The organism is Pseudomonas sp. 910_23, from assembly GCF_052850795.1.
The window spans coordinates 170,048-226,625 of the sequence record NZ_VXCZ01000009.1 but is presented as its reverse complement, the minus strand read 5'-3'; the positions used below and the strand labels follow the sequence as shown (position 1 = coordinate 226,625).

The window sequence follows — 56,578 nt, the reverse complement described above, 5'->3', positions numbered from 1 at the left end:
CTGGATCAGCTGAACGTCCTGCAACAATACCGGGCCGTTCGCTCCGGCCGTTTGCGAGTTCTGGTTATCACCGACGTTGGCCCCGTTATCGCGGGTCAGGTTGGCGGCTTGCACGGAGAGGGACAGCAGGCTGGCGGTCACCAGTGCCAACGCGTGACGCGCGGACACGGGCCTGCGGCGGATTGGAGTGTTCATCGAGGTTTCCTCTGGTTTTTTTAGCGCACATTCTGTTGTGCTTGTCAGAGGCTAGAGACCTGCGAGTCAGAAGATAAATAGAAAAACGCCACAGGCCCGATTAATAAAATAATCTGGTAACTGGCTGAAATCACGGGTAATTCGCGCGCGACTGGTGGCACTTTGCAAACTATTTGCGTTTTAATGTGTCGATAAAAATCGACAGTGTTAACAGTTGTGTCGAGCAAGCCTTGTACGACTGAATTACACTGACCTCCACCCTTCTCAACTGTAACAAGGAATAACCTATGGGCGTGATCAGTGAGTTCAAGGCCTTCGCGGTCAAAGGTAATGTGGTCGACATGGCCGTCGGTATCATCATCGGCGCCGCCTTCGGCAAAATTGTTTCCTCGTTTGTAGGCGACGTGATTATGCCGCCTATCGGTCTGCTGATCGGGGGTGTGGACTTTGCCGACCTGGCGATAACGCTCAAGGCCGCGCAGGGTGACGTACCGGCGGTGGTGCTGGCTTATGGCAAGTTCATCCAGAGCATCATCGACTTCGTGATCGTTGCTTTTGCGATCTTCATGGGTGTGAAGGCCATCAACCGCTTGAAGCGAGAAGAGGCCGTAGCCCCTAGCTTGCCACCGACGCCGACCAAGGAAGAAGTGCTGCTGGGCGAGATCCGCGATCTGCTCAAGGCTCAAAATAACAACAAACCGCTTTAATCAGCGGTTGCAAAAAGGCGCCTCGTGAGGCGCCTTTTTTCTACCAGTAATTTTCTACTGCAACCTGACCAGGGCGTCGACTCAGGCTCAGTTGCATGTCCCGTTGCTTGAGTAGCTGGCGGGTGTCATCGACCATCTGCGGATTACCGCAAATCAATACGCGGGAGTGTTCCGGCGTTAACTCAAGGCCGGCCGCGCGCTCCAGTTCGCCATTTTCGATCAGCGTGGTAATGCGCCCGTTGAGCGCACCCGGATGTTGCTCGCGAGTGACGATGGGAATGTAGGTGAGTTTATGCGCGTACTCGGCCAAGTACTCGCGCTCCCCCAGTTCCTTGATCAGCGCCTGGTAAGCCAGCTCTTTCGCTTCCCGCGCGCTGTACACCAGAATGATGCGTTCGAATTTTTCCCAGACCTCAAAGTCCTGCAAGATCGACAGGAACGGCGCAACCCCTGTGCCGGTGCCCAGCAGCCACAGGTCGCGCCCGTCGACAAAGCGATTAAGGGTCAGGAAGCCGGTGGCTTGGCGCTCTACCAACAAGGTATCGCCAACCCGCAGCCGGCTGAGTTCGCTGGTGAACTCCCCGCCAGGGACAACGATGGAAAAAAAGTCGAGATGCTCATCAAAAGGCGATGACACCACAGAATAGGCACGCCACACGGTGCTGCCATCGGCCTTGGTCACACCCAGGCGCACGAACTGGCCGGCGGTAAAGCGAAAGCCTGGGTCGCGAGTGGTGCGCAGGGTGAAGAGGCTGGGGGTCAGCGATTGCACGTCGAGCAAGGTCTGGCGGGTAAATTTCTCAGCACTGGCCGTCATGGGAGGCTCCGTTTTGCACAGGCCGCTAGTGTCTCTCAAAGCAGATGACGCAAACACCGTTGATTTGTACTGGCATTGCATTTACCCATCGCGCACCGCCTGTCAGTGACGCAAGTGAGCCAGCGGTTCACCCGCAATCCGCAGCAAACAACGCGCCGCACACTCATACTAATCATTTGGCTATTAACCCAACCGGAATGCGCCACAAGATGAAACTACGCCGTCCGAAGACGTCATTTTGATATCACCTGCAAGTCATTAAAACCAGTGCAAAAAAAATGTCCCATCGGTTTTTTCATACAAACCAATAACGCTTGTACATATCTGAAACCCGAAGACCAACCACTTGATGAATTTTTTTTCAGACTAGCTTGTACGACGTGTCCTACACTTGTTTTCGTGTTGGATTGGGGATCAGGAAGTACCCAAGTCACAAAGAAACCCATGGAGAGTTACCGATGGTCAATTGGCACAATTCACGGCTGCCCAAGCTGGAAGGCGAGAGCGAAATCACCACCGTGTATGAAATGGTGATCAACCGCACTCAGGAAATGGGGTTCAAATATTGCTCGTTCACAATGAGTACTCAATCCGAAAATACCCAAGCAAAGCCTTTCAACTGCAACAACTACCCAAATGAATGGAACAAAATCTATCAACAAGCAGGTTTCTTCGACAAAGATCCGGCTGTAGTTCACTGCAAGCACTCTGTACTGCCCATCCTCTGGGAGAAGCAAGCCTTCGGTAACGCACCTGAATTGTGGGACTTGGCTCAGTCATGTGGGGTGCATATGGGCTGGTCGCAGGCGGTGCATGATTTCAAGGGTGTATTCAGTATGCTGACCCTGGTGCGTGACAAGGGTGAGGTCAGCCCTGAAGAGCTTTACGAAAAAGCCGGTCAAGTATTGTGGCTCTGCCATGCGATGCATGCGGTCGTCGCGCTTCAATACACCGGCGAGCCCATCGACGAGGCGCCATTCAAGTTAACGGCCCGCGAAACGGAGATTCTCAGATGGTGCGCCATGGGCAAGACCGCCGCGGAGATCGCTCGCATTCTGTGCCTGTCCGAGCGCACGGTGGGTTTTCATGTCGGCAGGGTGCTCAGCAAATTGAAGGTCACCAGTAAGATCCAGGCTGTGCTCTGCCTCGCCAAAGCCGGAATGCTGTAATCGTCAATTAAACACCCCATGTCATTGCGTAAAAAAAAACGTAACATTTACGGCCAATTCTGAGTGTTGATGCCACCCCCTTCAGCGGGTCGCTTCGCCGTTCACTCAGACGGTTCCGTCGATTACCCAGAGCATTCGTCCCCCATGCCCCTGCTTGACAGCCCCTTCGCCCAGCTCGATCTGATTCGTCAGCCAGAGCAACACAATGATCCGCTGCAAGCCTTCGATGCCGCCGACGAGTACCTGCTCAACCACCTTGGCGCACAGCAACCCAATGCGCTGACCCGCGTGCTGGTACTCAATGACAGCTTCGGTGCCCTCGCGGCCAGCCTTGCGGGCCAGATGCCGGTGACCTCCAGCGGCGACTCGTTCCTCGCCGCCCAAGCCCTGGAGAAAAACCTGGTGCGCAACGGCAAGGCGTTTGATGCCGTGCCATTCGTACCCGCCAGCACCGCGCCGGTGGGGCCTTTCGATCGGGTGCTGATCCGTGTGCCAAAAACCCTGGCGCTGCTGGAAGATCAGTTGATCCGCCTGCAAGGGCAATTGGCGCCGGGCGCCGAGGTGATCGCCGGGGCGATGGTCAAGCACTTGCCCCGCGCCGCCGGTGAGCTGCTGGAGCGTTACATCGGGCCGATGCACGCGACGCTTGCGGTCAAAAAGGCGCGATTGCTGATCGCCACCGTGGCAGATCGTCCTGTCGCAGTCTCGCCCTATCCCACCCGCTACAGGCTGGACGCGCCAGCGATCGAGTTGCTCAACCACGCCAACGTTTTCTGCCGCGAGGGCCTGGACATCGGCACCCGCGCCTTCCTGCCGCACCTGCCGAAAAACCTTGGCAGCGCCCGCGTGGCAGACCTGGGCTGCGGCAATGGCGTATTGGCGATTGCCAGCGCTCTGCAAAACCCCGACGCGCAGTACACGCTGGTGGATGAGTCCTATATGGCCGTGCAATCGGCGGCTGAAAACTGGCAAGCCGCTCTGGGCAATCGCGACGTTATTGTACGCGCCGATGACGGCCTGGCCGGTCAGGAGGCGCAATCGTTGGACGTGGTGCTGTGCAACCCACCGTTTCATCAACAACAAGTGGTGGGTGACTTCCTCGCCTGGCGCATGTTCCAGCAGGCACGCGAAGCCCTGGTAGTGGGCGGCGCGTTGTATATCGTGGGTAATCGCCACCTGGGCTACCACAGCAAGTTGGCGCGATTGTTCCGTGGCGTCGAACAAGTGGCGGCCACACCAAAGTTCGTCATCCTCAAAGCGCGCAAATAAAAAAGCCCTGCCCTTCCAATAGAAGAGCAGGGCTTGCCTCTCACGCTGGCAGGCCGGTTCGGTATGTCAGTGCGTGGTCAGGCCCGCCGCATTCATGAACATGCGCATCAGGCTGGCCACCACGAACAGGGCCAGCACGCTGCCCACCCAGATCCCCGCCAGCCATCCCAGGCGCCGCCACAATGGCTGCTTCTCGGCCTGTTCAATCTCGTGCAGTGAAGGTTTACCGGACATGTTTCAACCCTCCTAGTGGTAGCCGTCTTCGTGGGTGACCTTGCCGCGGAACACGTAGTAGCTCCAGAAGGTATAACCCAGGATGAACGGGATGATGAACAACGTGCCCACCAGCATGAAGCCCTGGCTTTGCGGCGGTGCCGCAGCGTCCCAGATCGACACGGACGGCGGGATGATATTGGGCCACAGGCTGATGCCCAGGCCGCTGTAGCCCAGGAAGATCAACACCAGTGTCAGCAGGAACGGCGTGTAGTGCGCATGACGGGCCACGGCGCGGAACAGTCCGTACATCGTGACCAATACCAGAACCGGCACCGGCAGGAACCAGAACAGGTTCGGCAAGGTGAACCAGCGCGAAGCGATTTCCGGGTGGGTCAGCGGCGTCCAGATACTGACGATACCGATCACCGCCAACACCACGAAAGCCAACGGCCGCGCCAGGTTATGCATCTGCTCCTGCAACTTGCCCTCGGTCTTCATGATCAGCCAGGTGCAGCCGAGCAAGGCATAGGCCACGATCAGCGCCACGCCGCAGAACATCGTGAACGGTGTGAGCCAGTCCAGTGAACCACCGGCAAACTGGCGGTCCACCACCGGGATGCCATCGATAAAGGCGCCCAACGCCACGCCCTGGAAGAAGGTCGCTGCCAGCGAGCCACCGATAAACGCCTTGTCCCACAGGTGACGCTTGTGGTCCTTGGCCTTGAAGCGGAACTCAAAGGCCACGCCGCGGAAGATCAGCCCGATCAGCATCAGGATCAGCGGCAGATACAACGCCGACAATACCACCGAATACGCCAGCGGGAACGCGCCAAACAACGCCGCGCCGCCGAGTACCAGCCAGGTTTCGTTGCCGTCCCATACAGGGGCCACGGTGTTCATCATCACGTCACGGTCGACTTTGCCGGGGATAAACGGAAAGAGGATGCCGATACCCAGGTCGAAGCCGTCCATGACCACATACATCATGATGCCGAAGATGATAATCACGGCCCAGATCAGCGGAAGATCAATACCCATCTCAATTCCCCTTGTGCTGGATGTGGTCGTGGTCGTTATCGCTGCCATCGTCGGCGGCAGACAACGGACGCGCCGGGGTGCGTTTCTGACCAGGGCCACCATGGGCCGGTTCGGTACTGTCGTGAGTCACAGGGCCCTTGCGCACTAGGCGCATCATGTAACCCAGGCCTGCGCCGAACAGCGCGAAGTACACCACCACGAACAACACCAGGGTAATGGTCATCTGCGCCAGGCTATGCCCGGACGAGGCATCTGCGGTGCGCATCAGCCCGTAGACCACCCAAGGCTGGCGGCCGATTTCAGTGGTGAACCAACCAGCAAGAATCGCAATCAAGCCCGACGGGCCCATCCACAGCGCCAGGTACAGGAACGGCTTGGATGTGTACATCTTGTCGCCACGGCGCAGCCACAGGCTGAACAGACCGGTGAAGATCATCAGGAAACCCAAGCCAACCATGACCCGGAACGACCAGAACACGATGGTCGAGTTGGGGCGGTCCTCAGGCGGGAACTCCTTGAGGGCCGGCACCTGCTTGTCCAGGGAGTGGGTCAGGATCAGACTGCCCAGGTACGGGATCTCGACCGCGTATTTGGTCTTCTCGGCTTTCATGTCCGGCCAGCCGAACAGGATCAATGGCGTCGGCTCGTTGCCGATGTTTTCCCAGTGGCCTTCAATCGCGGCGATTTTTGCCGGTTGATGCTTGAGGGTATTGAGGCCATGGAAGTCACCGATCACCGCCTGGATGGGCGCGACAATCAGCGCCATCCACATCGCCATGGAGAGCATTTTGCGGATCGCCGGGTTGTCCTTGCCGCGCAGCAAATGCCAGGCCGCCGACGAGCCGACGAAGAATGCCGTGGCAACAAATGCAGCCGTGGCCATGTGCATCAGGCGATAGGGGAACGAAGGGTTGAAGATCACCGCCAGCCAATCAGTGGGAATTACCCGGCCATCAATGATTTCAAAGCCCTGTGGCGTTTGCATCCAGCTGTTGGAGGCGAGAATCCAGAACGTGGAGATCAACGTCCCCACGGCCACCATCACCGTGGAGAAAAAGTGCAGCTTGCGCCCCACCTTGTTCCAGCCGAACAGCATCACACCGAGGAAACCGGCCTCAAGGAAGAAGGCCGTGAGCACTTCGTACGTCAGCAATGGCCCGGTGACAGCACCGGCGAAGTCCGAGAAACGGCTCCAGTTGGTGCCGAACTGATAGGCCATGACCAAGCCGGAGACCACACCCATGCCGAAGTTGACGGCAAAGATCTTCGACCAGAAATGGTAGAGGTCACGGTAGGTATCGTTATGAGTCTTGAGCCACAAGCCCTCCAGCACCGCAAGGTAACTGGCCAGGCCGATGGTGATCGCCGGGAACAGGATGTGAAACGAGATGGTGAACGCGAATTGAATTCGGGCGAGATCTAGCGCCTCCAAACCGAACATAAGTCTTCCTCTGTCAGGTAATACCGGCTGCTGGCTGGGAGCCTGCACCCACTGCCCCCACGGATATGGAGTGTGGCGAATTTCAATTCGTTTCTTTTTTTACCCATCTCGTGGGGATTCTGGCCTTGCGGCCTCCAGAGCAATTCCGGGGCAGGTTTTGATCTGGATCAAGCATCGTTGAAAGAGTAGTCCCATTTTTGCTGTAGGACTGTGTGGTCTTTTGCCGCGTGACAGCTTGCCTCAGCCCTGTTCTTGCAACTATTTGTTACAGCTTGATGCTAATCTCGCCATTCCCCCGTTGCCGACCTGATTGCCGATGCCCAGTGAACCCGCGTTGCTGTTACGTCACCACCGCCCTTTCATCGCGTTCTGGCTGGCGCGGATCTTTACCGCCAGCGGTTTCCAGATGCTCACCGTGGCGATCGGCTGGAACCTCTACCAACTGACCGGCAACGTGCTGGACCTGGGGCTGGTTGGCCTGGTGGAATTCGTACCGCGCGTGCTGTTCATGCTGCACACCGGGCATGTAGCCGATCGCTATGAGCGACGCAGGGTCGCCGCCATTTGCCAGACGTTACAGGCGCTGATTGCCTTGTCCCTGGCCATCGGCGGCCTGACCGGCAACGTGACCCGCGAGATGATCTTTATCCTCGCCTTCCTGCTAGGCGCCGCCCGTTCGTTTGAAATGCCCACCACCCAGGCACTGTTGCCAAGCATCGTGCCCAGCGCGTTGTTCCCACGGGCCGTGGCGGCATCGCAATCGGCCCAGCAACTGGCGACCATCGTCGCACCCGCCGTTGGCGGTTTGCTCTACGCGTTTGGTAGCGTGTGGGTGTACGGGCCGACCGTGGCGCTGTACCTGATTGCCTGCGTCCTGACCTTGAACCTGCCCACCCGCCAGACGCCGCTCAACAAAGCCAAGGCCACGATGGACTCGCTGCTGGCCGGCATCCGCTTTATCCGCAGCCGCCCGGACATCCTCGGCGCCATCTCCCTGGACCTGTTTGCCGTACTGCTGGGCGGCGCCACCGCGTTGCTGCCGGTGTTCGCCAAGGACATCCTGCTGACCGGCGCCTGGGGCCTGGGCCTGCTGCGCTCGGCACCGGCGGTGGGCGCCTTGCTGATGTCGCTGTGGCTGGCGCGGTTCTCGGTAGACCGCAAGGTAGGACGCGTGATGTTCACCGCCGTCGGCGTATTCGGCGTGGCGACCATTGCCTTCGGCCTCTCGACCTCGTTCTGGTTCTCCCTGGCGGTGCTGGTAGTGCTCGGCGCGGCGGACATGATCAGCATGGTGATCCGCGCGTCGTTCGTGCAACTGGAAACACCGGATGAGATGCGTGGGCGAGTCAGCGCGGTCAATGGCCTGTTTATCGGTGCATCCAATCAACTGGGCGAGTTCGAGTCCGGGATAACCGCCCATTGGTTCGGCACCGTGCCGGCGGTGGTAATGGGCGGGATCGGCACCCTGGTGGTGACCGGGGTATGGATCAAGTTGTTCCCGACCCTGGCCAATCGCGATCGTATGCATGTGCCGGTGGAAGAAACCAAGCCATAAGCTTAAGCGTTGTACCCTGTGGGAGCCGGGCTTGCCCGCGATAACGGTGTATCAGGCAACTCTCTGGTGGCTGAGGCACCGCTATCGTAGGCAAGCCAGCTCCCACAGTTGGAGCTTCGGTGTTTGGAACACCGGTGCTAGAGCACTTTATCCAAGGTGATTGGAAACTCCCGCACCCGCTTGCCGGTGGCGTGGTAAATCGCATTCGCCACTGCCGCCGCCACGCCGACAATGCCGATCTCCCCCACGCCCTTGGACCCTAGTGCGTTAACCACATCGTCGTGTTCTTCGACAAACAGCACGTCAATCTCGCCGATATCGGCGTTCACCGGGATGTGGTACTCGGCCAGGCTGTGGTTCATGTAGCGCCCCAATGAGTGGTCGACCTGGGTCTCTTCATGCAGCGCCATGCCAATGCCCCACACCACGCCGCCAAGGATCTGGCTGCGGGCCATCTTCGGGTTGACCACGCGCCCGGCAGCAATCGCGCTGACCACACGGCTGACCTTGATGGTGCCCAGGTCTTCATCCACCCGCACTTCGACGAACACCGCCGAGTGCGTAGCGCTGGCATAACCCTCGCGCTTCTTGTCGGGCTCGCTGTCGACCTGTACCTGCAAGGCGTCTTCACCGCTGTCCTTGACCAGTTGCGCCAACGACACGCTCACGTCACCGCTGTGTAGCTGGCCGTCTTCAAACCGAACCGAATCGGCATCCTTGAATACCGGGTAAGTCTGCCGGGCGATCTCCAGCAATTTGGCATTCAGCGCTTCGCACGCTTGCTGTACAGCGGTGCCGACGGAAGACACGGTAAACGAACCGCCCTGCAACGGCGCCGTGGGCAATGACGAATCACCCAACAGAAAACTGATATCGGCCATCGCCACGCCACTGGCCTGAGAGGCAATCTGGGTCATCACCGTGTAGGTGCCCGTGCCAATGTCGGTGGTGGCACTGCTGACGGTGAGTTTGCCGCTGCTATCGATGCGTGCCTTGGCGCTGGCCTTCATCTGCATGGCTTCCCACACCCCACCGGCCATGCCCCAGCCGATCAATTGGCGACCGTCGCGCATACTGCGCGGTTCCGGGTTGCGCTGGCTCCAGCCGAAGCGTTCGGCGCCTTCGCTGTAGCATTCGCGCAGGGCTTTGCTCGACCAGGGTTTGTCTTCGTTCTGGTTGCGCTCGGCGTAGTTGATCAGCCGCAGTTGCACCGGGTCGATGGCCAAGGCGCAGGCCAGTTCATCCATGGCACATTCCAGGCCGATCACGCCCAGCGCAGCACCGGGGGCGCGCATGTCCAACGGAGTGAATACATCCAGCGGCACCAGCTTGTAGGTCAGTTGCACGTTGTCGCAGTGATAGAGCATGCCGCTCCACTCCACCACGTGCTCGCTGAAATCCTCGAAGCGCGAGGTCTGGCCAATCGCGGTATGCCCCAGGGCCAGCAAGCGCCCATTGGCGGCGGCACCCATCTGCAAACGCTGCAAAGTGCGTGGGCGATAGCCGAAGGTGAACATCTGCTGGCGAGTCAGGGTCACGCGCACCGACCGCTTGAGCGCCAGGGACGCCATCACTGCCAGTGGTAGTTGGTACTGCGGGCGCAGGCCCGAACCGAAGGCGCCACCGACAAAGGCAGCAAAGATGCGCACCTGGCTTTTATCCAGGCCGAACACTTTTTGCACGTAGGCTTGGCAGTTCTGCGGCCCCTGGGTTTTGTCGTGGATATGCAACGTGCCGTCCGCCTGATACAGCACGGTGCTGGCATGGGGCTCCATGGGGTTGTGGTGTTCGATGGGGGTGCTGTAATGCAGATCGAGGCTGATCGCCGCACCGGCCCACTCGGCCTGAAAGTTGCCGCGTGGTTTGGGCGGTGTCTGCGGTGAAGGGTAGGCCCCTTCCTGCTGGGTGAGCAGATCCGTTTCGAACGCTTCAGGCGCGTATTCGATGTGCACCAGTGAGCCGGCGTGCCGGGCCAGTTCCAGGTTATCGGCGATCACCAGGGCCAGGGGCTGGCCGCTGTAAAGCACGCGGTCGTTGTACAGCGGGCGAAAGGGTGAGCCGTCGGCGGCATCATCATCCTGGAAGGCGTCGTCATAGCTGGCGATTCTGGGGCGATTGAGGTGATCAATGACCTCGACCACGCCGGGCAAGGCCAGGGCCTTGGAGGCATCGATCTTTATAACGCGGCCTTTGGCGATGGTGCTGGAGACGACGCTGCCATGCAGCAGGCCATCCTCAGGGAACTCACCGGCATAACGCGCCTGGCCTGTGACCTTGAGCAGACCGTCGACACGGTCCAGGGGTTTGCCGATGGCACTCATGGCTGTTCTCCTGCGACAGCAGCGTCGCTCAGGGCACGGATGATTGCGCGTCGTGCCAGTTTGATCTTGAAGCCGTTGTGCTCCAGCGGCTCGGCGTCTTGCAATAGGGCATCGGCAGCGTTGCTGAAGGTTTCGCGGCTGACGGTCTGACCGATCAATGCCGCTTCCACTGCGCGGTCGCGCCAGGGTTTGTGCGCCACGCCGCCAAGGGCCAGGCGCGCATCGATGATGGTGTCGCCGTCCAGTTCCAGCGCCGCAGCCACCGACACCAAAGCAAAGGCATACGAGGCCCGGTCGCGGATTTTCAGGTAGTGGCTATGCCGGGCCAGATGGTCGGCAGGCAGTTCGATCGCGGTGATCAGTTCGTCATCGGCCAATTGGTTGTCGCGCTGCGGCGCATCGCCGGGCAGACGGTGGAAATCGGCGAACTCGATGACGCGTGCACCACCACGCCCTTCTACATGCACCCGCGCCTGGAGCGCCGCCAGGGCCACGCACATGTCCGAGGGATGCGTGGCCACGCACTGCTCACTGGCGCCAAGGATCGCATGGATGCGGTTCAACCCCGTACGCGCCGGGCAGCCGCTACCGGGCTCGCGCTTGTTGCACGGCACCGTAGCGTCATAGAAGTAGTAGCAGCGGGTACGCTGCAACAGGTTGCCACCGGTACTGGCCATGTTGCGCAATTGCGGCGAGGCCCCCGCCAGGATCGCTTGGGACAACAATGGGTAACGCTGTTCGATCAGCGGGTGCCAGGCCAGGTCGGCATTGCTCACCAGCGCGCCAATCCGCACGCCGCCATCGGCGGTTTCTTCAACCTCGTGCAAGGGCAAGCCGGTGATATCGATCAAGTGTTCCGGGCGGCTGATGTTTTCTTTCATCAAGTCCAGCAGGTTGGTACCACCGGCAATGAAGCGCGAGGCCGCGTTGCTCAGGTGCACCGCCTCTTGAACATCGGCAGGCTTGCTGTAGTGGAAGGGGTTCATTGTTCACCTCCCGAGCGGTGGCACACCGGCAGCGCCTCTTCAATCGCGTCACGGATATTGCTGTAGGCACCGCAGCGGCACAGGTTGCCGCTCATCAGTTCCTGGATCTGCGCACGGTCGTGGGCGCGGCCTTCATTGGCCAGGCCCACGGCGGAACAGATCTGGCCGGGGGTGCAATAGCCGCACTGGAAGGCGTCATGCTTGATGAAGGCTTGCTGCATGGGGTGCAACTGGTCGCCTTCGGCCAGCCCTTCGATGGTGGTCAACTCGGCGCCGTCGCACATCACGGCCAGGGTCAGGCAGGCATTTACGCGCTTGCCGTCACGCAATACGGTGCAGGCACCGCACTGACCGTGGTCGCAGCCCTTTTTGCTGCCGACCAGGTCAAGCTGTTCGCGCAGCAGGTCGAGCAAGGTGGTCCAGGGCAGCACATCCAGTTGGCGCGGCTGGCCGTTGAGTGTCATGCGTATCGGGTGGCGGGCAAACGGCTGGGCCGCCGCGCCATTGGGGTTTGCGCTCATAAACACCTCACGGGTTGAAGTACATCCGCGGCGTTCAGGAAAATCGCCGTCTTAGGGGTACGACTTCCCGGGATTTTGAGCGTTCAAGATGATTGATCAGCGGATATTGAGCTGGGCTTTCAAGGTGTTTTGCGGGGGGTTGATCGAGGTATTGGTGAATTCGAACCAGCCCTGGGCCTGGACATTCAGGTCGAACACATAGATGTAGCCCATCAAGGTGCCCACGCCGTTGCACGCCTCACTGATGTTGCCCACCTGGCACACCGCCGTGCGTTGCCCGTTCAACTCTGCGCCATTGAAGCGGCCCATCGGGCTGTTGCCCAGGCCGACTTCCATGACCGAAACCTGGGTGGGCCCACGGTGTTCGCACATCTGGGTGGTGTTCACCCGTTCGGGGATGGTTTCGCTGCATTTTGCCGATTCCACCTTGAACACCCGCACCTCGCTCAACGCCGGTGCAGCCGCGCCCCACGCCGGTGCTGCGCCCAGCCACAGGCTGATACTGGCGATCAGAGCTAGACTCCACGCGTTGGCTTTTTTCATGCTGGCAATGACCCGGTATTGAACGTCGGCGCAGTATGCCTCAAGGCCATGCGCCACACAGCCTCGGCTGCTGGTATGATGCGCCGCTTTTTCCGATCCTCTCTGAAACCACAGGCGCTTGGCGCAGTTTGTGCTTTGACTTAGAGGTCAACAAATAACGACGCACAATAGCGTCACAGGGAGCCGGCATGCTGGAAAAGCTGTTTCAACTCAAAGCCCACAACACCAATGTGCGCACCGAGATTCTTGCGGGGATCACCACCTTCCTGGCCATGGCCTACATCCTGTTCGTGAACCCGAGCATCCTCGGCGAGACCGGTATGGACAAAGGCGCGGTGTTTGTCGCGACCTGCCTGGCGGCGGCCATCGGTTCCACCGTGATGGGCCTGATCGCCAACTACCCGATTGCGCTGGCGCCGGGCATGGGCCTCAACGCGTTCTTCACCTACACCGTGGTCCTGCACATGGGCCACACCTGGCAGGTGGCGCTGGGCGCGGTGTTCATTTCGGCGGTGCTGTTCTTCCTGCTGTCGATCTTCCGCATCCGCGAGTGGATCATCAACGCCATCCCACTGCCTCTGCGCTCGGCAATTGCTGCCGGTATCGGCCTGTTCCTGGCACTGATTGCCCTGCATAACGCCGGGATCGTGGTCGCCAACCCGGCCACCCTGGTGGGCCTGGGCGACTTGAAACAACCAGCGCCAATCCTGGCGACGCTGGGTTTCGTCCTGATCGTCGCGCTCGAAGCCCTGGCCGTACGCGGTGCGGTGCTGATCGGTATCCTGGCGGTGACCATCGCCTCCATCGTATTGGGCTTCACACCCTTCATCGGTGTGACCTCGGTGCCACCCTCGCTGGCTCCGACGTTCCTGCAGCTGGATATCAAGGGCGCGCTGGATATCGGCCTGGTCAGCGTGATCTTCGCCTTCCTGTTCGTCGACCTGTTCGATAACTCCGGCACCCTGATCGGCGTCGCCAAGCGCGCCGGCCTGATGGGCAAGGACGGCCATATGCCGAAAATGGGCCGTGCGCTGATCGCCGACAGCACCGCCGCCATGGCCGGCTCGCTGCTGGGTACTTCCACCACCACCAGCTACATCGAATCGGCTGCAGGCGTGAGCGCCGGTGGCCGCACCGGCTTGACCGCCATCGTGGTCGCGATCCTGTTCCTGCTGGCGCTGTTCTTCTCGCCGCTGGCCGCCAGCGTGCCCGCGTATGCCACCGCGCCAGCCCTGCTGTTTGTAGCGGTGCTGATGAGCCAGGGCCTGGCCGAAATCGACTGGGATGACATTACGGTTGCAGCGCCGGTGGTGATCACTGCCCTGGCAATGCCCTTCACTTACTCCATCGCCAACGGCATCGCCTTCGGTTTCATCGCCTGGACCGCCATCAAGCTGCTTTCGGGCCGCTACCGTGAGCTGAACCCGGCACTGGTAATCCTGTCGATTCTGTTTGTGATCAAGCTGGGCTGGTTCAACGCATGACTTTTGACGCCGCAAGCTACACCGCTCAACTGCAAGACAAGGTCACGCGCTTGCGTGACCTGCTGGCACCCTTCGACGCGCCCGAACCGCAGGTCTTCGATTCGCCCTTGCAAAACTTCCGCCTGCGCGCGGAGTTCCGCCTGTGGCGCGAAGGCGGTGATCGCCATTACGCAATGTTTTCCCAGGACGACAAGCGCACGCCGATCCTGATCGAAGCGTTTCCGATTGCCAGCCAGCGCATCAACCAGTTGATGCCGCAACTCAAGGCCGCCTGGCAAGCCAGCGCCGCCCTGAGCCATAAGCTGTTTCAGGTGGAGTTCCTCACCACCCTGGCCGGCGACGCGATGATCACCCTGTGCTATCACCGCCCGCTGGACGAGCATTGGCACACCGCCGCGAACAAGCTGGCGGCTGAGCTGAATGTGAGCATCATCGGCCGCTCCAAGGGCAAGCGCGATGTGATCGGCCAGGACTACGTAGTGGAGAAACTCGAGGTCGGTGGCCGCACCTTCAGCTACCGCCAGCCCGAAGGCGCCTTCACCCAGCCCAACGGTACGGTGAACCAGAAGATGCTCAACTGGGCATTTGAAGCCTTGGGCGACCGCCCGGACGATTTGCTCGAACTCTACTGCGGCAACGGCAACTTCACCCTGCCGCTGGCCACCCGCGTGCGTAACGTGCTGGCCACCGAGATCAGCAAGACCTCGGTGAACGCGGCCTTGAGCAACCTCGATGAAAACGCGATCGGTAACGTCAAGTTGGTGCGCCTCTCCGCCGAGGAACTCACCGAGGCGCTCAATGAAGTGCGCCCATTCCGCCGCTTGCACGGCATCGACCTGAAAAGCTATGAGTTTGGCAGCGTATTCGTCGACCCGCCCCGCGCCGGCATGGACCCGGACACCTGCGAACTGACCCGGCGTTTCGACAATATCCTGTACATCTCCTGCAACCCGGAGACGTTGGCCGCCAACATCGCGCAACTGCATGACACGCACCGGATTACCCAATGTGCGATGTTCGACCAGTTCCCGTGGACGCACCATATGGAATCGGGTGTGTTGCTGACCCGCCGATAAAACCGCGGGGCATCGACCCAATAATGTGGGAGAGGGCTTGCTGTGGCGAGCCCCCTCCCACACAGGTTCTTCATGTGTCTGGTGTTTCTGGTACATCCTTGCGTGGCCGCCCGCCCTTCTTGCCATTGGCACGGGCGGCGGCGGATTTGGCCGCGCTGCTTTTGCGACCATTGCGCGATGCCACCAGGCTGGTTGCCAGATCCATCAGCGGCTGGCTTGTAGCGATCAGGCCGGTAATCGAAACGTCCAGGTCCTGAGCTTCACAGCTTATCGCTTTGCCACCGAACGTCACTTCCAGTTGCTGAAAGTCTTTCTCTGAAAACCCCTCGAACTCCGGGAGGCCAGCCACCGGCAACACAACCCGGCTGCCATCGCTGAAGCCGATGGAGAGGCAGTCGTTTTCATAACGCACATTGCTGGCGTTGGCGTACAGGCGCTTCAACCTGCGCCCGCGGGCGATTGCTTTGTCAACGTCGGCCTCAGTGAGAGGTACATAAGGTTTGACCTTAGCTTTTACGATCTTCATAAATTAATCCCCACGCAATCTGGCGCTCTTACCAGATTCAAAATAGTCCGTTGCTCGACAACGTCGTGTCGGGCGCTTGCGATGACGTAGACGCCCGGTCGAATGACCAACCCTGGAACCAACTCACCAGCGTCCCAATCCCAGGAATGATTCTCCAGACAAACCGTCTGCAGTTTTTCCCACCAAATCCTGCGTGCCCGCGCCAGGTAGTGCCGCTGCATGATCGCCTCGCGTATTTCCTTCAGTACCGACATGGGTGGCCGCCTCCGTTCAGGCTCTACGTCCCACAACTCAACATCCCCACCCAAAAAACTGAAGCGAAAGCGTGCATCCCATCCCTTGCCCCTGACATGCACATGGGGCGGACAATGCTCATCCCTGATAAACACTGAAATCACGTAGCCTTTGTAAGCACCTACTCTCATCGTAACCCATCCGTTAGGTTATTTTCCGCCAGGTAACAATTTCCCTCTGCCACCCGACAACCGGCTCCTGATTCCCGAAGCTGTTTCACAGACTAGTAACCACAAAAAACCCGGCGAATGCCGGGTTGTAACCACTCATGCCGAGGGTTGGAAATAACCGGCCAACGCCCGCAAGTCCTGCTCGCTCAGCAACCCCGCGTAATACTTCAACTGAATGCGCGCCAGCAGGTACGCGTGGCGGGCATTGGCCAGGTCGCGGCGGGCGGTGAACAGCTGTTGTTCGGCGTCAAGTACATCAAGGTTGACCCGCTCCCCGCCACTGACGCTTTTCTTCGTGGCGCTCACCAGCGCCGTGGCGGAACTCACTGCCATTTCATAAGCCCGCACCTTGGCCGCGCCGCTGGTGTTGAGGTTGAATTGCTTGCGCAACTCCACCAAGGTTGCGGCGGTTTGCGCGTCCAGCTCGTATTGAGCCTGGGACAATTGGTTGGCCGCCTGACGGGTAGAGGCTGAGACCGAGCCACCGGCAAACAGCGGCAGGCTGATCTGGATGCCGACGCTGTTGGTGTCGTACTTCTGGTTGTAGCTACTTTCTGAGTCGGAACTGGTTTTGCGACTGGTCGCGTACAGGCTGACCTTGGGCAAATGCCCGGCGCGCTTGCGCTCCACTTCATAAGAGGCCACGTCGAGCGCGTGATGCTGGGACTTGAGTTCGGGGTTGTTGGCCATGGCCAGTTCACGCCAGGTTTCGAAACGGTTGGGCTCAAGCGGCGCGATCTCGAATGAGCGGGCCAGGGGTGCCAGTTCTTCGATGTGCAGCGGCTGGCCGACAATGGCTTCCAACTCACGTAAAGCGCCGTCCTGGGCATCCACGGCTTCGATCTCTTCGGCCTGGGCCAGGCTCAGGCGCGCCTGGGTTTCGAACACATCCGTACGCGTGCCCTCACCGCCTTTGAGCAGGCGGTCGTTGAGTTGCAGGCGCTCGGCAAACGTACGCTTCTGGGCACGGCTCAACTCGATGCGCTCTTGTGCCAGCAATGCCTGGCTGTAGGCGCTTAGTACCCGCACGGCCAGCTCCTGGCTCTTGCCGCGAAAGCGCTCGTCGGCCATCAACGCCTGGGCAGTACCTTGGCGAAAACGCGCATAGGCTTCGTAATCGAGCAGCGGTTGCTGCAAGGTCAGGGCCGAGGCGTAGCTGCGGTAATTGCGGTCGCTGGTGGCATTACCCACCGCCGTACTCTGGGTGACTTCGGACTCATTGCGCGAGTTGTTGTAGCTCCATGAAAGGTTCGGCAGCAACGCGGCTCGACCAATCACGCGGTTTTCTTCACCGGCCTCACGCTCCTGGATCGCCGCCTGAAAGGTCGGGTCGTTGCGTAGCGCCAACTCATACACATCCAACAGACCCAGGGCGTTTGCCGCTGGCGTGCAACTTAAACAGAGGGTGAACAACAACGCCTTCATTCTTCCACCAGGGCCATATGGGTACGGTCCAGCAAGGGTTTGAACAGGTAGTTGAGCATCGAGCGCTCGCCGGTCTTGACGAAGGTTTCCACCGGCATCCCCGGACGGATCTGCACGCCGTCCAGTTGCTGCATACCCGCTGCGCTGACCTGGGCCCGTAGCGTGTAATACGGCTCATCGGTACGCTCATCGACCTGGCGGTCGGCCGAGACCAACGTGACCTCGCCCGCCACCCGTGGCGTGGTGGATTGGTTGAATGCCGAAAACATCAACTCAACCGGCAAGCCCAGGTGCACCTTGTCGATCATCTGTACCGGCACCCGCGCCTCCACCCACAACGGCTCGCCCTGGGGCACGATGTCCATCAGGGCCTCACCGGGCTTGATCACGCCGCCCTCGGTGTACACCTGCAACCCCACCACCACGCCGGATGCCGGAGCACGCACCAGGCTGTTGGCCAGTTCGAACTCGGCGGAGGCCAGGCGATTGCGCAAGTCCTCGCTGCGGGTGCGAGTCTCGGCCAACTGGGTGCGCAGGTCTTTCTGGAAGTCTTCGCCCAACTGGCGGATGCGCAAACGCAACTCCAACACCTGGCGCTGCAACTGGCCGATACGCCCGAAATCCTCGGCGATGGCGCCGTCGATCTGCGCATACAGCCGCTCGCTGTCGAGCAGGCGATTGCGAGGGATGTAGCCGTCGCGTGCCAGTTCGCGCAGGCCCTGAAGCTGTTCACTCAACGCCGCCCGCTGTTGCACTTTGCTCGCTTGGGAGGCCCGCGTGCCGCGCAACTGCGCCTCAAAGCCGGCGATGGTTTCGCGCAGGCCCGCCTGTTCGGTGGCCAGGGCCTGGGCACGGCTCTGGAATAACTGGCGTTGCAGGGTCAGCGTGTTTGCGACGTCGGGATCGGCCAGCAGCTCGGGGCCAAATGCAATGGCCGGCAAGCCTTCGCTCTCGGCACTCAAGCGCGCTTCGCTGGCCAGCGACGCCAGGTATTGGCTGCGCAGTGACTGCATCTGCCCGCGTAACGGTGTTTCTTTCAGGCGCAACAACACCTGGCCTGCGCGTACCCGGTCACCGTCACGCACTTCGATACGCTCGACGATCCCACCCGCCGGGTGTTGCACCGTCTTGCGATGCCCCGACACCATGACCTTGCCCGGCACCGCCACGCCCTTGTCCAACGGTGCCAGCGCCGCCCAGCCAAGAAAGCCGGCAAAGCCTCCAAGCACCAGCCACCAACCCAGGCGCGAATATTTTTTGTCATCCAGCGCCAGCACGTTGTGCGGCGGCTCACTGACCCATGCAGCTTTGCTCTGGCTCATGCGGGTTTTCCTTCACCGAAGCGGTAGCTCATGCTCATGCTCGACACCGGCTTGCTGGCCACAGGTTTTTGCCGCGCCTCCAACACCCGCGCCGTCGGGCCGAACGCCTGCATCTGGCCGTCCTTGAGGATCAGCAACTGGTCGGTCAGGCTCAGCACATTGGGTTTGTGGGTGATCAGGATCAGGGTGCGGCGCTGTTGCTTGAGCTGGGCGATGGCTTGCAGCAGCGCCTGCTCGCCCACTTCGTCGAGGTTGGCATTGGGCTCATCCAGCACAATCAGCGCCGGCAGGCCGTACAGCGCACGCGCCAGGGCCACCCGTTGTTTTTGCCCGCCGGACAAGCCTGCGCCGCCCTCGCCCAGTTGCGTGTCGTAGCCTTGCGGCAGTTGCAGGATCAGCTCGTGCACGCCGGCCATTTGCGCCGCAGCGAGGACTTTGTCGGCCTCCACCGTTTCAAAACGCGCGATGTTTTGCGCAATGCTGCCCGCGAACAGCTGGATGTCCTGGGGCAAGTAACCGATATGCGGGCCCAGTTGCTGTTTGTCCCACACGGCCAGGTCGGCGCCATCCAAGCGCACCTTGCCGGCCAGCGGGGCCCAGGCCCCCACCAGCACCCGCGCCAGGGTGGACTTGCCGCAGCCCGAGGGGCCGATCACACCGAGCACGTCACCCGCCGGCAGGCTGAAGCCCAGGTTGGCCAGCGCGGGCCGGCGGCTGCCGGGGGCGCAGGCGCTGATCTGCTCCAGGCTTACCTGGCCCTTGGGCACCGGCAGGCTCATGCGTGCCGGTCGCGCCGGGTTATCCTGCAGCAACAACGACAAACGCTCATAGGCCAGGCGCGCCGAACCCCACTGCCTCCACACGCCGATCAACTGGTCGATGGGGCTGAGCACGCGCCCCATCAGGATCGACCCGGCAATCATCATCCCCGGTGTGATGTCGCCGTTGACCGCCAACCAGGCGCCCAGGCCCAGCACCAGCGATTGCAGGGCCAGGCGCACGCCCTTGGACCAGGCTGTGACCACCGCGGTCTTTTCACTGGCCAGGTTCTGCTGCACCAGAAACGCCTGGTGTTGGCTGAACCAGCGCCCGCGCAATGTGGCGAGCATACCCATGGCCTCGATGGTGTCGGCATTGCGCAGGTTGGCCGTGGCCTGCTGACTGGCACTGATCGACAGTTGGCTGGCCAGGGCCATCGGCGCCTGGCTGACATGGTGGTTGGCCCACGCCAGCGCGATCAGCAGCAGCGCACCACCCAGCGCCAGCAGGCCCAGCCAGGGGTGGAACAGGAAGATCACCAGCAGGTACACCGGAAACCACGGCGCATCGAAAAAGGCGAACAGCGCCTGGCCGGTGGCGAACTGGCGCAAGATGGTCAGGTCGTGCAGGGCCTGGCCCGCGGCCTGGGTGCCGCCCTTGAGTTGCGCTTCATAAGCGGCGTCGAACACCCGCTGGTTCAAACGCATGTCCATCTGCGTGCCGAGGCGAATCACCACTTGGCTGCGCACCCACTCCAACGCCCCCATCAAGGCGAACAGGCCGAGGATCATCAGCGTCAGCATCAGCAGGGTCATCTGGTTGCCGGAAGCCAATACCCGGTCGTACACCTGCAGCATGTACAGCGCCGGGGCCAGCATCAGCAGGTTGATCACCGCCGAGAACAGGCCGATGTTGAAGAAGGCGCTTTTATAGGCCGTGAGTGCAGCCAGCATCTCATTCGCGCGCTTGGCACCGGGCCGAGTCATGGAGGTTGTCCCATTGAAGAGTCAAGCAAGGGCTCGCCCGGTGCGTTGACAGCACCTGCGGCGTACCCACAGAATTTGCCCCCGCCGCCGCCCTGGCCTTCGAAAACTCGGGCGGCGACGGGGTTTCAACCAGGCCGGTGAAGGCGTGAGCTTTCATCGGCTTTTTTGCATCAGGCGGCCAGGGCGAAGTCTTGCGGCGCGTCCTGAATCCCGACCAGGCCCACATCGGCAGCGGCGAACGCAGCCGAATCCTGATGCGCCACACCGGCGGCGGCCAGTTGGTCGAAGGTGGAGTTGACCGACAGGCTTGGGTCGATGCCCTTGAGCAAGGTGTCGATTGCCGAGGCCAGCGCCGAACTGTCACCGCTCATCAGGCCGTACACGATTTTGTGCACCTGGCCGTCACGGCCTTCGGATTGCAGACTCGACAGGCCCAGGTTGGTGAAGCTGACTTCCTGGTTGGCGATGCTGTAGCCACCGCTGGTTGCGCCACCGGCAAGGGTATCGCCCAGGGTCAGGCCATCGAGCGAACCCCACAGGGTGTGGGTCGGCGGATTGAACAAGGTGTAATGCAGGCTGCCTTCGGCAACCACTGCCGCATCACTGACGCTGCTCGAAACGCCATATTGGGTGCCGTCGAACGGCCCAGGATTGAAACCACCGGTGTTCACACCCTCTTTGACCGAACCTTCACGGTGGTTGAGATCACCGAAGTAGGCCGACCAATCGCTCAGGTACTGGGCGACGGTGCTAGCGGCGTAGGTCGTGCTGTATGAAATAGAAATGCTCATGCAAAACTCCAAGTCATTGGGTGGTCACTCCGCAGCAAGCCAGTGCCTGCTGTGGTTTTGCCCGTTACTGGGCAAAAGCGGTCAGAACTGATATTCAACGGTGCCCTGCAACGTGCGCCCACGGCCCAGGGTGAAGGCCAGCACGTCGCCCAACGGCACCAGATAGGCGCGATCGGTGACGTTTTCCATGGCCAGGCGCAGGGTCAGTTGATCGGTGGCGCGGTAACTGCCGTAAAAGTCATAGACGGTGTAGGGCTTCCAGTCGGCGGGATAGACGCCGGTTTGCGCGGTGGTCACCCCGGCGGCGCCTTTGACGTAGTAGCCCGCGCTGTAGCGAGCGCGCACGCCCACATCCAGCTTGCGTTCAAGGAACCGTGCGCCCAGGGTGGCGGTGCCACGGTCCATGGGCATGTGTTCGGAAGAGCCCAGGATCGCGCTGCAACCCACGCCGGCATTGGCCGCATCGTCCGGTACCATCGCATCCACCGGCGCCCGGTTGCCGGGCCGCTTCTGGGTTTTGGTCACGCCGCCGAGCCAGGCGGTTTTGCTGCAAAACTTGTTGCTACCGAGCATCCGCGTGTAGTTGAACTGGCCGTAGGCAAAGCCGGCGTCGTAATCGAGCTGGTACTCAAGGCCACGAAAACGCGTGGTTTCCAGGTTGTTGACGTAGGCCGCACTGCCGATATTGACGTTGCCATAACCGGGTGGCTGCACGCCCAGGGCCATATAGGAAAAGTCATCGACCCGGGTGTTGAAGTACGACACTTTCATGCCCGCGCGATCATCGGCGAACAGCAGGTCTTGCTTGAGCACATTGAACCCGACTTCCCACGCAGTGGATCGCTCCGGCTTGAGGTAGGGGTTGGGGAGAATCGACTCCGAACCACCGCCATGGGGCCGACCGCTGACCAGGGCCTCGGTCACCGCCGGCGGACGCCAGCCCTTGCCGTAGGTGGCGAAGAGCTGCAACCAATCGACGCCGGGCTTGATCGACAGGCCGAAGGTCGGGGAGAAACGGCCCTCCTCGCGATCCACGTCGTAGTTGACCGGCACCCCAATCTGGCGGGTGGTGCCGAGGATGAACGTGCGGGTGTTCAAGCCGGTTTCGCCGCGCAGCCGATAGCGGTCATAACGCAAGCCGGCGTTGAGGTTCAGCCAACCGTCGTAGTCCAGATCCAGGCGCCCGAACACGCTGCCCATCGCGCGGTCGCCTTTGGGCGTGATGCTTTCCGCCGCCGACGCCGTCAGCGCCGAGCCGGCTTCTACGGCCTGGTTGGAATCGGGCCGAACCTTGTCGTAGAAAAACTCCAGCCCGTAGTTGGCCTTGAGTGCGGCCAGCTCGGTCAGGGCAAAGGTCGAGATGTTCTGCGCCTGCACGCCATAGGTATTGGTTTGATAGGTAACGTCGTAACCCTTGCTGATCCCCCGGGCCAGCGTGGATTGGTCATTGCGCGTATCCACATGGTAAAGCTTGGCCTTGAAGTCGATCAGCGGGTTGTCCGGTGCGTAGCTGTAATCCAGCGCGAAGTTCTGCGCCTTGACGTTGCTGCTGCCGAGTTTTTCCCACAACTGGGGCTTTTCGGCGGTCATCATGTTGACGTCGTCGTAGTCGACCTCGGTGACCAGGTAGCTCAGTTGCAGACGCTGATCAACTGGCAGGTTGAGCCCCAGCTTGAGCAGGCGCGAGCGCATCACCGAGCCTGAATAGGCGACCGTGCTGTGCTTGATGCGCGCTTCACTGGCCGGCATGTACGCCGCACCGGTACGCAGCTCGCCGATGCTGCCCTTGGTGCCGGGGTTGTAATCGCCCAGGTGACGCTCACTGGCGGCCACCAGCATGTCCCACACGTCGGTCCCCACGGCAAACGCCGAACTGCCGATAAAGTGCGTGCCGTTGCTGCGCCCGCCCAACCCGGTGGTGAGGCGAATGCGCCCGCCGATTTGCTTGCCGTCCTTGAGCAGGTCGGCGGCCTCCACGGTACGGAAATTGGCCACCCCGCCAATCACGCCAGCCCCGCCTTGGGTTGAGGTCGCGCCCTTTTCGATCACCACTTCGGACAACAACTCGGGGTCGACATACAGCGTGCCATTGCGTTGCTGGTGGCCGCTCTGCTGGTAATTCTGGCGCATGCCATCGACCGACATATTGACCCGGCCATAGTCCTGGATACCGCGGATATTCACGGACAGGCCAGGGTCTTGCTGGCTGACGGCGGAGTAGACGCCAGGCGCCTCTTCGAGCATCTCGGCAGCATGGCGTGGCGGGTTGCGGTCCAGTTGCTCGCGATCGACCACGCTGACCGAACGTGGTGTTGAATACACCCAGTCCTGCTTGTGCAGGCCGGTGATGGTGGTGGTCCCCAAGGCCAGCGCTCCGGCCTGTTGCTCGACGCGGGTCAAGGTGACCTGGCGCTCGCCGGTGAAACGATATTCAACCGGTGCGGCACCCAGCAGGCGGCCAAGACCTTCCTGCACGTCGAAGCTGCCCTTGAGCGCGGAGCTGCTCAACCCTTGCAGGCGCTGGCTGTCGAACAGCACTTGCAGGCCCGCCTGATCGGCGAACGCCAGTACTGCACTGCCCAGGGATTGCGCAGGAATGTCGAACCTCAACACAGCAGATTGGGCTGCGCCAGCCGCAGGCTGCACGGCATGCACCGGCGCGGCGACGGCAAACAATCCCAAGTGAATGGCCAGGGCCAACCGGCTGCCGGTGATACGCCCCTTGGTGAGTGCTGACATGTGTGGTTATCCCTGCGCTAAGCGTTTTTTGTTTATGCGAATGCTTCTCACCTAGCAAGACGCGCGAGACGCGAGAAGTCAGTAAGGCTTTTTAGAAATTTTTAATGAGGGTTTGAAAACCAGCCCGCGTGTGGCGAGGGAGCTTGCTCCCGTTCGACTGCGCAGCAGTCGCAAGCAAGCTTGCTCGCCACAGGACAGAGCTGCTGCCGATAACGCGAAAGGTCAATAGATCAGGCTGAGGCCGGCCAGGTCCAAGCGTTGCACTTGAAGTTCCTGAGTCAGGGTGGCGAGTGCGCTGTCGAGCATGTCCAGGCGGAAGACACCGCTGACTTCGCGCTCACCCAAGGCCGCGTCGGTCAACACTACCCGCCCGGGGCGGTAACGGTTGAGTTGCTCGATAACCTTGGCCAACGGCTGGCGGTCGAAGATCAACACACCGCGCCGCCAACTGGTGGCGCGATCCACATCAAACTGATCAAGGCTGACCACGCCGTCACTTAGGCTGTAACGCGCAGCCTGGCCTTGCTGCACAACGCGCTCGACCGGGCCTGTGGTGGGTGAGGCCTGCATAGACACCTCGACGCTGTGCTGCAGCACACCGACCCAGGCCTGGCTCTGGCCCTCACGCTCGACCACAAACCGCGTGCCCAGCGCCCGGGTCTGGCCCCCGGCGCTGTGCACCACGAACGGCCGGGTTTCTTCGCCTTTCATCGGCGCCACATCAAAAACCGCCGAGCCCTGGAGCAGGCTGATACCCCGCTGCACGCCATCGTAATCCAGGCGAATGGCGCTGGCGGAATCCAGCTCCACCCTACTGCCGTCCGCCAGGTGCACCGTGCGCACCTCTCCCTTTTGCGTGACGTAGTCGGCCTGCATGTGCAGCAACACGTCGGGCCCGCGTAGCCAGCCGACGCCGGCCACCACCACGACCAGCGCCACAGCGGCTGCACGTTGCCACGGCCTTCTGCGTTTGGTGCGGCGCACGGGCGGGGTCGGCGCGGCTGGCCGTTGTCGGTGTACGGGCTCGTCCTTATGTACTTCACCCAATGCCGCCCAGGTCTGCTCGGCAAACCGCAGCGCCCCTTCGTGACGGCTGTCGCGGGCGATCCACTGGCGCAACTCGGCCTGCTCCTGTTCGCTCAGGGCACCGGCGTGCAGGCGCACCGCCCATTCGGCAGCCGCCTCGGTAATGCTGTGCTGTTGCGGACCCTGGCTATTCACGTGTGAATCTCGAATTTTCGTTATGTAGACGCTCTGACGTCTGGCCTGGCATTTTTCGGTAATTCATTCGTCGGATGGCGCCACCTCGCCTTCCTGCAAGCGCTGCATCACATAGGCCAACGCCTTGGCCAGATGCTTTTGCACTGAGCTGTCGGAGATAGCCAGGTGCCGGGCGACCTGGGCGTGGGTCATGCCTTCGATACGGTTCAAGCGAAAAATCTGCTGGGTGCGCTCCGGCAGTTCCGCCAGTGCCTGCTTCAATGCCTGTCGCTGTTGCTGCGCCATTGCCTGAGCCTCCAACCCGGCCACGTCATCTTCGATCTCGGCCAGCGCCTCATGGGGCACGGTGTCGGTCTTGCGCCGCGCTTCCTGACGAATATGGTCGATCAGCAGATTGCTTGCCGTTCGATAGAGATAGCCCTGGGAGTTGTCGATGCGCTCACCGGCCGGTTTTTCCGCCAGCCGCAGGAAGCTCTCCTGCACCAGGTCTGCGGCCAATTGCGGGTCCCGTACCTTGCGCGCCAGATACCCGCGCAGGGTATCGGCGTGCTTGAGAAACAGGCCCTTGAGATCCACGTCCGACAAACCGACTCCCTGGAATGTATAGGAAACAGGCGGGCATCTTAAGCGTTGTCGAGAATGATTTTCAATTGATATCTAATCTGATCGGGCCGTAAGAGGTTGTTGATAACAGTTCGATAACCGCACAGATCCGCTGCGATCAATTGACCAAACTAACCAACCAGTACATTTTACCCACATAACCAATAAGAACTGTGGAGATCCCGCTATGCCGCCCATCGTGCTGGTGCTCAACGGCCCCAACCTCAACCTGCTCGGCACCCGCGAGCCGGCCACTTATGGCCATGAAACCCTGGCTGACATCGCCGCCCTGTGTGGTCGCAGCGCTACTGAACTCGGGCTGAAAATCGAGTTTCGCCAGACCAACCACGAAGGCGAACTGCTCGACTGGATCCACGGCGCCCGTAACCGTTGTGCGGGTATCGTGATCAACCCGGCAGCCTGGACCCACACCTCGGTCGCGATCCGCGATGCGCTGGTGGCCAGTGAAGTGCCGGTGATCGAAGTGCATTTATCCAACGTGCACGCGCGCGAAGCGTTTCGTCAGCATTCATTTGTATCGCCCATCGCCAAGGCCGTGCTGGCCGGGTTTGGCAGCCACGGCTACCACCTGGCGCTTGAGCACTTCAGCCAGACACTCAAGGGACGCGCCTGATGAAACCGCGCATTCTCGCCGGCCTGATCGGCGCCGGTATCCAGGCTTCCCGCACCCCTGCCCTGCATGAACTCGAGGGTGACGCCCAGGGCCTGCGCTACCTGTATCGCCTGATCGACCTTGAGCCGCTGCACCTGGACCTCGACGCCCTGCCGGAATTACTGCGGGCCGCCGAGCTGATGCACTTCAACGGGTTGAACATTACCTACCCGTGCAAGCAGGCGATCCTGCCCCTGCTTGATGACTTGTCCGACGAGGCCCGGGGCATTGGTGCAGTCAACACCGTGGTGTTCAAGGACGGTAAACGGATCGGCCACAACACCGATTGCCTGGGCTTCGCCGAAGGGTTTCGCCGCAACTTGCATGACGTTGCCCGCCGACACGTGGTGCAGATGGGCGCCGGTGGCGCGGGCGCAGCGGTGGCCCATGCGCTGCTGGCAGAGGGGGTCGAGCACTTGAGCATTTTCGACGTGGACGCCTCCCGCGCCCGCGACCTTGTGGATAACCTCGCGCAGCGCTTCGGCCCTGGTCGTGCCCAGGTCGGCACTGATCTGAAAAATGCGATGGCCGAGGCCGATGGTTTAGTCAATACCACGCCGATGGGCATGACCAAGCTGCCCGGCACACCGGTCCCCGCTGCGTTGTTGCGGGCAGGGTTGTGGGTCGCGGAAATCGTGTATTTCCCGCTGGAAACCGAACTGCTGCGCGACGCCCGCGCATTGGGTTGCCGCACCCTGGATGGCGGCAACATGGCGGTGTTTCAGGCGGTGAAGGCGTTTGAGTTGTTCAGCGGTGAAGTGGCGGATGCAGACAGGATGCTGGCGCACTTCCAGAGCATGAATGGCTGACTGCCGAAACAGAGTTCAAATGTGGGAGGGGCGGTGCGACGATTCGACTTGCCCCCTCCCACATTGGCCCAGCGCTGAACTCAGGCTTGCAGGTAGCGCAACACCGACTCGCAGATCATCTCCCGGTGCCGGTGCTTGATCGCCTCGTCCGACAGTTCGATCTGGAATATCTCGCTGAAGGTATGCCGGTTGGAGACCCGGTAAAAGCTGAACGAATTGATCAACAGGTGCACGTCCAACGGCTCCAGCCCTTCGCGAAACAACCCCAGTTCGGCGCCACGGCGCAAGGTCTCGCCCAGCCCTTCGAGGATCTTGCTGTTCATCGCCTTGATGGTCTCGGTGCGTTTGACGTACTCGGCGTTGTGGATATTTTCGATGCTGACGATGCGCACGAAATCCACGTTCTGGTCATGGTGATCGAAGGTGAATTCCACCAGCCGGCGAATCGCCTCACGCGGCTCCAGGGCCGTGAGGTTCATGCGGGTTTCAGTGTTGCGGATATCGCCGTAGAGCTTCTCCAATACCTCGACGTATAACTGCTCTTTACTGCCGAAGTAGTAATAGATCATGCGCTTGGAGGTGTGGATGCGCTCGGCGATGGCGTCCACGCGAGCGCCGGCCAGGCCCTGTTGAACAAACTCGACAATGGCTTCCTGGAGAATATTCTCGCGGGTCTTTTCCGGATTGTTCTTGCGACTCTTGCGCGGTGCGTCAGCTACCGCGGGGAGATCGGGACTCGGGGTCATGGTGCGCTCACGGCCATTGTTTGCAGGCGCTGATTATGGGCCGCGGCGCTTCCCGAAGGAAGCACCTGCCTGCGGTTATAGCCGGGCCTGGCGTACCGCCCCACTGCGCGACTTGGCCATCGCCGCCAGACGCACCGCTACGTTGGCCGCGCCGTAGCCGGCATAGCCGTTCTTGCGCTGGATGATCTCGAAAAAAAACCGCCCTTCGAACGCCTCGGTGTACACATGAAACAACTCACCGCCCTGGGCGTCGCGGTCGTACAGCACGTTGTAATACGCCAGCTCACTGAGGAACTCATCGTCGAAATCGAAGCGCGCCGCCAGGTCGTCGTAATAGTTGAGTGGAATATCCAACAACGGCACGCCGGCCTCTTTGGCCCGACGCACCTCGGCGAAAATATCCGCACAATCGAAGGCAATATGGTGCACGCCCGAACCGCGATAGCTGGAAAGCGCGTGGGAAATCGCCGTATTGCGGTTTTCGGAGATGTTCAGCGGCAGGCGAATCGAACTGCAACGGCTGCGCAACGCACGGCTCTTCACCAAGCCGTAGGGGTCGGGCAGCACCACTTCGTCATCGGCTTCGAAATCCAGCAGGCTTTTGTAGAACAGCACCCAACTGTCGAGGCTGTCCGCCGGCAGCGCCATGGCCATATGGTCGATGCGCAACAAGCCACCGCTGGCGGGTGTGGCCGCTTGCAGGTTGAAATCGGTGTCGTACAGCCCGCCTTCGCTGGGGTCCACCAGGTAGATCAGGCTGCCGTCCGGCGCACGCACCGCGGCCAATTCCAGCTCGTTGGGGCCGACCAGGCCGCGATAAGGCTGGCCCTTGTAGGCCACCGCACGCTCCAGGGCCTTGGCGCTGTCCTTGACCCGAATCGCGGTGGCGCACAGCGATGGGCCATGGGCCTCGAAAAAGTTGTGGGCGAAAGAATAGGGTTCGCAGTTGAGGATCAGGTTGATGTCACCCTGGCGCAACAGGCTCACATTCTTCGAGCGATGCTGACCGGCCTTGGCGAAACCCAGGCGCTCCAGCCAGTGGGTCAGTTTGGCGCCGAGGCTTTCATCCACGGCAAATTCAAGAAACTCGATACCGTCATATTCGCTGGCCGCCGGGGTTTCAAACAGGATGTCCACGGGCGCAGCGGGGGCTTGTTCAGCCAGGCGTTGGCGGGTTTTTTCTTCCAGGTATAACAGTGACCGCAAGCCATCCGCCGCATTCGCCCGAGTCGGCGCGGCGCGGAAACCGTCGTTGAAAATTTCCAGGGACAACGGCCCGGTGTAGCCACTCTGGATGATTGGAGCAAGAAAGCCCGCCAGGTCGAACTCGCCCTGCCCCGGGAAGCAGCGGAAATGCCGGCTCCACTCCAGCACATCCATGGCCAGGATCGGCGCGTCGGCCATTTGCACAAAGAAAATCTTGTCGCCGGGGATCTGCGCAATGGCGCTGGGGTCGCCCTTGAGCGACAAGGTGTGGAAGCTGTCGAGCAACACGCCCAGGCTTGGGTGATCGATCTGGCGCACCAGGTTCCACACCTGCTGCCAGGTGTTCACATGCTTGCCCCAGGCCAATGCTTCATAGCCGATGCGCAGGCCGCGCTTGCCCGCGTGTTCGGCCAGCAGGCTCAAGTCATCGAGCAGAATACGTTCGTCGCCCACGCTGTCGGCCGAGGCATTGCTGCACACCAATACCAGGTCGGTGCCCAGCTCTTGCATCAAGTCAAACTTGCGCTCGGCGCGCTCCAGGTTGCGCGCCAGGCGGTCGCGGCGGCATCCTTCGAAGTCGCGAAACGGTTGGAACAAGGTGATGGCAATGCCCAGGTCGGCGCACATCTGCCTGACTTCCCGGGGGCTGCCGTCGTAATACAACAAATCGTTCTCGAAGATTTCCACCCCATCAAACCCGGCGGCGGCAATAGCCTCAAGCTTTTCCGGCAGGGTGCCGCTCAAGGACACAGTGGCAATAGAACGTTGCATGGAAGACTCCCGGCAATTGTTGTTTGTGGCAAATTATTCGCCCCCAGCCTACAGGCAGCAATTAAAATGTACGAACCGGTTAGTTTTTGGTGCGATTATCGAACACTATGCCCGTTTGGCGAATTGACGACTTTTTAACCACTGCGCACCATCGACCGGGCAATTCGTTCACGTAACAAAGACCCAGAACACACCATAAGAATTTCAAAAAAACGGGTACGACCTCATGCCTCTGCAAAATCCAGCCCTGGCCACGCGCCCGGGCAACCCGCACGCCGGCATCGGCGACAAGATCCGCGGTGCCCTGGCCGTGGGTAAAACGCGCTGGGGCATGCTGGCCCTGGTGTTTTTTGCCACCACCCTGAATTACATCGACCGCGCCGCCCTGGGCGTGATGCAACCGATCCTGGCCAAAGAAATGAGCTGGACGGCGATGGACTACGCCAACATCAACTTCTGGTTCCAGGTCGGCTACGCCATCGGCTTTGTGCTGCAAGGTCGCCTGATCGACCGCGTAGGCGTCAAGCGCGTGTTCTTTTGCGCCGTGCTGCTGTGGAGCCTGGCCACCGGCGCCCACGGTCTGGCCACTTCGGCGGTGGGCTTTATGGTCTGCCGGTTTATCCTCGGTCTGACCGAAGCCGCCAACTACCCCGCCTGCGTCAAGACCACACGTTTGTGGTTCCCGGCGGGTGAACGTGCGGTGGCCACCGGCATCTTCAACGCCGGCACCAACGTCGGCGCGATGATGACGCCGATGCTGCTGCCGTTGATCCTGCACGTGTGGGGCTGGCAGGCGGCGTTCCTGTGCATGTCGGCACTCGGCGCGATCTGGCTGGTGTTCTGGGGGTTGAAGTACTACAACCCGGAAGACCACCCAAGCGTTAAACAATCGGAACTGGACTACGTGCAACAGGAAGTCGAGCCCGAACAGCCCCGCGCGCCGTTCAGCCGCATCCTGCGTATGCGTGGCACCTGGGCCTTCGCCATCGCCTACGCGCTGACTGCGCCGGTGTTCTGGTTCTACCTGTACTGGCTGCCGCCGTTTTTGAACCAGCAATACAACCTGGGCATCAACGTGACGCAGATGGGCATTCCGCTGATCATCATTTACCTGACCGCCGACTTCGGCAGCGTGGGAGGCGGGATTCTGTCGTCATTCCTGATCGGCCGCGGGATGAACTCGATCAAGGCGCGGCTCTTGTCGATGCTGCTGTTCGCCTGCTGCATAGTCGGTGTGATCATGGCGGCCGGCTCCAGCCAGCTGTGGGTCGCGGTGTTCGCCATCTCCCTGGCCATCGGCGCCCACCAGGCCTGGACCGCCAACATCTGGAGCCTGGTGATGGACTACACGCCCAAGCACATGATGAGCACGGTGTTCGGCTTCGGCGGCATGTGCGCGGCCATCGGCGGCATGTTCATGACCCAGATCGTCGGCCATATCCTCACGGTGACCAACAACAACTACACCGTGCTGTTCACCCTGATCCCGGCGATGTACTTCATTGCGCTGACCTGGATGTACTTCATGGCACCGCGCAAGATTCCTACCGTCGACCTTTGACCTACCTGCGCCGCTGCTGCCAGGCAGCGGCCAACCCGCTCATGCAGATCACCCCGATACCGACCACCGTGGTTGTATCGGGGGTATGGCTGAACACCAGCCAGCCCAACAACCCCGCAAACACAATCTGGCAATAGCCAAACGGCGCCAGCAAGGCCGGCGCCGCAAAGCGGAACGCCTGGGTGAGCATCAGGTGTGCCGTCATCCCGCAGGTCCCCAGTGCCAGCATCAGCACGCCATGCCACAGGTTCGGCACCTGCCAGAAGAACGGCACCATGGCGCTCATGACCAGGGTATTGCACAGCCCGGCGAAGAAGTTGCTGGTGGTCGGCGTATCGAACTTACTGAGGATGCGCGTCAACAGTTGGTAAAAACAGAAGAACGTCGCCGAACACAACGGCAACAGCACCGCCGGCGTGAACAGTTCGCCGCCGGGATGGATGATTACCAACACCCCGATAAAGCCGCAGATCACCGCCAGCCACTGGCCGCGTGTCACATGTTCGCCCAACAGCGGCACCGACAGCGCTGTCACCAGGATCGGCGCGAGGAAGTTCACCGCCGTGGCTTCGGCCAATGGGATGTAGTGCAATGCGGCGGTGAAAAACAGGCTGGTGCCCAACAGGCACAAGGCACGTACCACCTGCATACCCGGGCGCTTGCTGCGCAGCACGCGCAAGCCTGATTGCGGCAGGAAGATCCCGGCCATCAGCAGGGTGTGCACCAGGTAGCGCGCCCACACCACCATCACAATGGGGTAGAACCCGGCCAGGTATTTGGACAAGGCGTCGTGGCTGGAGAACAGGAACGTCGCCACCACAATCAGCAGGATGCCTTTGAAGGGATGGTTGACGCCTGAGAGGGGGGTACTGACAGTCATGGAATTCTCTTGCTGGCGGGCTGAACGCGATGGTACTCAACCCGGTAATCTAGCAGCCGGGCCAGCGCCTGCTCCAAGAGCATAACCAAACAGCGGGCGAACAGCGCACTAAATCACTGGAATCGAGTCCAACCCTGCACGCTCGCCCAGGCGTTGCACACTTTTTAATCAAGGCCTTGCCGCTATGAAAAAAATCCTCTTTGTTCTTTCTGCCCTCGCCCTGCTTACCGCCTGCGATAAAGCCAAGGAAGCCCCCAAGCCCGCGCCGCCGTCTGTACAGGCGACCCTGGTGCCGCAAACGCCCCCCACCGATCAATGGGTCGGCAAATGGATCGGCGTCGAAGGCTTGCACCTGACCATCGCCAAGGACGACAGCATCGGCCGCGGCCACTACCTTCTGACCATGCAATACGGCCTCGACGCCGACGATGCCGGCATCTTCAAAGGTGAAGCGAACGAAGATGGCATCGCCTTCACCCGCCCCGACGGCCCGCAGCTGTTGCGCGCCGGAGACGGCGCCGCCACCGGCCTGAAATGGCTGGCGGATAAAAAAGACTGCCTGATCGTGACCACCGGCGAAGGCTATTGCCGTTAATACCGACCATAATCAATCACGGTTAGCACACAGAGGAATGCTCCCATGCTATGGAAAAAAGGCCGACGCAGCGACAACGTGGTGGATGCCCGCGATGACAGTGGCGGCGGCGGTGGCGGTATGCGCTTTGGCGGCGGCAAGGGCCTGAGCCTGACGGCCATTGTGCTGATCGTCGGCATTGGTTGGCTGACCGGCCAGGATCCGATGCAGATCCTTGGCCAGTTGACCGGCCAGATGGAACAGGCGCCGTCGGTGAGTTCGCAATCGCGCCAGGCGCCACCGGCCAATGATGAGCACGCCGATTTTGTGCGCGCGGTGTTGGGTGATACCGAAGACACCTGGGGCCAGGTGTTCCAGGAAAACGGCCTGGCCTACAAGAACCCCAAGCTGGTGCTGTTCCGTGGCCGGGTGAACTCCGCCTGCGGTGGCGCCACCTCGGCCAGCGGCCCGTTCTATTGCCCGGCTGACCAGCAGGTCTACCTGGACCTGGATTTCTTCCGCGAAATGTCGCAACGCTTCCAGGCCGCCGGCGATTTCGCCCAGGCCTACGTGATTGCCCACGAAGTCGGGCACCACGTGCAAACCCTGCTCGGCATCTCGTCCAAGATCCAGGCGGCGCGCCAACAGGGTCGGCAGATGGAAGGCGATGGCGGCCTGCTGGTACGCCAGGAGCTGCAAGCCGACTGCTTTGCCGGGGTGTGGGCCAATCGGGCGCAAAAACGCCTGAACTGGCTGGAGCCCGGCGATATCGAAGAAGCCCTGAATGCCGCCAACGCCATTGGCGATGACCGCTTGCAGCAACAGGGACAAGGGCGCGTGGTGCCGGACTCGTTTACCCACGGCACCTCGGCGCAACGGGTACGCTGGTTCAAGACTGGCTTCGCACAGGGCCAGATCACTCAATGCGATACCTTCGCGGCCAAGAGTCTCTAAATGATCAAACGATTGGGGTTGCTGCTGGGTGTGTTCGTGTCCTGCTGCACCCTGGCGGCCGAACACGGCGTCAAGGTGGTCAGCCCCGATCGCTTTCATCTGGAGGCCGGCGAGCTCAGCCTCGGCGTGAGCCAGGACTGGCGCCAGCCGCTGCCCAAAGTCACACGTGCGCTGATCATCGTGCATGGCCGCCTGCGCAATGCGCAGACCTACCTGCAAAGCGGTATCGACGCCGCCACCCATGCCGGGGTTGGCGGCACTACGCTGGTGATCGCGCCGCAGTTTCTGAATCAATCGGACGTGAAGCGTAACCATCTGGGCAATCAGGTATTGCGTTGGAAGCGCAACGACTGGATGGCTGGCGAAGCTTCCACCGCGCCTGGGCAGGTCAGTTCTTATGGCGCTCTGGACCAGATCATCAAGCACCTGGGCAACCGCAAGCTGTTCCCGGCGCTGAAGGAAATCGTGATCGCCGGGCATTCCGGTGGCGGCCAGGTCGTCCAACGCTTCGCCCTCACCGGCCATGACCACCCATTGCTGCAGAGCGAAGGCATCAGCCTGCGGTACGTGGTGGCCAACCCATCGTCCTACGCCTACTTCAGCCCGCAGCGGCCGGTGCCGTTCGATACGGCCAGTTGCCCAAGCTTCAACGACTGGAAATACGGCATGCAAAAGCTGCCCGATTACGTGGGTGACCGAGGCGCCCAGCAACTGGAAAAAGCCTACGTCTCACGCGACATCACTTACCTGTTGGGCCAGCAGGACACCGACCCCAACCACCCGGCACTGGATAAAAGCTGCGAGGCCGAAACCCAGGGTGCGTATCGGCTGATTCGTGGGCACAACTACTTTGGCTACCTCAAACTGCGCCATCCGCAGTTGAGTCACAAGCTGGTGGAAGTGCCGGGGGTGGGGCATGACGGGGATAAGATGTTTACCTCGCCAGAGGGAGAAAAGGTGCTGTTTGCCCAGTAGCACCTGAAGGAACCCAATCAAAATGTGGGAGGGGGCTTGCTCCCGATAGCGGTGTGCCAGCTAAACATAGGCTGGCTGACACACTGCAATCGGGAGCAAGCCCCCTCCCACATTTGATCTCCGTCGCCTGGGTTAGATCATTCGGCGCAGCGCCGCACAATCCTCGGCATGCCAATCCGCCAACTCCGGCCACGGGTTATCCGGCAAGTTCACCAACACCGTCCTGGCCCCCGCCGCCCGGCCACAGTCCAGGTCAAAGCGATAATCCCCCACCATCACCATCTCGCTCGGCGCTACCCCCCAGGCCGCCGCCAGTTTCAACAGGCCACCCGGATCAGGCTTGTGCGGCGCGTCATCACGCCCCAGCACATCCTCAATGGCAAAGCAGTCCGCCAAGCCAATCGCATCCAGGGTGATATGGGCCAGCTCCCGCGCATTGCGGGTCAGGATGCCCAGGCGATAACCACGCCCGGCCAATTCCCTTACCAACTCAACGGCACCTTCGGCCGCGACCGAACCCAGCGCCAACTCGCGCTCATGCTCCAGCAGCCAGGCATGTTTGGCTGCCGCGACATCCGCCGGCAATGCAGCCAGGTGCGTGAGGATGTCGTCCTCAGGCGCAATCTCCAACGCCACGCGAATGGCGGCAAAGTCATGCACTGCCACCGTCAGCGTGCCGTCCATGTCGAACACCCAATGTTTAACGTCTGACAGGCTCATGCCCAGTCCTTGCGATGGCGGATCAAGCCTTCCTGGGTCACCGATGCCACCAGTTGCCCGGCGCGGTTGTACACGCTGCCGCGGGAGAAACCCCGGGAGTTGCCGGCCCATGGGCTATCCATGGCGTACAGCAACCAGTCATCGGCACGCAGGTCGGCGTGGAACCACAGCGCGTGATCGAGGCTGGCCACCTGCATGTCTTTTTGCCACACGGTCTTGCCGTGGGGCAGCAACGAGGTGGTCAACAGGCCGAAGTCCGAGGCGTAGGCCAGCAAGTACTTATGCAGCGCCGGCGAATCCGCCAGGGCGCCGTCGGCACGAAACCACACGTACTTGACCGGGTCGGACGGCTGCGGGTTGAACGGGTCTTTTTCGGTGACCGGGCGCACTTCGATGGGCTTGGGGCACAGCAGCTTGTCGCGCATGTGCTCGGGGATCAGGTGCGCACGCTGTTGGGTCAGCTCCAGCTCCGACGGCAGATTCTCCGGGCCCACCACCACCGGCATGGTGGTCTGGTGCTCGAAGCCAGCTTCGTCGTACTGGAACGAGGTGGTACAGGTAAAGATCGGATGGCCCTTTTGAATCGCGGTGACACGGCGCGTGCTGAAGCTGCCGCCATCGCGCACGCGGTCCACCGAATACACCACCGGCAACGCGGCATCGCCAGGGCGCAAGAAATAACCGTGCAGGGAATGCACATGCCGCGCTTCTTCTACGGTCTGGCTGGCCGCCGACAACGACTGGCCGAGCACCTGGCCGCCGAACAACTGGCGAAAGCCCAGGTCCTGGCTGCGGCCGCGAAAGAGGTTCTCCTCGATCGGCTCCAGGGTCAGCAAGTCCACCAGATCTTCCAATACTTGGCTCATAGAGCAACTCCTACAATCAATAGGGCATTCCGGGCTGCTTATCCGTGCAGCGTGTCCAACCATTGGGCGCGGGTGATGCGGTACAAAACATGCGGGCGCAGCGGGTCACCGGCTGCGACTTTGGGGTGTTCGAAATCTGCCTGCGGATCGTAATGCATACCGATGGCCTGCATGACTTTTTGTGACGGCAGATTGGCCTCGGTGGTAAAGGCGACGACTTCGTCCAACTGCAAGCGATCAAAGCCGCAGCGCAATGCCGTCCAGGCCGCCTCACTGGCATAGCCCAGGCCCCAATGCTCACGGGCCAGGCGCCAACCAATCTCCACCGCCGGGGTGAAGCCCGCTTCGAAGCTGACATTCGCAAGGCCCGTCACGCCGATAAATTCACCGGTGTCTTTGCGCTGCAACGCCCAGAAACCAAAGCCATATTCAGCGAAATGCCCGCGAATCCGGCCGATCAGCGCGGCGCTCTCCAAGTGGCTCAATTGAGCCGGAAAGTAGCGCATCACCTGCGGGTCAGCGCACATGCGCGCAAATTCCGGCAGGTCGCTGTCGCGCCATTGGCGCAGCACCAAGCGTGCACTTTCCAATTCCAGTATCGGCTCCATGGGTCCCCCTGCCTTGCCATGTGCGTGAGTGTACAGCGCTGTTAAGATCCTTCGCAGGTTCCCGTCAGAAAATCCCATGCCCTTGCCATTGATCTACCACGAAGACTACAGCCCTGAGTTCCCGGCGGACCACCGCTTCCCCATGGACAAGTTTCGCCTATTGCGTGACCACCTGGTGGACAGTGGCCTGACCCAGGACAGCCAATTGCTGCGCCCGCAGCTGTGCCCGGCAGACATCCTGGCCCTGGCCCATGAACCTGGGTATATCGAGCGCTACATGGGCGGCGAACTGTCTCGCGAAGACCAGCGTCGCCTCGGCCTGCCCTGGAGCGAAGCCCTGGCGAGGCGCACCGTGCGTGCGGTGGGTGGCTCGATACTGGCGGCTGAACAGGCCCTCGAACATGGCCTGGCCTGCCATTTGGCCGGTGGTACCCACCACGCCCATTACGATTATCCGGCGGGCTTCTGCATTTTCAACGACCTGGCAGTGATCAGCCGCTATCTGCTGGCCAGCGGCCGGGTCAATCGCGTGCTGATCTTCGATTGCGACGTGCACCAGGGCGATGGCACTGCACGCATCCTCCACGACACACCGGAGGCCATCACCGTGTCGCTGCACTGCGAAAAGAACTTCCCGGCACGCAAGGCCCAAAGCGACTGGGACATCCCGCTGCCCATGGGCATGGGCGATGCCGACTACCTCAAGGTAGTGGATGACGCGCTCAACTACTTGCTGCCGCTCTACCAGCCCGACCTGGTGCTGTACGACGCTGGCGTGGATGTACACAAGGACGACGCCCTCGGTTACCTCAAGCTGACAGACGCAGGCGTCGCCGCCCGCGATGAAAGCGTGATGCGCCACTGCCTGGGCCGCGACATACCGGTGATGGGCGTGATCGGCGGCGGTTACAGCAAAGACCGCCCCGCCCTCGCCCGTCGTCACGGCATCCTGCATCACAGCGCGCAGCGGGTGTGGACGTCATCAGGCTGTCATTGAATTCTGGGTGTTACTCACAATGCCTGTGGAACGGCCTGTGGATAACTTGAGCGTAAGCGGCTGCAAGCGAGTGGCCGCATGGCCTGTAGGAAAGTGTACGTTTTTTGATCAGGCAGCGGCGTCGTGGTCGGGTAGAATGCTCGGCCTATTCACATCACCGTAGCCCTGCCCATGCCTCAGACTTCTGCCCACCACGTCTCCATTATCGGCGGCGGCCCCGCCGGGCTGATGGCTGCCGAAGTCTTGAGCCAGGCGGGCGTGCAGGTGGACCTGTACGACGGCATGCCTTCAGTGGGGCGCAAGTTCCTGTTGGCAGGTGTGGGCGGCATGAATATCACCCACTCCGAAGCCTACCCGGCGTTTCTGTCGCGCTACGCCGAACGCGCCCCGCACATGGCCCCGCTGCTGCGCAGCTTCGGCGCCGAGGCGTTGTGCGAATGGATCCATGGCCTGGGTATCCAGACCTTTGTCGGCACCTCCGGCCGCGTATTTCCTACCGATATGAAAGCCGCGCCCCTTTTGCGCGCCTGGCTCAAGCGCCTGCGGGAGCAAGGTGTGGTTATCCACACCCGGCATCGTTGGACCGGTTGGAATGCCGAAGGCGATTTACTTATCCACAGCCCGGACGGCGATAAAGTTGTCCACAGCGACGCGGTGTTGCTGGCCCTGGGCGGCGGCAGTTGGTCGCGCCTGGGCTCCGACGGTGCGTGGCTGAACCTGTTTGAAGGCAAAGGCCTGCCCTATGTGCGCCTGCAACCGAGCAACTGCGGGTTCGAAGTGTCGGCGTGGAGCGAGTTGATGGTCAGCAAATTCGCTGGCGCACCGTTGAAAAACGTCGCCATTGGCCTGGGGGATGACAAGCCTCGGCTGGGTGAATGCGTGATAACCGCCACCGGTATTGAAGGCAGTTTGATTTACGCCTTGTCGGCGCCGATTCGCGAAGCGATCAACCGCAGCGGTGCGGCCACGGTGCATATCGATTTGCTGCCGAGCAAGCCGCTGGACAAAGTGCAAGCAGCATTGGCCAAGCCCCGGGGTTCGCGGTCAATGAGCAAGCATTTGCACAGTCAGTTGGGGTTGGATGGCGTGAAAGCCGCCCTGCTGCGCGAGCTGACGCCCGCTGAACACTTCACCGATCCGGCGCAGTTGGCAGTGGATATCAAGGCGTTGCCGCTGACATTGGTGAGGACGCGGCCGATGGATGAGGCGATCAGCACAGCGGGGGGTGTGCCGTTTGAAGCGCTGGATGAGCGGTTGATGCTCAAACCATTGCCTGGGGTGTTTTGTGCGGGGGAAATGCTGGACTGGGAGGCGCCCACTGGTGGGTATTTGCTGACGGGGTGTTTTGCCAGTGGCAGAGCGGCTGGGCGGGGGATGTTGGAGTGGCTTGAGCGCTGAGATCTGGGGTGGGTTCAAAGCCGCCATCGGGAGCAAGTCGAATCGTCGCACCGCCCCTCCCACATTTCGAACTGTGAAATACAGTCCCAGTGTGGGAGGGGGCTTGCTCCCGATGAGGCCATCAGCCACAGCGCAAAATCACTTCTTCTTACGCGGCCCAGTATTAAACACCGGCACCTTGCGCACCGGCTTGATCGACGGCTCAGCCGGCGCCACGTCACCACTGTCCACCCACTTGCCCAGGTTGCGCTTACCGCCACCACCGGACGCTTTGGGTTTCTTCGGCTTTTTCGGCTTCTTCACCACCTGCCCGCTGGCATCGGTATCCGGTACACGATGCTCCGGCTCGAAATCCGCTTCCATTTTGCGGGTAAGGGTCTGGCGGGTCAGCATCTCGATCGCCGAGAGCATGTTCACCTCATCAGCGCACACCAGGGAAATCGCCTCCCCAGTGTTGCCCGCACGCCCGGTACGGCCGATACGGTGGATGTAGTCCTCGGCCACGATCGGCAGGTCAAAGTTGACCACCAGTGGCAGGTCTTCGATATCCAGGCCACGGGCCGCCACATCAGTGGCCACCAGGATTTGCACCTCGCTGGTCTTGAAGCGGTCCAGTGCGCGTTGGCGGGTAGCCTGGGGCTTGTCTCCATGGATGCCGTCGGCGTTGATGCCCAGGCCCTGCAACTTGTCCACCAGGGCGTCCACGCCGTTGCGGGTCTTGGCGAATACCAATACCTGCTTCCAACGGCCCTTGCGCATCAGGTGCACAAACAGTTCCGGCTTGCGCTTCTTGTCCACCGGCACCACCCACTGCTTGACGGTGTTGGCAGCGACGTTGCGCGGACTGACTTCGATGCTCAGCGGGTCGTTGAGCATCTGCCCGGCCAGCAGGCGGATGTCATCGGAGAAGGTCGCAGAGAACAACAGGATCTGGCGCTTTTTCGGCAACATGCGATAAATGTTGGCAAGCTCTTCGGAGAAGCCCAGGTCGAGCATACGGTCGGCTTCATCCAGCACCAGGGTTTGCAGCTGGTTGAGCTTCAGCGCGTTCTGGCGGAACAGGTCGATCAGGCGGCCAGGGGTGGCGACCAGAATGTCGACGCCTTTGCGCAGCTTCATCATCTGCGGATTGATGCTTACCCCGCCGTACACCGCGTAGGTGGTCAGCGGCAGGTGCTGGGCATATTCAGCGACGCTGGCGTGAACCTGCTCGGCCAGTTCGCGAGTCGGGCACAGGATCAGCGCACGCGCCGAGTTGGCGGCGACTTTCGGCCCTTCCATGGTCAGCAGTTGCAGCAGCGGCAAGGCGAAACCTGCGGTCTTGCCGGTGCCGGTCTGGGCCGCGGCCATCAGGTCGCGACCGGCCAGCACCGCCGGAATGGCTTGCGCCTGCACCGGCGTCGGGGTCTGGTAGCCAAGCGTCTCAAGGGCGCGCAGCAAGGGTTCGATCAGGCCAAGGGTGGCGAAAGTCATGTAGTTACCGTAGGAAAAATTCAGCGCAAGGGCGTAATGCGCGGCAGTTTACCTTATTTCCGGCTTGGGCTTGCGCCACTGGGGCAGGCTGATCAGCAACACGGCGCTGATGATCACCAACATCGCCAAGGCCTCCTCCAGGCCGATGGTCTCACCAACAAATACAATCCCCAGCAACACCGCCACCGCCGGGTTCACGTAGGCATAGCTGGTCGCCGCTGCCGGACGCACATGCTTGAGCAGGTACATATAGGCGTTGAAGGCGATGATCGAGCCGAATACCGTGAGATATGCCAGGGCCAGCCAGCCTTCCAACGGCGGCATGGCCTGCAGGTGCTCGCCCGACAGCGCGCTGACAATCAGCAGCGCCACGCCGGCCACGAGCATTTCCGCGGCACTGGCCATGGCGCCTTGGGGCAGTGGCAGGTGGCGGCTCCACACCGAGCCGAAAGCCCAGGAGGCCGCCGCAACCAACAGCAAAACTGCACCCGATGGGCTTGATTGCAAGGTACTGCCCATATTGAGCATGGCGATGCCGATGATGCCCAGGATCACCCCGGCCCACTCCAGCCGCGTATTACGCGCGCCCCAGAAAAACCCACACAGCAAGGTGAACAGCGGCACCGTCGCCACCGCCAGCGCGGCCACGCCGGACGACACGCCCATGTGTTCGGCCACACTGACGCCGCCATTGCCCACGGTAAGCAACAAGATGCCGATCATCCCGGCCGCCTTCCACTGCGGCCATGTCGGCGCCGGCACCCCGCGCCACCGGAGGAAGCCATACATCAACACGCCTGCCGTGCAAAACCGAATGCCCGCCAGCAACAACGGCGGCCAGTACTCCACGCCGATACGGATCACCAGGTAAGTAGAACCCCAGATCACATACAACGCAAAAAAGGCGGCGATCAACGGTAAGGGAAAGCGACGTGGGCCAGGCATTGGGCGGCTCTATGGCAGGAAATGGGAGGCTTATTCTAGAAAGGCAGGTGGCTAAACATAAGTTACAAAACCTGTTTAAACCGCCCATACACTTTTCAAAACATGGTTATGAAGGCTATAACCCGTGCTTTCGAAAGCCACACGCAACTGGAGCCTTACCATGGACAAATACGACCGCATGCTCCTCAGCGCTCTGCTCGAAGACGGCCGCGCCTCCTACGCGCAACTGGCCCGCACGGTAAACCTCTCCGCCCCCGCCGTGGCCGAACGCGTGGCCAAGCTTGAGGCCAGTGGAGTGATCACCGGGTACCAGGCCAAAGTGGACTTATCCAAAGTCGGCTTGCCGATTCAGTGCGTAATTGAACTGCGGCTGACCAATCACGGCAGCCAGAAGGTGTACGACGCCCTGGCGCAAATTCCCGAACTGACCGAATGCCACCGGGTCACGGGCGACCCGTGCGTGATCATGCAAGCGGCGGTAGGCACCATGCCGCAGCTGGAAGACCTGATTAATCGAGTGGCGAAGTTCGGGTTCAGCAAGACCTCGATTATTTTGTCCAGCGCCATAGAGCGGAGGGTGCCGTTGGGGCAGTTGGAAGCCAATGGGAAAAATGCTGGCTGACCTGCCGCCATCGGGAGCAAGCCCCCTCCCACACTTGATCTGTGAACACCTTCAAAATGTGGGAGGGGGCTTGCTCCCGATGGCGTCATTAGCTTCATCGCAAGACCAATCTCTTTCATTTGCGGGACGTTTCCGAGAGAATCCCACGGCCTTGTTTCCGTCGGATTCGGTAGCTAGTCTCGTCCTGTCATCGAATGTTCGGTGACCGGACGTGCAAGTCCGACGACGGTAATACGCATAGCCTTAACTCTCTACGCCTGGGTGTATCTCTGGCGCTAAGTGTCATGGCAGCTGTACGCGGGAGATCTTCGGATCTACCGGACTCCGTCTCGGTCTTGCACACCTGCGTACTGCTGCCACCCTAATTCGTGTGCAAGCGATCGGTTGCAGCTTCTTACCTGACGGAGAAGTTTCACCATGGTCAAAAAAGTCACCCCCGATCCACCCAAGTCCAAAACCGACTTCCTCAGCGAAGACGCCCTGCTCCACCGTCGCGCCATCGACTACTACCTCAAGGCATCCGCCCCGGATGCGCCGATCTTTATCCTGAATGACAACCTGAGCTTCGAAGACGCCCTGGCCCATGCGGCGGATTTGTTGCATTGCGCGGTGGAGACGGCACATGCCTCGGGTGAGGTGATGAAGGCGCCACAGCGGGCGGTGATGCATTTGGTGGAAATGGCGAAAGGCGTAGTGGACCAGGCGTTGGAGTGCACACAGCCTCGATAGGCGACACATAACCCATGTGGGAGGGGGCTTGCTCCCGATGGCGGTGGGTCAGATACAGATGAGCTGACTGACACACTGCTATCGGGAGCAAGCCCCCTCCCACATTTGGATCTTTGGTGTGCTTGAGAGGGTGGCTGGTTTAGAACCCGCGATGCTTCTTCAGATGCTCATTGATCTTCGCGGCAGGCACTTTCTGCAAGGTGCATAACAGGTCATGGGACAGTTCGCGCAGGCCGTGGGTCTGGCGCAGTTGCTGGGCCAGGTGGGCCGTGAGGTTGGCGGCCATTTCCGCATCCGCCAGCGCCCGGTGAGCCTGGCCGGTGTGGGGCAGTTTGGCGTAGGTGTTGAGGGTACCGAGCTTGTGGTTGGGTGCGGCCGGCATCAGGCGGCGGGCCAGCAGCAGGGAGCAGGCGAATTTCTGCAGGCGGGTGCGGCGGATCAGGCCCAGTTCAAAGTCCCAGAACTTCTGGTCGAAGGCGGCGTTGTGCGCCATCAAGGGCGTGGTGCCGACGAATTCATTGACTTCGTTCATCACCCGCTCAGCCGGTGGCGCGCTGCGCAGCATGGCGTTGCTGATGCCGGTAAGTTGTTCGATAAAAGCCGGTACGCGCACGCCGGCGTTCATCAGGCTCTGGTAGCGGTCCACGATTTGTCCGCGCTCGAGGATGACGACGCCAATCTCCGTAGCCCGGCAGTGGCTGCTGGGGGTGATGCCGGTGGTTTCAAAGTCGATGACCGCTATACGTTCCAAACCTGTTCCCACTCCGTCTAACAATTTATTTGAGCAGCAACGCGCCTTCGATCGGCACGTAGCGGCTGGCGGCGCGGATCAATGAATTGGCCGTCAGCCCGGGCACGCCATAGGCCACGGCTTCGACGCCATGCTTGTGAATGACACGGTCGAGCAGCATGTCGAAATCGCCATCACCGGAGGCCAGCACGATTTCGTCGACATGGTCGGCGGCGTCCATGATGTCGATGGTGATGCCTACGTCCCAGTCGCCCTTGGCCGAACCGTCGCTGCGCTGGATATACGGTTTGAGTTTTACCGTAAAGCCCAGGTTACGCAGGATCTGCTGGAATTGCTGCTGCTTGCTGTCGCCGCGGTCGATGGCGTAGGCATAGGCCTCGACGATCTGCCCGCGGGCGCCGATGTCAGCCCACAGGGCAGCGTAGTTGAAATGGCAGCCATAGGCTTGGCGCACGGTGTAGTAGAGGTTTTGTACATCGGCGAACACTGCAATTTTCTTCACCGCACTTCCTCATGGACAGCCAGGCGCCAGCGCCTGGAAAGGGCGCCAGTATGCCAGCCAAGGGAGCGTTTCCGGGAAAAAATCAGACCGGAGCGCCGTGGCGCCCCGGGCCAAGAGGTGTCAGACGAAGGAATCGTCGTCGCCGAAGGAAGAGGAATCGTCGGAATAATCGCTGTCAGCCAAGTTGTCAGAGTTGTTGCCCCAACTGTCATTGCCGGCAAACTTCTGGTCATCGTTGCCCCAGTCACCCTGGTCGCTGGCCGGTGCCGGTTGTTCGATGATTTCTTCCACCACCTGTGGCTGCGAGTTGTGATGGAACAGGCTGCTGATACCTTCGGCGAGCAACACACCACCGGCCACACCGGCAGCGGTCTTCATGGCACCGCCGAGGAAGCCGCTGCCCACGGGTGCGCCAGCCGGTGCTTGCGGCGGTTGATAGTTTTGCTGCGGTGCTGGCTGGTTGAACGACGGCCGCGCCGGCTCACGCCAGCCGCCACCGGAGTTGTTCGGCGCAGGCTGTGGCTCGCGGGAGCTACCGCCAAAGATGCTCGACAGGAACCCACCACCACTGGCCGGCGCCGGTTGCGCCGACTTGGCCCGCTGCAGTTCGTCCTGCAATTGCTGGATCTGTTGCGCCTGCTGCTTGTTCTGCGCATCCAGAGCCTGGAGCGCATGTTCCTGCACCAGCAATGACTGGGTCATGTAGTACCCGGCGGCGGGTTGGCGAGTCATGTGCTCCTTGATCCGCGCTTCGGCCTGGGCGTCGCGGGGGGCTGAGTCCGTTTCGGCTTGCTGCAACCGTGAAAACAGTCCATCGATCAGGGTTTGCTCTTCGCTGTTCATGGCGACCTCGTTAGATTGCCGATAAAAAATTCCGGTCCCGCCTGTGATCAGGCCGGGTGCCTTCCAGTTATGGGGATGTTACGAGTTGTTTCAATGGTCTTTACTCAAGGTTTACGTTTGCGCCCCTTGGACCCTGATCGGTTAAAGTGTGGCCCTCTGCTTCCAGGCCTGTGATGACCCTGATGAATCCGTTAGACGTTTTGCGCGACTCCTTGCGTTTTACCCAGCGCAACCTGGGCGCCATCGTGCAGTTGTGCCTGCCGTTGGTGATCCTCGAAGCCCTGCTGCAACAAATACTGGACCACACGCTGGGCCCGGATGCGTTTCCCGGCTACAGCGTAGTCGTGGGTTTATTGGTGTACCCGCTGTACACCGGCGCCCTGATCCTGTTTCTCGACGCCCGCACCCGTGGCGAGTCGCCACGCACCAAGGATGTATGGGCCATGGCATTGAGCCTGTGGCCGCGCTTCGCCCTGCTGACGGCCATGAGCACGTTGCTGATATTGCTGGGCCTGTCGCTGTATTTCCTGCCGGGCTTGTGGCTGATGGTGGTGTTGGCGTTTGCCGAATACCTGCTGGTGCTGCGCGGTATGCCGGCGTTGGCGGCGATGAAGGAAAGCTTTCGCCTGACCCGCGGGCATTTCTGGCGAATCCTGGTGTGCCTGCTGTGCGTGATGACGCCGTTGTGGCTGCTCAAGGGTGCCAGCGTAGCGGCGTATCCCGAGCCCGCGCCGCTGCTGGGGCTGTTGATGGACAGTGCGCACAGCTTCCTGCAGTTGTTTACCAGCGTGGTGCTGTTCCGTTTATTCATGTTGATCGGTGGCGACGCCGACGCGCGGTGATATGCTCCGTGCCTCTTCTGACACGCATATAAGCCGAGCCGATGACCCGTTTATTGCGCATCACCCTGTTGAGCCTGTTGATCATCGTCGGCCTGCTGGCCGCGCTGATCTACAGCCTGACCTGGCGCCCTGCCGACAAAGAAACCCTGCCCGTCAGCTGCGTGGCACCCCGTGCGCCGACGCTGCTGCCGGGGCAGGCGCTCAAGGTCATGACCTGGAATGTGCAATACCTGGCCGGCAAGAACTACGTGTTCTGGTACGACACCCCGGACGGCAGCGGCCCGGACGATCGCCCTACCGTCGAAGACATGGCCTTCAGCCTCGACGAAGTGGCCCGGGTGATCCGCGACGAACAACCCGACATCCTGCTGTTGCAGGAGCTCGACGAAGGCGCCAAACCGTCCCACTATCAGGACCAGCTTGCGCTATTGCAGGAGCGCCTGGTCGACCTCTACCCGTGCAGCGCCCAGGCCTTCGACTGGAAAGCCGACTTTGTGCCCAGCCTGCATATCTTCGGCAGCGTCGGGCGCAAGCTGGCGACACTCAGCCGCTACCAGATCGAGCACGCCGAACGCCTGCAACTGCCGACCGCCGATGCCAACGTCATCAGCCGCCAGTTCCAACCCAAGCCAGCTCTGCTGCTGACATATCTGCCCTTGAGCGACGGCGGCCAACTGGCGGTGCTCAACACCCGCCTGGACGGCGGCGCACCTGGGCGCAGCGCGGTGCAGGAGCAAGTGGCAAGCACGGTAAAACTGCTGGATAAACTCGAAGGTCGCGGCACACCCTGGTTGATTGGCGGGGATTTCAACCTGCTGCCACTGGGCCAGTTCCTGCGCCTGGACGCTGGCAAGCGCGGCCAGTACTCGCCGGACAGTGAGTTGCATCTGCTGTGGGACAAATACCCGATGATTCCCAGCAACAGCCAATCCAGTGGCATCGACCGTGAGAAATGGCTGACGCACTTCCCCAACGACCCAAGCCTTGATGGCCCGGATCGCACCCTGGATTACCTGTTCTACAGCTCGCGGATCAAACGCGTGGAGGCGAAGGTGCGCCAAGACGATACGTTGCGTATTTCCAACCACCTGCCGGTGATCGCCCGCTTCCTGCTGCCTGCCGCACAATAACCCCTAGGGTTTCAACACCTGGGCCCGCAGCGGCTTAAGCCACTCAAGGCTTTCAACCGTGGTGCCGGATGGGCGGTACTCACAGCCGATCCATCCTCGGTAGCCACGCTGCTCCAGCGCCGCGAACAAGGCGGCAAAGTCCATGGTCCCGGTGCCCGGCTCGTGACGCCCCGGGTTGTCGGCGATTTGTACATGGACGGTCCTGTCGTAAAACTGCGCCAGTACCCCGGCTGCGTCGCCGGTCAAAAGCTGGGCATGGTAAAGATCCAGAATCAGCCCGACACTCGTAAAGGTTTCCAGCACCTGTTGCGCCTTGTTGAAGTCAGACATGTAATAGCCGGGCATCGCCTGCGGGCAGATCACTTCAATAAGCGCGCGCAACCCCTGATCTTCGAGGTACTTGACCGCGTATTCCAGGTTACTTGCGTAGGCAGGCGCGCTCTCATCCTGGGGCGTGGTCACGCCAGACATGATGTGCACATCCGAGCAGTTCAGCGCCTTCGCATAGCGGGCCGCCTCGCGCAGCCCATCGCGAAATTCCTGCTCCTTGCCCTGCAAGGCAGCGATGCCTTTGGTAACACCTGCCGGCGCTGCGAACTGAATCAACGGCAGGTTGTATTGAGCCAGGTGATCGGCGAGCAGGCTGGCGTCAAATTCATAGGGCGATGGGAACTCCACCGCCCTGAAACCGGCAGCGGCGGCGGCTTCGATGCGTTGCAGAAAAGGCAATTCGTTGAACTGGAAACCGAGGTGAGCATTGAATTTGAGCATGGGTAACTATCCATCCTGGGAATAAACAAATCATCAGCCTGGAGCCTCATTCGCGGCTCCAGCGCCGCGCGATTGAAAGTGGTCAGTGCAAATACTCATGCTCTTCGTATGGTATTTTCCCACTCCAGTGCGGTGGGGGCATCTGCCCCGACGGGAACGGACTGAAGCTAACCATTCGGAATAAAACCTGTGATCAAGAAAGACCTCGCCCTGCAGTTGGCCCCACGCGTCATCGACATGGTTCGCGCCCGTTCGATGAAAGCCGGTGAGCCCTTGCGCGAGCAGACATTTGCGCAAGCGCTCGGGGTGTCGCGCTCGCCGATCCGGCGGGTTTTTGCCTTGCTCGCCGAGTGGGACCTTGCCATTCAAGAGCCCAATCGTGGCTATTTCCTCAAACAAGGTGCCGGGCAGATTCAGGAAGCCGCAGTCCCTTGCGCCAGCGATCCGTTCGAGGACTTTTACCTTCGCGTGGTCGACGACATTCTGAGCGGAGAAATACCGGCGCACTTTTTCGAAGCGCAGTTGTTGCGACGCTATGAGGTGCCCCGGGGGCAGTTGCTCAAGGTGCTGAACCGGTTGGCCGGCGAAGCCATGGTGGAGCGTAAGCCAGGCCAAGGGTGGGGCCTCAAGGACTTCGTGCATAACACGCAGGCGCATATTCATAGCTACCGTTTCCGGATGGCCATCGAACCGGCAGCGCTGCTTGAGCCCGGTTATCAGGTCAATCACGCCGCGTTTGCCCAGGCCAGGCAACAGCAACAGGCCTTGATCGACGGCGAGATCCAGACCTTGTCTCGCGCGCAACTGTTCCAGCTGGGTGCCCAGTTTCACGAAATGATCGTGCAGTGCTCCGGCAATGTTTTTTTCATCGACGCCATACGCCATCAGAATCAGCTCAGGCGCTTCATGGGCTACAAGGCCAACATTGATCGCACGCGTCTTAAGGCGCAATGCCAGGAACACATCCATTTGCTCGACCTCATCGAGTCTGATCGGCGTGAAGAAGCCGCACAGTTTCTCTGGCGCCACCTGGATCAAGTCGGCCGACTCAAGACTGATCAACGCGCAGTGCCAGAAGAAAGCCAAATCTAGAGCACGTCACTGACTACCCGTCAGTGCCGCAGCTTCGCCATCACCGCGCCCAATAACGGGCCAAGCAGCCTAGCACAATTGTTTCTGATCAAAACAGAATACAAAAAAATCACCAAACAGTTAATTTTTTCACTACATATTGTATTTCGTTACAACAATAGGCAATCATGCGCGCCGCTCGGACTCGGATCCGTAACGAATCGCACAGGGATGGTGGCCATGAACGAAAGGACGTTGGGTAGTGCAGCGGGAGTCTCAAACCTGCTGTTCGGGGTGTACAACACAGTGGTTGCCCTGCTTGGCGTGATGCTGGCCTATAAAGGCGGCGTGCTGATGGCCGCGGGCGGGTCACCCTATTACGCGATGATGGGCACCGCGCTGTTGTTATCGGCCATCCTCTTGGGCCTGAAAAAGTCCTTGGGCCTCTACCTTTATGGCGCAGCCTCTGTGGCCACCTATGCCTGGGCGGTGTGGGAGTCTGGTTACGATGGCTGGGCCTATATTCCACGCCTGGCCTGGCTGGCGGTTCTCAGCGTGCCGTTCCTGGCGTTCTGGCCCGTGGTACGGCGTGATTTTGCCAACGTCAGAAAAAGTCATTACTTCACCGTTATGGGTGTGCTGCCGCTGGTGATGGGGGCTACCATCCTGGTGCCGCTGTTCTTCCCGAAAAGCGTTCACCTTGCCGACTCGGCGCTCGCCACCACACGCCCCGCCGCCGCCTTCAGCCGCAGTTCTATCGCCTCTCCAGACGGCAATATTGCCGCGTCACACACCGAGACCAACTGGACCGCCTATGCAGGCTCCAACCTGGGCAACCACTATTCAGCCGCGTCGCAAATCACGCCTTCGAATGTGTCGGGCCTGGTCAAAGCCTGGGAATACCACCACGGCGACGTGAAGCAACCCGGTGAGAAAACCAAGTACTTGAACGAAGCCACGCCGATCAAGGTGGGTAACTCGCTCTACACCTGCACCCCCAAGCAAATCATCATTTCCCTGGATGCCACCACTGGAAAGGAGAACTGGCGATTCGACTCCAAAGTCGACCCGGACTACTTCGCCAATGGCGGCGCCTATTGCCGTGGTGTCTCTTATTTCGAAGTCCCCAATGCCAGTGGCTTGTGCGCCTCGCGCATCATTTGGGGCACCAATGATATTCGCCTCGGCGCGGTAGACGCCCTGACCGGCCAGGCGTGTCCCGACTTCGGCAACGCAGGCTTTGCGGATTTGAAAGACGGGCTGGGCATTTTCAGAAAAGGTTCGACGGGTATCACGTCTGCCCCTCTGGTCATTCGCGGGGTGGTGATCACCGGTGGCCGAGTACTCGACTCGGATGTGCGCCCTGCCCCCTCGGGCGTGGTGCGCGCCTACGATGCAGTAACCGGCAAACAGAAGTGGGCCTGGGATTTGGGCCGGCCAGACACCAACGCCCCCGCGGGTAACAACGAGACCTACACCCTCAGCACCCCCAACTCGTGGGCACCGCTGTCGGCCGACGATGAACTTGGCCTGGTGTATGTCACCACCGGCAACGCAGCGGGCGACTTCTATGGCGGCACCCGCACAGCACAAGAAGACACGTTCAGCTCGTCCCTGGTCGCACTGGACGCCACCACCGGTAAAGTCCGCTGGCACTTCCAGACAGTCCACCATGATCTATGGGACTACGACCTGAGCCCGCAACCCAGCCTGATTGATTTTCCGACGGCTGCCGGGCCACGCCCGGCCGTGATCCAGGCGACCAAATCCGGCCAGTTGTTCGTGCTTGACCGCGCCACCGGCGAACCACTGGTGGATATCGTGCAAGCTCCTGTCCCACAGGGCACCGCCCCGGGAGACTACACCGCAGCCACCCAGCCACTGTCCCCTGATATGCCGAGCACCATGGGGCGTCCATCGAAAACACCGGAAGTACTGACCGAAGCCAATGCCTGGGGCCTGACGCCTTTCGATCAGATGCAATGTCGCCTCGAATTTCGCCAGGCACGCTACGAAGGGATCTTCACCCCGCCGGTCGTGGGCCAGCAAAGCCTGATCTTCCCCGGCCATCATGGCGGCTTGAACTGGGGCGGTGTGATGGTCGACCTCAAGCGAGGGCTGCTGATCATCAATAACCAACGCCTTCCTTATATGCAGGGGCTGGTACCACGCGAACAGCTCGACGCCATCAATGCCAAGTCGTTCCAGGAGTCGCCGGGCAACGCCCAGGGCTTCCGCGTCCAGGCCGGGCTACCTTACGGCGCGATTAAAGACCCGTGGATGTCATCCCTGGACCAGCCATGCATTGCGCCACCCTGGGGTTTCATCGCCGGTATCGACCTGCGCACTCGCGATGTCGTGTGGAGCCGCCCGTTCGGCACAGGCTATGACAGTGGACCTTGGGGGATCGCCTCCAAGATGCGCTTCGAAATCGGTACGCCGAGTGATGCAACGGGCGTGACAACCGCTGGCGGCGTGACGTTCATCGGCGCCGCTATTGACCGGTTCATGCGGGCTTACAACAGCGAAAGCGGTGAGCTGCTCTGGGAAGAACGCCTCCCGGCAGGCAATCAGGCTTCGCCCTTGACCTACATGAGCCAGGGTCGACAGTACGTGGTGGCGGTGGTTGGCGGTCATGACCGAATCCCAACCAAGTTAGGTGACAGCATCATCGCCTGGGCCCTGCCTGAGCAGTAAATCGAGTGCTGCAAGAGAGGCTCGCTATGACCGTATCGGTGGGTAAAACATATACAAGTTCTACCCCCTCAGTCATGGCGTAGTTTCTGGCACGTGTCGCATCACTTCAGAGTGATGACAGGCTAATGACTTATCGCAGGAAGTTTATAAGTAGCGGCCATCACTGCTGCCCTTTATTCACGTAGCAATACCCACTTCTACGCCAGATTCAAAGCGCCTGACTCTCTCAGCGCGCTCGCAGGCGATTGCGCCCGGTTTACTCACCTGATGAGAAGCCTGCGCATCGATATATACGCTTTACGCTTTATAAAATTGGATAGGAATTAACAATGCTCGAACTTTCTGATGGTTTGTATCTATTGGTGGGCGTCAGTTTTATTACGTCATTCATGACGGCTGCCATTGGCGTGGGCGGCGGGATTGGACTGCTTGCGGTTATGCCTCAATTCATCCCCATTTCTGCGGTTGTACCGGTTCACGGCTTGATTCAAATGGTCAGCAACGCCAGTCGATTCGCGTTTGACTTCAAAAGTGCAAAAGTGGAAATCCTGCCTAAATACGTTATCGGCTGCCTGGTCGGCGCGTTCATCGGTTACTTCTTCATCGGCAAATTTCCCGAGCAATATTTATCACTGATTCTCGGCTTCTTCATCCTGGCCATCACCTGGACCAAGATCGTCGCACGCCTGGGTTTTATATTTAAAAACTTTGCCCTGGTGGGCTTTTTTCAAACCTTCCTTTCACTGTTCGTGGCCGTAACCGGTTTGATATCGCAGCCCATCCTGATGAAGATGAATATTAATAAAAACGAAGTAATTGTCACCCACGCCATGCAAATGAGCGTACTGCACGGGCTCAAGGTCGCCGCCTTTGTTATTGCAGGTTTTGCGTTCATGGATTACGCCAACCTGATCATCATCATGATTACCGCCTCTACATTGGGTTCGTACCTGGGCGGCTTTCTCAGAGACCGTATATCGCAGCGTGTCGGCGCAATGCTGTTAAAGGCAGGGGTGACGTTTTTTGGTTTGAAGATGATCTTCGATCATTTTTTCAACGGCCTGTAAAAAGTTCTTCCAATAAAACAAGGAGCGTGAAATGAGCATACGTAAGTTTGATTTTTTTGAAACCAAAGAAATCTCAACGTTTCTGAAAGAGTATGGATATTGCGTTATCAAGCCCCAAGACCACTCTCTGGAAGCCTTTAGAGAGACCGCCGGCAAGTTTGGGCTGATTCAGTTTCATACCAAGTCCGATGAACACGGTGTGGTGGGCGGTGGCGAGCCGATCAACAAGGACTGGCAACGCTTCAAGGATGATTATCATGGCGAACTGTCGAGCGATTTTTTCCCGCATACCGATGGGTCATTCTTGAATGGCATCGCCTACGTAGAGGGCACTGCGAAAAAAATCACGCCACCCAAATTCGTCATTCTCCAGTGCGTTTCAAAGCCTGAATTTGGCGGCGACAACTTCCTGGTGGATGGGCAGAAAATCTACAATGACCTGCTTGCCAATAACGCCGAGACATTAAAAATTTTGATGACCAGCGGCAGTGTTACTTACTGCCGCGACGACTTGTTGTCCATCGATTGCGCCGTCTTTGAAAAAATCGATGACGAAACGTTAAGAATTCGCTACCGGTATGACAGCACTGCGTTTATTCCCGAATGGGCCAGCGCGGCGTTTAAATACATCCAGACCCACTACTCCACCAACGAGCGTTACATTACCCCCATCAGCCTTGAGCCAGGGGACATTCTGGTGATGGATAACCTGCGGGTCCTGCATGCCCGGCATAAATTCATCGATGGCAACCAGCAGAGAAAAGTAAGAAGGCTGTGGATCGCTGATGACGCGAGCACCACATTCAAGAACATCCTGGATCAGTCCCCTGTGCGCAGGGCCATGCTGCCCTTTCAGAACTACAATATTGCCCAGTCTGAAACCGCCGGGCATTCGTTCATCGAGTACACCTGCGGCATCCACACCCAAACGAGCAAATCGTTGCCAAACGCGCATAAGCAATTTGACAGTGCGCTTGAAGCGCTTTAAGCCCTTCAAGACAACCACCTTGCTCTGATTCAAAGCTTTCAGGTAACCCCCCAGTCATCAAAACGACTGGGGAGTTACTTACACTCAAGGCTTTCTGGGTTTGATCCGGGCCGTCGCTTCGGCCACCAACGGATCATCCGGCCAGTAATGCTTGGGGTAGCGCCCTTTCAAATCCTTCTTCACCTCGGCGTAGGTACTGCGCCAGAAGTTCGCCAGATCCTGCGTGACCTGCACCGGCCGCCGCGCCGGGGACAGCAGGTGCAACTTCACGGCCAGGCGCCCGCCGGCGATACGCGGGGTGTCTGCCAGCCCGAACAATTCCTGCAAGCGCACCGCCAGGATCGGCGGCTGCTCGCTGTAGTCCAGGCGTACCGATGACCCCGACGGCACCTTCACATGCTGCGGCGCCAACTCTTCCAGGCGTTGGGGCAATGGCCAGGGCAACAGGTTGTGCAGGTAGCTGGAAATATCCAGGTTGGCGAAATGGCTGAGGCGCGAGACCTTGCCCAGGTAAGGCATCAACCAGTGTTCGAGGCTGGCGAGCAGGGCCTTGTCGCTGATGTCGGGCCACTCGCTGGTGTTGCCGGCGTCGAGTTGGCGCAGGAGCATCACACGGGCTTGCCACTGACGCAGTTCCGGAGTCCAGGGCAGCAGTTCCAAGCCTTTGCGGCGCACCAGGTTGACCAGCGCCTGGCTGCGGGCGGATTCGTCGAGGCCGGTCAGGGGTTCGCGGCTGAGTACCAGTTCACCGACTTTGCGTTGGCGCTCGGCACGCAAGACGCCTTCGCGTTCGTCCCAGTCGAGTTGGTCGACATTGCGCACTTGCTCGGCCAGCACGGTGTCGAACAACGCCGGATCAAAATCCGCCGCCAGGTAGATGCGTTCTTCGCGCTGGCCCTGGCGGCTGCCCAGGTCGGCGATCACCAGCCAGGGTTGTTTCATCAGGCTGTCGGCTTCGGCAAACAGCGCCGCGCGACCATTGGCCAGGCGATATTCAGCGCCACCGGGGCGACGTTGCTGGGCGACGCGGTCCGGGTAGGCCAGTGCGAGCAAGGCGCCGAGCCAGCGCGGGTGGTCGGGATTGTCCACCGGCTGGGTCGCCTTGCCGCGCAGGTAGCCACGATATTGCCGTGCCAACTGCTTGGCGCGCTGCACGCCACCCTGAGTGCCGCGTGCGCGTTCTTCACCGGCCATCAACGCCAGGCGGCTGTGCAAGTCGGCACCGCCGCCGCGCAGGATATCGCGCTCGCCCAACAGGGCTGCCACGTCACAGGCCATGGCAGCCAGCCCAAGGTCCTGGCCACGCAATAACAGATGGGCAATACGCGGGTGGGCCGGCAGCTCGGCCATCTTCTGGCCATGGGCGGTGAGGGTTGCTTCGTTCAATGCACCCAGGCGTTGCAACAGCTCCTGAGCCTGGGCATAGGCGGCGGTCGGTGGGATGTCCAGCCAAACCAACTGGCTGGGTGTCACGCCCCAGCGCGCCAGTTGCAAGGCCAGCCCGGCCAGGTCGGCGGCGAGAATTTCCGCACTGCCATAGGCGGCCAAACCGTCATGCTGGTCTTCGGACCACAACCGATAACACACCCCCGGTTCCAACCGCCCTGCCCGACCGGCGCGCTGGGTGGCGCTGGCACGGGAAATGCGCTGGGTGTCGAGGCGCGTCATGCCGCTGCCCGGGTCAAAACGTGGCACCCGCGCCAGCCCGGCGTCGATCACCACGCGCACGCCGTTGATGGTCAGGCTGGTCTCGGCGATGTTGGTGGCCAGCACTACTTTGCGCTTGCCGGCCGGCGCCGGGTCGATGGCGGCGCGCTGGGCGTTGAGGTCCAGCTCACCGTGCAGGGGGCATAAGAGCACATCAGGGCGATCACCCAAGGCCTCGGCCAGTTGCTGGTTGACCCGGCGAATCTCCGCTTGCCCCGGCAAAAACACGAGCACGCTGCCGGTCTCGTCATGCAGGGCTTCAAGGACGGTTTGCACCACGCGCGGCTCGATAAACTCCCCGGCCTGGTACGGCCGGCCCCAACGCATCTGCACCGGGAACATGCGCCCTTCACTGCGCAGAATCGGCGCGTCATCCAGCAAGCCCGCCAGGCGCTCGCCTTCGAGAGTGGCGGACATCAGCAGGATCTTCAGCGGCTGGTCGTCGCGAAACAGCTCGCGCCCGTTAAGGCTCAGGGCCAGCGCCAGGTCGGCGTCGAGGCTGCGCTCGTGGAATTCGTCGAAGATCAA

53 protein-coding genes (2 of these 53 cut by a window edge) are annotated in these 56,578 nt (G+C 60.7%); 22 read left to right on the top strand and 31 right to left on the bottom strand.

Translation table 11 applies throughout. From position 1 onward, the window contains the following. Window positions 1–195 carry the 5' end (the start) of a catalase KatB gene (gene katB / locus FW800_RS13845; protein ID WP_446437816.1) on the bottom strand. It extends 1,347 nt beyond the left edge of the window, so 195 of the gene's 1,542 nt are visible here — the first part of the coding sequence; the start codon lies at window positions 193–195; the stop codon falls past the left edge of the window. A 287-nt stretch (window positions 196–482) separates the two neighbouring features. Between katB and mscL the strand changes: the two genes are divergently transcribed. Next, entirely contained in the window at window positions 483–902 is a 420-nt protein-coding gene (gene mscL, locus FW800_RS13840; protein WP_005791618.1) for a large-conductance mechanosensitive channel protein MscL, read from the top strand. 40 nt (window positions 903–942) lie between these two features. Here mscL and FW800_RS13835 read toward each other — a convergent pair whose 3' ends face one another. Continuing rightward, complete coding sequence (locus tag FW800_RS13835; RefSeq protein ID WP_057703272.1) at window positions 943–1,719, bottom strand: ferredoxin--NADP reductase; 777 nt, start codon at window positions 1,717–1,719, stop codon at window positions 943–945. A 458-nt stretch (window positions 1,720–2,177) separates the two neighbouring features. On the opposite strand from FW800_RS13835, the gene FW800_RS13830 reads away from it, so the two are divergent. Together FW800_RS13830 and FW800_RS13825 are read left to right on the top strand one after the other, a co-directional pair. After that, window positions 2,178–2,888 carry a helix-turn-helix transcriptional regulator gene (locus FW800_RS13830; RefSeq protein WP_446437815.1) on the top strand — a complete coding sequence of 237 codons (711 nt, stop codon included), beginning with the start codon at window positions 2,178–2,180 and terminating at the stop codon, window positions 2,886–2,888. A gap of 144 nt (window positions 2,889–3,032) precedes the next feature. Next, complete coding sequence (locus tag FW800_RS13825) at window positions 3,033–4,157, top strand: methyltransferase (protein WP_446437814.1); 1,125 nt, start codon at window positions 3,033–3,035, stop codon at window positions 4,155–4,157. A gap of 66 nt (window positions 4,158–4,223) precedes the next feature. On the opposite strand, the gene FW800_RS13820 is transcribed toward FW800_RS13825, so the two are convergent. The 3 genes from FW800_RS13820 to FW800_RS13810 are packed head-to-tail and all read right to left on the bottom strand — an operon-like array spanning window position 4,224 to window position 6,852. Next, complete coding sequence (locus FW800_RS13820; protein ID WP_078822377.1) at window positions 4,224–4,391, bottom strand: DUF2474 domain-containing protein; 168 nt, start codon at window positions 4,389–4,391, stop codon at window positions 4,224–4,226. Window positions 4,392–4,403: 12 nt separating this feature from the next. After that, a complete protein-coding gene (gene cydB, locus FW800_RS13815) occupies window positions 4,404–5,411 on the bottom strand; it encodes a cytochrome d ubiquinol oxidase subunit II (protein WP_005791627.1) in 1,008 nt (335 codons plus the stop codon). A gap of 1 nt (window position 5,412) precedes the next feature. Beyond that, window positions 5,413–6,852, bottom strand: a complete 1,440-nt coding sequence (locus FW800_RS13810) for a cytochrome ubiquinol oxidase subunit I (protein WP_005791629.1) — start codon at window positions 6,850–6,852, stop codon at window positions 5,413–5,415. A gap of 316 nt (window positions 6,853–7,168) precedes the next feature. On the opposite strand from FW800_RS13810, the gene FW800_RS13805 reads away from it, so the two are divergent. Continuing rightward, on the top strand, window positions 7,169–8,407 hold the full coding sequence (locus FW800_RS13805) for an MFS transporter (RefSeq protein ID WP_446437813.1): 1,239 nt from the start codon (window positions 7,169–7,171) through the stop codon (window positions 8,405–8,407). A 137-nt stretch (window positions 8,408–8,544) separates the two neighbouring features. Here FW800_RS13805 and FW800_RS13800 read toward each other — a convergent pair whose 3' ends face one another. The 4 genes from FW800_RS13800 to FW800_RS13785 form a co-directional block, all read right to left on the bottom strand. Then, on the bottom strand, window positions 8,545–10,728 hold the full coding sequence (locus FW800_RS13800) for a xanthine dehydrogenase family protein molybdopterin-binding subunit (protein ID WP_446437812.1): 2,184 nt from the start codon (window positions 10,726–10,728) through the stop codon (window positions 8,545–8,547). Next, window positions 10,725–11,714 carry an FAD binding domain-containing protein gene (locus tag FW800_RS13795; protein WP_103734825.1) on the bottom strand — a complete coding sequence of 330 codons (990 nt, stop codon included), beginning with the start codon at window positions 11,712–11,714 and terminating at the stop codon, window positions 10,725–10,727. The genes FW800_RS13800 and FW800_RS13795 overlap by 4 nt, the downstream gene beginning before the upstream one ends. Further along, the gene (locus tag FW800_RS13790; RefSeq protein ID WP_248089270.1) at window positions 11,711–12,235 is read right to left on the bottom strand and encodes a (2Fe-2S)-binding protein; all 525 of its coding nucleotides are present in this window, start codon (window positions 12,233–12,235) and stop codon (window positions 11,711–11,713) included. The genes FW800_RS13795 and FW800_RS13790 overlap by 4 nt, the downstream gene beginning before the upstream one ends. Before the next feature lie 96 nt (window positions 12,236–12,331). Then, on the bottom strand, window positions 12,332–12,778 hold the full coding sequence (locus FW800_RS13785; RefSeq protein ID WP_005791635.1) for a DUF4879 domain-containing protein: 447 nt from the start codon (window positions 12,776–12,778) through the stop codon (window positions 12,332–12,334). A gap of 188 nt (window positions 12,779–12,966) precedes the next feature. Between FW800_RS13785 and FW800_RS13780 the strand changes: the two genes are divergently transcribed. Further along, window positions 12,967–14,262: an NCS2 family permease gene (locus FW800_RS13780; RefSeq protein ID WP_005791636.1), complete on the top strand. Its 1,296-nt coding sequence runs from the start codon at window positions 12,967–12,969 to the stop codon at window positions 14,260–14,262. Further along, on the top strand, window positions 14,259–15,338 hold the full coding sequence (gene trmA, locus FW800_RS13775; RefSeq protein ID WP_078822381.1) for a tRNA (uridine(54)-C5)-methyltransferase TrmA: 1,080 nt from the start codon (window positions 14,259–14,261) through the stop codon (window positions 15,336–15,338). The genes FW800_RS13780 and trmA overlap by 4 nt, the downstream gene beginning before the upstream one ends. A 70-nt stretch (window positions 15,339–15,408) precedes the next feature. Here the strand turns inward: trmA and FW800_RS13770 are convergent, their stop codons facing one another. The 9 genes from FW800_RS13770 to FW800_RS13730 form a co-directional block, all read right to left on the bottom strand. Further along, window positions 15,409–15,864: a DUF2442 domain-containing protein gene (locus FW800_RS13770; RefSeq protein ID WP_078822382.1), complete on the bottom strand. Its 456-nt coding sequence runs from the start codon at window positions 15,862–15,864 to the stop codon at window positions 15,409–15,411. Then, entirely contained in the window at window positions 15,861–16,289 is a 429-nt protein-coding gene (locus tag FW800_RS13765) for a DUF4160 domain-containing protein (RefSeq protein WP_032879383.1), read from the bottom strand. Before FW800_RS13765 ends, FW800_RS13770 begins: the two co-directional genes overlap by 4 nt. Before the next feature lie 135 nt (window positions 16,290–16,424). Further along, window positions 16,425–17,753, bottom strand: coding sequence for a TolC family outer membrane protein (locus FW800_RS13760; RefSeq protein WP_446437811.1), 1,329 nt, complete (start codon window positions 17,751–17,753; stop codon window positions 16,425–16,427). Continuing rightward, on the bottom strand, window positions 17,750–19,075 hold the full coding sequence (locus tag FW800_RS13755; RefSeq protein WP_446437810.1) for an HlyD family type I secretion periplasmic adaptor subunit: 1,326 nt from the start codon (window positions 19,073–19,075) through the stop codon (window positions 17,750–17,752). The genes FW800_RS13760 and FW800_RS13755 overlap by 4 nt, the downstream gene beginning before the upstream one ends. Beyond that, complete coding sequence (locus FW800_RS13750; protein WP_446437809.1) at window positions 19,072–20,820, bottom strand: type I secretion system permease/ATPase; 1,749 nt, start codon at window positions 20,818–20,820, stop codon at window positions 19,072–19,074. The genes FW800_RS13755 and FW800_RS13750 overlap by 4 nt, the downstream gene beginning before the upstream one ends. Window positions 20,821–20,990: 170 nt before the next feature. Then, window positions 20,991–21,611 (bottom strand): heme acquisition protein HasA, encoded by a 621-nt coding sequence (locus tag FW800_RS13745; protein WP_032879376.1) that lies wholly within the window; start codon window positions 21,609–21,611, stop codon window positions 20,991–20,993. Window positions 21,612–21,692: 81 nt separating this feature from the next. After that, window positions 21,693–24,350, bottom strand: coding sequence for a TonB-dependent hemoglobin/transferrin/lactoferrin family receptor (locus FW800_RS13740; RefSeq protein ID WP_446437808.1), 2,658 nt, complete (start codon window positions 24,348–24,350; stop codon window positions 21,693–21,695). A 222-nt stretch (window positions 24,351–24,572) separates the two neighbouring features. Continuing rightward, on the bottom strand, window positions 24,573–25,571 hold the full coding sequence (locus FW800_RS13735; protein WP_103734833.1) for a FecR family protein: 999 nt from the start codon (window positions 25,569–25,571) through the stop codon (window positions 24,573–24,575). Window positions 25,572–25,634: 63 nt separating this feature from the next. Beyond that, on the bottom strand, window positions 25,635–26,156 hold the full coding sequence (locus FW800_RS13730) for an RNA polymerase sigma factor (RefSeq protein ID WP_032879370.1): 522 nt from the start codon (window positions 26,154–26,156) through the stop codon (window positions 25,635–25,637). A 205-nt stretch (window positions 26,157–26,361) separates the two neighbouring features. Here FW800_RS13730 and aroQ point away from each other — a divergent pair, with 205 nt between their 5' ends. After that, entirely contained in the window at window positions 26,362–26,808 is a 447-nt protein-coding gene (gene aroQ / locus FW800_RS13725; protein WP_005791645.1) for a type II 3-dehydroquinate dehydratase, read from the top strand. Beyond that, complete coding sequence (locus tag FW800_RS13720; RefSeq protein ID WP_446437807.1) at window positions 26,808–27,656, top strand: shikimate dehydrogenase; 849 nt, start codon at window positions 26,808–26,810, stop codon at window positions 27,654–27,656. Before aroQ ends, FW800_RS13720 begins: the two co-directional genes overlap by 1 nt. 80 nt (window positions 27,657–27,736) lie before the next feature. Here FW800_RS13720 and FW800_RS13715 read toward each other — a convergent pair whose 3' ends face one another. After that, on the bottom strand, window positions 27,737–28,402 hold the full coding sequence (locus FW800_RS13715; protein WP_032879366.1) for a TetR/AcrR family transcriptional regulator: 666 nt from the start codon (window positions 28,400–28,402) through the stop codon (window positions 27,737–27,739). 75 nt (window positions 28,403–28,477) lie between these two features. After that, window positions 28,478–30,379, bottom strand: a complete 1,902-nt coding sequence (quiC, locus tag FW800_RS13710; RefSeq protein WP_228309006.1) for a 3-dehydroshikimate dehydratase QuiC — start codon at window positions 30,377–30,379, stop codon at window positions 28,478–28,480. Window positions 30,380–30,605: 226 nt separating this feature from the next. Here quiC and FW800_RS13705 point away from each other — a divergent pair, with 226 nt between their 5' ends. Continuing rightward, window positions 30,606–31,940, top strand: coding sequence for an MFS transporter (locus FW800_RS13705; RefSeq protein ID WP_446437806.1), 1,335 nt, complete (start codon window positions 30,606–30,608; stop codon window positions 31,938–31,940). A 1-nt stretch (window position 31,941) separates the two neighbouring features. Here the strand turns inward: FW800_RS13705 and FW800_RS13700 are convergent, their stop codons facing one another. After that, on the bottom strand, window positions 31,942–32,820 hold the full coding sequence (locus FW800_RS13700) for a DMT family transporter (RefSeq protein WP_446437805.1): 879 nt from the start codon (window positions 32,818–32,820) through the stop codon (window positions 31,942–31,944). 184 nt (window positions 32,821–33,004) lie between these two features. Between FW800_RS13700 and FW800_RS13695 the strand changes: the two genes are divergently transcribed. The 3 genes from FW800_RS13695 to FW800_RS13685 are packed head-to-tail and all read left to right on the top strand — an operon-like array spanning window position 33,005 to window position 35,323. Beyond that, window positions 33,005–33,415 carry a lipoprotein gene (locus tag FW800_RS13695; protein WP_446437804.1) on the top strand — a complete coding sequence of 137 codons (411 nt, stop codon included), beginning with the start codon at window positions 33,005–33,007 and terminating at the stop codon, window positions 33,413–33,415. A 45-nt stretch (window positions 33,416–33,460) separates the two neighbouring features. Beyond that, the gene (gene ypfJ / locus FW800_RS13690) at window positions 33,461–34,348 is read left to right on the top strand and encodes a KPN_02809 family neutral zinc metallopeptidase (RefSeq protein WP_032879358.1); all 888 of its coding nucleotides are present in this window, start codon (window positions 33,461–33,463) and stop codon (window positions 34,346–34,348) included. Next, window positions 34,349–35,323: an alpha/beta hydrolase gene (locus FW800_RS13685; protein WP_446437803.1), complete on the top strand. Its 975-nt coding sequence runs from the start codon at window positions 34,349–34,351 to the stop codon at window positions 35,321–35,323. Between the two features lie 132 nt (window positions 35,324–35,455). On the opposite strand, the gene FW800_RS13680 is transcribed toward FW800_RS13685, so the two are convergent. The 3 genes from FW800_RS13680 to FW800_RS13670 are packed head-to-tail and all read right to left on the bottom strand — an operon-like array spanning window position 35,456 to window position 37,517. Then, on the bottom strand, window positions 35,456–36,043 hold the full coding sequence (locus FW800_RS13680) for an HAD family hydrolase (RefSeq protein ID WP_032879354.1): 588 nt from the start codon (window positions 36,041–36,043) through the stop codon (window positions 35,456–35,458). Then, the gene (gene tesB / locus FW800_RS13675) at window positions 36,040–36,909 is read right to left on the bottom strand and encodes an acyl-CoA thioesterase II (RefSeq protein WP_005791655.1); all 870 of its coding nucleotides are present in this window, start codon (window positions 36,907–36,909) and stop codon (window positions 36,040–36,042) included. Before tesB ends, FW800_RS13680 begins: the two co-directional genes overlap by 4 nt. Before the next feature lie 38 nt (window positions 36,910–36,947). After that, window positions 36,948–37,517: a GNAT family N-acetyltransferase gene (locus tag FW800_RS13670; protein ID WP_032879351.1), complete on the bottom strand. Its 570-nt coding sequence runs from the start codon at window positions 37,515–37,517 to the stop codon at window positions 36,948–36,950. Window positions 37,518–37,593: 76 nt separating this feature from the next. On the opposite strand from FW800_RS13670, the gene FW800_RS13665 reads away from it, so the two are divergent. Both FW800_RS13665 and FW800_RS13660 read left to right on the top strand, forming a co-directional pair. Continuing rightward, window positions 37,594–38,514: a histone deacetylase family protein gene (locus FW800_RS13665; protein WP_005791657.1), complete on the top strand. Its 921-nt coding sequence runs from the start codon at window positions 37,594–37,596 to the stop codon at window positions 38,512–38,514. Window positions 38,515–38,685: 171 nt separating this feature from the next. Beyond that, window positions 38,686–39,912 (top strand): TIGR03862 family flavoprotein, encoded by a 1,227-nt coding sequence (locus tag FW800_RS13660; protein WP_446437802.1) that lies wholly within the window; start codon window positions 38,686–38,688, stop codon window positions 39,910–39,912. 138 nt (window positions 39,913–40,050) lie between these two features. On the opposite strand, the gene FW800_RS13655 is transcribed toward FW800_RS13660, so the two are convergent. Continuing rightward, window positions 40,051–41,385: a DEAD/DEAH box helicase gene (locus FW800_RS13655; RefSeq protein WP_446437801.1), complete on the bottom strand. Its 1,335-nt coding sequence runs from the start codon at window positions 41,383–41,385 to the stop codon at window positions 40,051–40,053. A gap of 48 nt (window positions 41,386–41,433) precedes the next feature. Continuing rightward, complete coding sequence (yedA, locus tag FW800_RS13650; RefSeq protein WP_005791660.1) at window positions 41,434–42,330, bottom strand: drug/metabolite exporter YedA; 897 nt, start codon at window positions 42,328–42,330, stop codon at window positions 41,434–41,436. A gap of 160 nt (window positions 42,331–42,490) precedes the next feature. Between yedA and FW800_RS13645 the strand changes: the two genes are divergently transcribed. Continuing rightward, window positions 42,491–42,952, top strand: coding sequence for an Lrp/AsnC family transcriptional regulator (locus tag FW800_RS13645; protein ID WP_056845799.1), 462 nt, complete (start codon window positions 42,491–42,493; stop codon window positions 42,950–42,952). A 417-nt stretch (window positions 42,953–43,369) separates the two neighbouring features. After that, window positions 43,370–43,681, top strand: a complete 312-nt coding sequence (locus FW800_RS13640; RefSeq protein ID WP_446437800.1) for a DUF6124 family protein — start codon at window positions 43,370–43,372, stop codon at window positions 43,679–43,681. Window positions 43,682–43,820: 139 nt separating this feature from the next. Here FW800_RS13640 and FW800_RS13635 read toward each other — a convergent pair whose 3' ends face one another. The 3 genes from FW800_RS13635 to FW800_RS13625 all read right to left on the bottom strand — a co-directional run bounded on the left by FW800_RS13635 (window position 43,821) and on the right by FW800_RS13625 (window position 45,777). Continuing rightward, the gene (locus FW800_RS13635) at window positions 43,821–44,432 is read right to left on the bottom strand and encodes a 3'-5' exonuclease (protein ID WP_124401988.1); all 612 of its coding nucleotides are present in this window, start codon (window positions 44,430–44,432) and stop codon (window positions 43,821–43,823) included. 25 nt (window positions 44,433–44,457) lie between these two features. Next, window positions 44,458–44,934, bottom strand: coding sequence for a LabA-like NYN domain-containing protein (locus tag FW800_RS13630; protein WP_043050665.1), 477 nt, complete (start codon window positions 44,932–44,934; stop codon window positions 44,458–44,460). Window positions 44,935–45,054: 120 nt separating this feature from the next. After that, window positions 45,055–45,777: a DUF2076 domain-containing protein gene (locus FW800_RS13625; protein WP_228309010.1), complete on the bottom strand. Its 723-nt coding sequence runs from the start codon at window positions 45,775–45,777 to the stop codon at window positions 45,055–45,057. 182 nt (window positions 45,778–45,959) lie between these two features. On the opposite strand from FW800_RS13625, the gene FW800_RS13620 reads away from it, so the two are divergent. Then, on the top strand, window positions 45,960–46,619 hold the full coding sequence (locus tag FW800_RS13620; protein ID WP_057703350.1) for a YciC family protein: 660 nt from the start codon (window positions 45,960–45,962) through the stop codon (window positions 46,617–46,619). 41 nt (window positions 46,620–46,660) lie between these two features. After that, window positions 46,661–47,749, top strand: a complete 1,089-nt coding sequence (locus FW800_RS13615; protein WP_248161578.1) for an endonuclease/exonuclease/phosphatase family protein — start codon at window positions 46,661–46,663, stop codon at window positions 47,747–47,749. Window positions 47,750–47,752: 3 nt separating this feature from the next. On the opposite strand, the gene FW800_RS13610 is transcribed toward FW800_RS13615, so the two are convergent. Then, window positions 47,753–48,520, bottom strand: a complete 768-nt coding sequence (locus FW800_RS13610) for a hydroxypyruvate isomerase family protein (RefSeq protein WP_032879335.1) — start codon at window positions 48,518–48,520, stop codon at window positions 47,753–47,755. A 189-nt stretch (window positions 48,521–48,709) separates the two neighbouring features. On the opposite strand from FW800_RS13610, the gene FW800_RS13605 reads away from it, so the two are divergent. The 4 genes from FW800_RS13605 (at window position 48,710) to FW800_RS13590 (ending at window position 54,343) form a co-directional block, all read left to right on the top strand. Further along, the gene (locus FW800_RS13605) at window positions 48,710–49,612 is read left to right on the top strand and encodes a GntR family transcriptional regulator (RefSeq protein ID WP_005791674.1); all 903 of its coding nucleotides are present in this window, start codon (window positions 48,710–48,712) and stop codon (window positions 49,610–49,612) included. 219 nt (window positions 49,613–49,831) lie between these two features. Next, complete coding sequence (locus tag FW800_RS13600) at window positions 49,832–52,288, top strand: membrane-bound PQQ-dependent dehydrogenase, glucose/quinate/shikimate family (RefSeq protein WP_446437799.1); 2,457 nt, start codon at window positions 49,832–49,834, stop codon at window positions 52,286–52,288. Between the two features lie 329 nt (window positions 52,289–52,617). Next, window positions 52,618–53,355, top strand: a complete 738-nt coding sequence (locus FW800_RS13595) for a TSUP family transporter (protein WP_005791677.1) — start codon at window positions 52,618–52,620, stop codon at window positions 53,353–53,355. Window positions 53,356–53,386: 31 nt separating this feature from the next. Next, on the top strand, window positions 53,387–54,343 hold the full coding sequence (locus tag FW800_RS13590; protein ID WP_446437798.1) for a TauD/TfdA family dioxygenase: 957 nt from the start codon (window positions 53,387–53,389) through the stop codon (window positions 54,341–54,343). An 84-nt stretch (window positions 54,344–54,427) separates the two neighbouring features. On the opposite strand, the gene hrpB is transcribed toward FW800_RS13590, so the two are convergent. Next, window positions 54,428–56,578: the 3' portion of an ATP-dependent helicase HrpB gene (gene hrpB / locus FW800_RS13585; RefSeq protein WP_446437797.1), read on the bottom strand. It continues 360 nt past the right edge of the window; 2,151 of the gene's 2,511 nt are visible here — the last part of the coding sequence; its start codon lies off the right edge, out of view; the stop codon is at window positions 54,428–54,430.

What these genes read in the sequence shown, in the direction of transcription:
- mscL (WP_005791618.1), top strand. Translation starts at nt 483, where the DNA reads ATGGGCGTGATCAGTGAGTTCAAGGCCTTCGCGGTCAAAGGTAATGTG.
- FW800_RS13835 (WP_057703272.1), bottom strand. Translation starts at nt 1,719, where the DNA reads ATGACGGCCAGTGCTGAGAAATTTACCCGCCAGACCTTGCTCGACGTG.
- FW800_RS13830 (WP_446437815.1), top strand. Translation starts at nt 2,178, where the DNA reads ATGGTCAATTGGCACAATTCACGGCTGCCCAAGCTGGAAGGCGAGAGC.
- FW800_RS13825 (WP_446437814.1), top strand. Translation starts at nt 3,033, where the DNA reads ATGCCCCTGCTTGACAGCCCCTTCGCCCAGCTCGATCTGATTCGTCAG.
- FW800_RS13820 (WP_078822377.1), bottom strand. Translation starts at nt 4,391, where the DNA reads ATGTCCGGTAAACCTTCACTGCACGAGATTGAACAGGCCGAGAAGCAG.
- cydB (WP_005791627.1), bottom strand. Translation starts at nt 5,411, where the DNA reads ATGGGTATTGATCTTCCGCTGATCTGGGCCGTGATTATCATCTTCGGC.
- FW800_RS13810 (WP_005791629.1), bottom strand. Translation starts at nt 6,852, where the DNA reads ATGTTCGGTTTGGAGGCGCTAGATCTCGCCCGAATTCAATTCGCGTTC.
- FW800_RS13805 (WP_446437813.1), top strand. Translation starts at nt 7,169, where the DNA reads ATGCCCAGTGAACCCGCGTTGCTGTTACGTCACCACCGCCCTTTCATC.
- FW800_RS13800 (WP_446437812.1), bottom strand. Translation starts at nt 10,728, where the DNA reads ATGAGTGCCATCGGCAAACCCCTGGACCGTGTCGACGGTCTGCTCAAG.
- FW800_RS13795 (WP_103734825.1), bottom strand. Translation starts at nt 11,714, where the DNA reads ATGAACCCCTTCCACTACAGCAAGCCTGCCGATGTTCAAGAGGCGGTG.
- FW800_RS13790 (WP_248089270.1), bottom strand. Translation starts at nt 12,235, where the DNA reads ATGAGCGCAAACCCCAATGGCGCGGCGGCCCAGCCGTTTGCCCGCCAC.
- FW800_RS13785 (WP_005791635.1), bottom strand. Translation starts at nt 12,778, where the DNA reads ATGAAAAAAGCCAACGCGTGGAGTCTAGCTCTGATCGCCAGTATCAGC.
- FW800_RS13780 (WP_005791636.1), top strand. Translation starts at nt 12,967, where the DNA reads ATGCTGGAAAAGCTGTTTCAACTCAAAGCCCACAACACCAATGTGCGC.
- trmA (WP_078822381.1), top strand. Translation starts at nt 14,259, where the DNA reads ATGACTTTTGACGCCGCAAGCTACACCGCTCAACTGCAAGACAAGGTC.
- FW800_RS13770 (WP_078822382.1), bottom strand. Translation starts at nt 15,864, where the DNA reads ATGAAGATCGTAAAAGCTAAGGTCAAACCTTATGTACCTCTCACTGAG.
- FW800_RS13765 (WP_032879383.1), bottom strand. Translation starts at nt 16,289, where the DNA reads ATGAGAGTAGGTGCTTACAAAGGCTACGTGATTTCAGTGTTTATCAGG.
- FW800_RS13760 (WP_446437811.1), bottom strand. Translation starts at nt 17,753, where the DNA reads ATGAAGGCGTTGTTGTTCACCCTCTGTTTAAGTTGCACGCCAGCGGCA.
- FW800_RS13755 (WP_446437810.1), bottom strand. Translation starts at nt 19,075, where the DNA reads ATGAGCCAGAGCAAAGCTGCATGGGTCAGTGAGCCGCCGCACAACGTG.
- FW800_RS13750 (WP_446437809.1), bottom strand. Translation starts at nt 20,820, where the DNA reads ATGACTCGGCCCGGTGCCAAGCGCGCGAATGAGATGCTGGCTGCACTC.
- FW800_RS13745 (WP_032879376.1), bottom strand. Translation starts at nt 21,611, where the DNA reads ATGAGCATTTCTATTTCATACAGCACGACCTACGCCGCTAGCACCGTC.
- FW800_RS13740 (WP_446437808.1), bottom strand. Translation starts at nt 24,350, where the DNA reads ATGTCAGCACTCACCAAGGGGCGTATCACCGGCAGCCGGTTGGCCCTG.
- aroQ (WP_005791645.1), top strand. Translation starts at nt 26,362, where the DNA reads ATGCCGCCCATCGTGCTGGTGCTCAACGGCCCCAACCTCAACCTGCTC.
- FW800_RS13720 (WP_446437807.1), top strand. Translation starts at nt 26,808, where the DNA reads ATGAAACCGCGCATTCTCGCCGGCCTGATCGGCGCCGGTATCCAGGCT.
- FW800_RS13715 (WP_032879366.1), bottom strand. Translation starts at nt 28,402, where the DNA reads ATGACCCCGAGTCCCGATCTCCCCGCGGTAGCTGACGCACCGCGCAAG.
- quiC (WP_228309006.1), bottom strand. Translation starts at nt 30,379, where the DNA reads ATGCAACGTTCTATTGCCACTGTGTCCTTGAGCGGCACCCTGCCGGAA.
- FW800_RS13705 (WP_446437806.1), top strand. Translation starts at nt 30,606, where the DNA reads ATGCCTCTGCAAAATCCAGCCCTGGCCACGCGCCCGGGCAACCCGCAC.
- FW800_RS13700 (WP_446437805.1), bottom strand. Translation starts at nt 32,820, where the DNA reads ATGACTGTCAGTACCCCCCTCTCAGGCGTCAACCATCCCTTCAAAGGC.
- FW800_RS13695 (WP_446437804.1), top strand. Translation starts at nt 33,005, where the DNA reads ATGAAAAAAATCCTCTTTGTTCTTTCTGCCCTCGCCCTGCTTACCGCC.
- ypfJ (WP_032879358.1), top strand. Translation starts at nt 33,461, where the DNA reads ATGCTATGGAAAAAAGGCCGACGCAGCGACAACGTGGTGGATGCCCGC.
- FW800_RS13685 (WP_446437803.1), top strand. Translation starts at nt 34,349, where the DNA reads ATGATCAAACGATTGGGGTTGCTGCTGGGTGTGTTCGTGTCCTGCTGC.
- FW800_RS13680 (WP_032879354.1), bottom strand. Translation starts at nt 36,043, where the DNA reads ATGAGCCTGTCAGACGTTAAACATTGGGTGTTCGACATGGACGGCACG.
- tesB (WP_005791655.1), bottom strand. Translation starts at nt 36,909, where the DNA reads ATGAGCCAAGTATTGGAAGATCTGGTGGACTTGCTGACCCTGGAGCCG.
- FW800_RS13670 (WP_032879351.1), bottom strand. Translation starts at nt 37,517, where the DNA reads ATGGAGCCGATACTGGAATTGGAAAGTGCACGCTTGGTGCTGCGCCAA.
- FW800_RS13665 (WP_005791657.1), top strand. Translation starts at nt 37,594, where the DNA reads ATGCCCTTGCCATTGATCTACCACGAAGACTACAGCCCTGAGTTCCCG.
- FW800_RS13660 (WP_446437802.1), top strand. Translation starts at nt 38,686, where the DNA reads ATGCCTCAGACTTCTGCCCACCACGTCTCCATTATCGGCGGCGGCCCC.
- FW800_RS13655 (WP_446437801.1), bottom strand. Translation starts at nt 41,385, where the DNA reads ATGACTTTCGCCACCCTTGGCCTGATCGAACCCTTGCTGCGCGCCCTT.
- yedA (WP_005791660.1), bottom strand. Translation starts at nt 42,330, where the DNA reads ATGCCTGGCCCACGTCGCTTTCCCTTACCGTTGATCGCCGCCTTTTTT.
- FW800_RS13645 (WP_056845799.1), top strand. Translation starts at nt 42,491, where the DNA reads ATGGACAAATACGACCGCATGCTCCTCAGCGCTCTGCTCGAAGACGGC.
- FW800_RS13640 (WP_446437800.1), top strand. Translation starts at nt 43,370, where the DNA reads ATGGTCAAAAAAGTCACCCCCGATCCACCCAAGTCCAAAACCGACTTC.
- FW800_RS13625 (WP_228309010.1), bottom strand. Translation starts at nt 45,777, where the DNA reads ATGAACAGCGAAGAGCAAACCCTGATCGATGGACTGTTTTCACGGTTG.
- FW800_RS13620 (WP_057703350.1), top strand. Translation starts at nt 45,960, where the DNA reads ATGAATCCGTTAGACGTTTTGCGCGACTCCTTGCGTTTTACCCAGCGC.
- FW800_RS13615 (WP_248161578.1), top strand. Translation starts at nt 46,661, where the DNA reads ATGACCCGTTTATTGCGCATCACCCTGTTGAGCCTGTTGATCATCGTC.
- FW800_RS13610 (WP_032879335.1), bottom strand. Translation starts at nt 48,520, where the DNA reads ATGCTCAAATTCAATGCTCACCTCGGTTTCCAGTTCAACGAATTGCCT.
- FW800_RS13600 (WP_446437799.1), top strand. Translation starts at nt 49,832, where the DNA reads ATGAACGAAAGGACGTTGGGTAGTGCAGCGGGAGTCTCAAACCTGCTG.
- FW800_RS13595 (WP_005791677.1), top strand. Translation starts at nt 52,618, where the DNA reads ATGCTCGAACTTTCTGATGGTTTGTATCTATTGGTGGGCGTCAGTTTT.
- FW800_RS13590 (WP_446437798.1), top strand. Translation starts at nt 53,387, where the DNA reads ATGAGCATACGTAAGTTTGATTTTTTTGAAACCAAAGAAATCTCAACG.